This is a genomic window from Pseudoxanthomonas sp. LARHCG66, assembly GCF_052871755.1.
The window spans coordinates 337,310-393,392 of sequence record NZ_JBIXJW010000001.1 but is presented as its reverse complement, the minus strand read 5'-3'; the positions used below and the strand labels follow the sequence as shown (position 1 = coordinate 393,392).

Below are 56,083 nucleotides of genomic sequence, written 5' to 3'. Positions count from 1 at the left end.
CATGCATTGAACATTCCGGTGCGTAACCGATAGCGCCCGCTCCGTTGGCCTGTCGCCGGAACAGGCGATGGCACTGCTTTGATTGACGGCGTGCGGTCGCGACTTACGTCGCTCCTACAGAAAGCCGCGTCTACGGCGCGTAGGCCCGCTCGCGCTCTTGCTGCAACCGTTGCCGCAGGTACTGGTCGCGGGTGAGTCCGGCGGGAATCGACGTGGTGGCCATCACTTCAGACACCACCTGCGCTTCACGGGCCTTGTAGGCCTGGAATCTCGGATCGTTGCGCTGCTGTGCGGTGAAGGCGGCCATGCGCGCGTCAGCGTGGGCGCGATAGCGGTCGGCGATGGCGGCGACCTCGGCTGCCTGTTGTGCCGGGTCGTCCACGGTCGCCTTGACCAGCGCTGTGCGCAGCAGCACGGCTTCGCCCGCAGACAGGCCGCCCGCTGCTTCGTACTTGTCGATCTGCCGCGTCAACGCATCGGCGCGTTCGCTGCGTTCCACCGCGCGCAACGACGCGGAATGCGCGAAGAAGTCTTTCGCATCGGTCTCGAAGCGCTGGCGCTCGCGGTGCGCCTGCGCCTGTGGCGTGGCTTGCAGGGAAGCCAGGCGCGACGACGCGGCGTCCGCGACCTCAACCGATGACGGCGGCGCGACTGGTCTGCCCGGGTCATCGCGCTTCCACCAGACGATGGCGGCGACGAAGACCGCGCAGGGCACCAGCAGTGTCAGCAGTTTCTTCATGCAGCGTCCCTCGCACGCCGGGACCGCCGCAGCACGGCGGCCCCGGACATCGGCCTCATCCCATCAACTGGTCGACCAGCCAGTACAGCAGGTTGAACGGCTTGGCCTTGTCGGCCTTGTCGTCCTGCTCGCTGGCGTCGATCACCTTGCCCTGGCCATCGAGCACGCTGTCGATGAAGTGCTTCAGTTCCAGGTTCTGCGCCTGTACGTCGGCGTTCTTGAAGTCGACGATGGTGGTGCAGTGGCTCTCGTTGAGCGCGCGGTACTGCGGGAAGTAGCCACCGACGTTGTTCAACGTGTTCAGGCGATCACGCAGGCGTGCGGTATCGACGTCCCAGCGCGCATGGATGCGCGCCTCCTTGGTCGCCTGGTCCGGCGCGTTGGCGATGTCGAGGTAGAACCGTTCGTAGGAATAGGACGAGTAGTTGAGGTCTTTCCAGAAGTGCGTGTGGCCGAGTCGGTCGTTCGCGTACTTGCTGGAGAGGGCCGGGTACAGGGTGCCGAGTTCGTTGAGATCGAACTGCGGCAGGCCGCTGGCGAGGTAGGGCAGGGGCCCGTTGGGCTGGTCCAGGCCCCAGGCGCTGCGGATCAGCGCCATCAGCGGTTGCGAGGGATAGTCCACCGGATTGCCGTTCTTCAGCGTGGGGAAGATCGGGCCGGAGTCGTTGATCAGGAAGCTGCGCGTGGGTGCCATGTCGCGACGCAACGGATGGTAGCTGGTCAGGCTGCCCGCACCGCCTGCGCTGCAGCCGGTGGACAGCATCTGCGTGGGCCGCGGCAGGTTGTCCTTCAACCAGCCGACCACCGCGCGCACATTGCGTACCCCGTTGTGGTGCCAGACCAGCGGCGTGTTCTGGCCGCTCGGGTCGTTGTAGACCGCCACGCGGTCGCCGCTGTAGATGTCGCCGGTGCAGTAGGGCACGTAGACCATGTTCCAGCCCTGCGTCTTCACCGCATCGAACGGGCTGACGCGGGTGACGAACGGGCTGACCAGGCTGGCGCCGGGATTCAGCAGGCCCATGTAGTCGTCGGGGATGCCGTTCGGATTGCGCGCACCGCGGATGCCGCTCTGGCCGCTGCAACTGGCGTAGTCCCAGCAGGCGCCACCGCCTTCCATGTAGATGATGGTGTTGCGCGTATCGGCCACGCGGTTGACGAAGAACTTGAATGGCGAACCGTCGCCGCACACCGCGCCGGTCTGCGGCGCGAGCTGGATGGTCTGCCAGGCGTCATAGCGCCCGGGCTGGAAGCCGTCGTTGAAACCCGCCGGATTGGCCAGCAACGGGTAGGTGCCGGTGCGCTGGGCGGCGGTGACCTTGTTGTCCGCCTTGGGCGGCGAGACCAGGTTCACCAGGGTCTGCCAGAAGCTGTAATCGCCTTCCTCGGCTTTCAGTGGCGCGGCCACCAGCAGGGTGAAGCTGGCGGCCGCCAGGACGAGGGGCAGGCGTGCGGGTCGTACGGGTGCAACCATGATCGGATCCTCCGGCGAGAGTCAGGTGGACGTTCAACGGGATGGACTGCCTTGGCGTGCGGCACGCGTGGGGGCGGCGACCGTACAGCGGCGGATGGTGGGACGCCCGCCCCGTAACGGGATTAAGTCCATGTGATGGCGTCGGCTTTGGCTGCCGTGGCCCCCGACATTGGCCGCGATACCCCCCTTCGCATGCCGCGCGACCAGCCAGGTAAACGGAGCGATCCCGCGTCGCAGCACGCACGTGCGGCGTTGTACCGGCGTGCGCTATCGCGGCCGGGCAACGGATCGTTGCGGGCGGGCGCCTTGCCGCAGGCCGCCCGTGGATCGAACATGCCGACACCCGTCGCGGAACGCGGCGTGGACTCCGGGGATGGCAATGCAGGAACTGGTCGACCGATACGGCGTGCTGCTGGTGTTCGTCAACGTGCTGGCGTTGTCGCTGGGCCTGCCCGTGCCCGCGATGCCCACCCTGATCCTGGTGGGCGCCGGCGTGGCCATGCAGGCTGATCCGCTGTGGCTGCCGCTGGCCGGCGTGCTGGGCGTGTCGGTGCTGGCCAGCCTGATCGGCGACAGCGTCTGGTTCTACGCGGGCCGCCGCTACGGCAACCGCACGCTGCAGTCGCTGTGCCGGCTGTCGCTGTCGCGCGACACCTGCATGAAGCGCACCGAGCGCTTCTACGGCCGTTTCGGCATCCGCATCCTGTCGGTGGCGAAGTTCATTCCCGGACTGTCGATGGTGTCCGTGCCGCTGGCGGGCGCCATGCAGGTGCGGCTGCCGCCGTTCCTGCGCTACGACGGGCTCGGCGCGGCACTGTGGGCAACATTGGGACTGGGGCTGGGCGTGGTGTTCGCCAGGCAGGTCGAAACCGTCATCGATACGCTCTCGCAGCTGGGCACGGGTGCCGGCGTGGTCGTCGGCACGCTGCTTGCGGCATACGTGGGCTGGCGCTGGTGGCGCCGCCGATCGCTGTTGAAGTCGCTGGAGGCGGCGCGGATCGATCCGCCGGAACTGGATGCGCTGGTCCGCGCGGGCCACCCGCCGGTGGTGTTCGACATCCGCGCGCCCGGTTTCCGCGACGTGGACCCCTACGTCATCCCGGGCGCGATGTTCGCGGACGAGCGCCACCTCGACGGCATCCTGGCCTCGTATCCGCGCGAGGCGAAGATCGTCATCTATTGCGCCTGCCCCGATGAGGTGTCGGCCGCGTGGATGGCGGCGAAGCTGCGCGAGGCGGGCTTCCGCGACGTGCTGCCGCTGAAGGGCGGCATCGATGCCTGGCGCGCGGCGGGCTACGGCGTGGACCCGCTGGGCGGCTGACCTTCCCCGATCAGTGCTCGATGCAGACCCGGTTGCGGCCTTCGCTCTTGGCCCGGTACAGCGCCGCGTCGGCGGCGGCCATCATGCGGCTGACGGTATCGCGCTCGGGCGTCAGCGCGGCGATGCCGATACTCACGGTGATGCGCTGCGCTTCGCCGCCAGGACGGAACACCACCGCCTCCACCGCCTCGCGCAGACGCTCGGCGAAGCCGTAGGCGGCCTCGGGCCCGCATTCGGGCAGCAGCACGGCGAACTCCTCGCCGCCGATCCGCGCCGCGGCATCGTCGTTGCGCACATGCCGGCGCACCAGCGCCGCGATCTGCTTCAGCACGAGGTCGCCGGAGATGTGGCCGTAGCGGTCGTTGATCGGCTTGAACAGGTCCACGTCGATGATGCACATCGTCAACGCGCGCTGGTGCCGCATGGCGCGCGCGATCTCCTTCTCCACCGTTTCGATGAAGTGGCGGCGGTTGTACATCTCCGTCAGGGCGTCGTGGGTGGCGAGCTGGTAGATCTCCTCGTGGTAGCGCGCTTCCACGCTGCTGTGGCTGATGAACTTGAGGATGCTCTCGCCCAGCGTGATGTGGTCGCCGTCCACCAGCGCGGCTTCGGTCACCGGCATGTCGTTCAGCCGGGTGGTGTTGGTGGCGCCTAGATCGCGCACCCAGTAGGTATCGCCATCGCGCCAGATCTCGCAGTGCACGCGCGAGACGCTGTTGTGCGGGATATGCAGGTCGGTTTCCTGCGAACGCCCCACGCGCACCGGCTGGACATCGATGTCCGCGCGCCGGCCCAGGCCTTCGCCATGGATCACCACCACGCACGCCGAACGCGGCGCGTGCGGACGCGGACCGTCGCTCAGGATGGTCCGTTGCGTGGTGGGCGGATCGTGGAAATCCCGGGACATGCGTGTGCTGCTGGCAGGTGCGGGTCCGAGTGTAACGGATCGGTCGGTCAACTCACGCTTCCGCTACCATGGCCGGGCGCACCGGGGACAGTGGCATGACATCGCAACCTTACGACGACCTCGCACCCACCGAGAGCCTGGCCACGCGCCTGCAGGACGCACCCACCGCGCCCGACGGAACGCTTGCGCCGGGCGCACGGCTGGGGCGTTACCGCATCGAAGGCCTGCTGGGCCGGGGCGGCATGGGCGAGGTCTACCGCGCCGCGCAGCTGGAACCGGTCCGCCGCGAGGTGGCGCTGAAGCTGATGCGCGCGCAACGCCTGCAGGCGCGCCACCTGGCGTATTTCGAAGTGGAGCGGCAGGTGCTCGCGCAGATGCGCCATCCGGCGATCGCGCAGATCTACGACGCCGGTGCGACCGAAGAAGGCTTCCCGTTCTTCGCGATGGAGCTGATCGAAGGCACCCCCATCACGCGCTACTGCCGCGACCAGCGCCTGCCGCTGGATGCCCGCGTCGCGTTGCTGATCCGGGTGTGCGAGGGCGTGCAGCACGCGCACCACAAGGGTGTGGTGCATCGCGACCTCAAGCCCGGCAACCTGCTGGTGGACACGCTGGACGGCAGGCCGGTGCCGAAGATCATCGATTTCGGCATCGCGACCACCGCGTCGCTGGCCGGCGATGCCGTGCTGGAGCGGGCGGGCACCCCGGAGTACATGAGCCCCGAGCAGGCGCAGGGCGATCCACGCGAAGTGGATACCCGCAGCGATGTGTATTCGCTCGGCGTGGTGCTGTGCGAACTGGTGACCGGCGTGCGGCCGGAAGCCGTGGGCGAGACCTGGTCCGCGGAGACCCCCACGGCCGTCGCGCCGTCGTCGCGGCTGGCGGGATTGCCGACCGAACAGGCACGCGAGATGGCGCAGGAGCGCGGTCTTTCGCTCGCGCGGATGCGCGATCGGCTGCGCGGCGACCTGGACTGGATCGTGCTGAAGGCCATGCAGCACGAGCGCGACGCCCGCTACGATTCGGCTGCGGCCCTGGCCGACGATCTGCAGCGTTACCTGGATGACAGGGTGGTCTCCGCGGTGCCCGCCAGTCGTGGTTATGTGTGGCGCAAGTTCCTGCGCCGCCACCGCGCTGCGGCCGTCGCGGCCGGCGTAGCGCTGGTGGCGCTGCTGGGCGGGCTGGGGCTGTCGCTGTATGGCCTGCAGCAGGCGCAGACGCAGCGCAGCGTCGCGGAGGCCCGCAGCGCGGAACTGGAGAAGGTGGCGGCGTTCCAGCAGTCGATGCTGGAAGGGATCGATATCGAGACCATGGGCGTGGGTCTGGCGGAGGGTCTGGTCCGGCAGGTCGGCAGCCTTGACCCGTCGGCGGCCGATGCCTTCGGTGCCACGCTGGCGAAGACCAGTACCGGCGATCTGGCGCGCGACCTGGTGGACCGGCAGTTGCTGGCGAACGCCGAGGACGCGATCGCCCGTGATTTCGCCGACCAGCCCGACGTGGCGGCCAGCCTGCGCGAGTCGGTGGGGCACGTGTACGCCGCCATCGGCCGCCATGACAAGGCGGCGACGCACTTCGCGCATGTGGCGGACTACCGCAGCACGGTGCTGGGCGAAGGTGCGCAGGAAACCCTGCGTGCGCGGCGGGACCAAGTGCAGGCGTTGCTGGAAGGCGCCCACATCGACCAGGCGGAGGCCGTGCTGCAGAAGGCGCTGCCGCGCGCGTTCGCACTGCCGGTCAACGACCGCGTGCGGGTGAAGCTGGAGCTCGCGCAGGCGCAGGTGATCTCGGCGCGGGGCGACCGGCCGCGCGCGAAGGGCGTGGTGCAGGCGGTGCAGGAGCGCCTGCTGTCCAGCGTGGGCGAGGGCGACCCGGCGACCCTGGAAGCCACCAATGACCTGGCGGCCGTGCAGCGCAACCTGGGCGAACTGCCCGAGGCGCGCGCCAACATGGAGAAGGTGGTCCGGTTGCGCACGGCCACGCTGGGCGCGGACCACGAGGAAACGCTTTCGGCGATGGGCAACCTCGCAGTCCTGCGCATCATGAATCGCGAAAAGGATGCCGCCATCGCGATGCAGCGGGACCTGACCGGACGCTACACGCGCAAGCTGGGCAGCGAACACCCGGTCACCCTGCAGGCGCGCAGCACGCTGGCCACGATGATGGTCGACGCAGGCCAGGCCGATGAGGCGCTGCCCCTGCTGAAGGATGCGCTGGCCGCGCGCGAACGCGTGCTGGGCCGCGATCATCCGCAGACCGTCCGCACGCGCCTCAACCTGGCGACCGCGCATGCGCGCCTGAAGGACTACGCCGCCGCGTTGCCGCTCGAGGAGCAGGTGATCACCGTACGCAGCCGCGTGCTGGGGCCATCGCACCCGGACACGCTGTCGATCCTGGTCAACCACGCCGGCACGCTGCTCAACGCGAAACAACCCGAGGCCTCGCTGCGCCTGCTCACCGATGTCCAGCCCCTGGCGCTGAAGGTGCTGGGCGACAAGCACCCGCAGGCGCAGCTGACGATGGTCATCCGCGCCGAGGCGCTGCGAACCACCGGGCGCGCGCGGGACGCGCTGGGGGAGTACCAGAAGCTGTTCGACCTGCGCCGTGCAGTGCTGGGCGAGCGGCACGTGGAAACACGCACGGCGGCCTGGAACCTGATCGACACCTACCGCGAACTGGGGCGCGACGGCGAGGCCGACGCACTTCACCGGCAGTACATCGCGCCGTTGCTGGCGGCGGACCCGGGCACGCTGGACGACGCCGACGCCGAGTTCGTCAGCCGTTATCGCGAAGGAAAGCGGCCCGGCAAGCAGACCTGAGAACGCCCGGCCTCACTCGCCGGGCTTGGCCGCCGAGCTGGAGGCTTCCGACGCCGCGCGGCGCGACAGCACGGCTTCGCGATGGGCGATGTAGGCGTTGGCGCCGAAGATGATGCCGGCGCCGAGCAGCGTCCAGGTGTCCAGCGTCTCGTCGAACAGCAGCCAGCCGAACACCGCGACGACCGGCAGCTGCATGAAGCTGATCGGTGTCAGCGCGGAGACTTCGCCCAGCTTCAACGCGCGCGTCCACAGCATGTGGCCGCCGGTGCCGAGTACGCCCGCCGCGACCACCCATACCCAGGTGATGCCCTGCGGCCATTCCCACACCGCCAACGCAGGCAGCAACGACATCGGCACCCATAGCAGCGTGGTGTAGATGACGATGCGGTCGGCCGGTTCGGTGTGCGAGAGCTGCTTGATCTGGATCGCCACCAGCGCGCTCATCACGGCCGCCAGGACGGCGATCAGCGCATCCGCCGTGAATGCCGAGGTGCCCGGCCGCACGATCACCAGCACGCCGATGAAGCCGAGCACCACCGCCGTCCAGCGACGCGCGCGCACCTGCTCGTTGAGCATCGCGGCGGCGGCGATGGTGACGAACAGCGGGGTGGAATAGGACAGCGACACCGCCTGTGCGAGCGGCAGGTGGCCGATGGCCCAGAAGCCGGCCAGCATCGAGCAGATGCCGATCACGCAGCGGAACAGGTAGCGCGGGAACTGGGTGGTCTTCAGGAAGCCGGGGCCGTGGCGCAGGATCAGCGGCGCCGCCGCAAGCAGCCCGAAAAAGTTGCGGAAGAACGCGATCTCGAACGTGTGCAGCGTGGCCGAGGCCAGGCGGATCGCCACCACCATCAGCGCGAAGAACACCGTGCTGCCCAGCATCAGCACGGCGGCTCGGTAGTGGGCGGGCAGGGTGGGCATCAGCAGCGGGGACCGGCCCCTTCCCCCGCACGCGGGGGAAGGATGGGATGGGGGCGAACGAAGTCACGGACGTCGAAACCACCGCCGATCGTTGTCGACACGACAAGGCGCGGCGGGCGAGTCCGTCGCGCACGCTGGAGGAGACGGGCTCCGGTCGGCCCCCACCCCGGCCCTCCCGCGTGAACGGGGGAGGGGGAAGTATCCGGGCCGTTGATGCGCGTCATCCCGGGACTACCAGGTGGCCCCGATGAGCTTCGGTTCCGGCTCGATGGCCACGCCGAAGCGCGCGTCCACGGACGCGGCGATCTTCCTTGCCAGCGCCAGCAACTGCGCACCGGTCGCCGCGCCATGGTTGACCAGCACCAGTGCGTGCGCGGCGGACACGCCGGCATCGCCATCGCGGTGTCCCTTCCAGCCACAGGCTTCGATCATCCAGGCCGCCGACAGCTTGCGGTTGTGCAAGGCATCGCCACGGAACACGGGCAGGGTGGGGTAGTCGACCAGCAGCGCTTCCGCCCGTGCCTGAGACACGATGGGGTTCTTGAAGAAGCTGCCGGCATTGCCGACCACGGCCGGATCGGGCAGCTTGCGCTGGCGGATGCGGATGACGGCTTCCCCCACATCGCGTGCGCTCGGTGCGGCGATGCCCATCGCGCCGAGTTCCTCACGGATGCCGGCGTAGTCCAGGCGCAGGGACGGCGTGCGCGGCAGCAGGAATTCGACCGCCGTCACCAGGTAGCGATCCGGCGCGTGCTTGAACACGCTGTCGCGGTAGGCAAAGGCGCAGGCTTCGCGGTCGAGCCGTACGCGCACGCCATGGTGGCGATCGAACGCCTCGACGATATCGATGAACTCGCCGACTTCGGTGCCGTAGGCGCCGATGTTCTGGATGGGCGACGCGCCCGCGGTGCCCGGGATCAGCGCCAGGTTCTCCAGCCCGCACAGGCCCTGTTCCAGCGACCACATCACCAGCGGATGCCACGGCACCCCGGCGTCGGCGCGCACGCGTGCGCGCTCGCCATCGTCGGACACGATGGCGGTCGAACGGGTGGCGAGGCTGATCACCGCGCCCGGTGCATCGCCCGCGAACAACAGGTTGCTGCCGCCACCGATCACCAGCGTTTCCGCATCGGTGACCTGCGGCAGGGCAAGCACCTCCTCCAGCGCGGCGACATCGTCCACTTCGATCAGCCACGGCGCGGTGGCGGGCACGCCGAAGGTGTTGCGGTCGCGCAATGCCGCGTTCGCGGTGAGGCGATAACCGGGGGTCATTCCGGGGCTACCGGACCACGGCTGGGCGCTTCGCGGCGGCGGCGGATCGCTTCCACGCACTCATGGACCAGCTCCGGTCCGCGATAGACCAGGCCCGTATAGCACTGCACCAGCGAGGCGCCTGCCGACATCTTCGCCACCGCATCGGCGCCGGACAGGATGCCGCCCACGCCGATCAGCGGAATGCTGTGCGGCAACCGCGTGCGCAGGCGGCGCAGGACCAGCGTGGCCTGGCCCATCAGCGGTGCGCCGGACAGGCCGCCGGTTTCACGGGCATGCGGGTGGTCCTGCACGCTCAGGCGGGAGACCGTGGTGTTGGTGGCGATGACGCCGTCCACCTGCATGTCGCCTAGCACGCGCGCGACCGCGTCGATGTCGCTGTCGGAGAGGTCCGGCGCGATCTTCACCAGCATCGGCACGCGCTTGCCGTGCTGGGCGGCAAGATCTTCCTGCGCCTCGCGCAGGGTACCGATGAGCTGGCGCAGCGTCTGCTCTTCCTGCAGTTCGCGCAGGCCGGCGGTATTGGGCGAGGAGATGTTGACGGTGATGTAGTCCGCCAGCGGATAGACGCGTTCCAGGCAGTAGAGATAGTCCGATGCCGCACGCTCGTTGGACGTGTCCTTGTTCTTGCCGATGTTGATGCCCAGCAGGCCGCGGTCGCGACGCGCGGCTTCGACATTGCGCACCAGCGCATCCACGCCTTCGTTGTTGAAGCCCAGGCGGTTGATCACGGCCTGGTGCTGCGGCAGACGGAACATGCGGGGCTTCGGGTTGCCGGGTTGCGGCTTGGGGGTGACCGTGCCGATCTCGACGAAGCCGAAGCCCAGGGCGAACAGGGCATCGATGTGCGCGCCGTTCTTGTCCATGCCGGCGGCCAGGCCGACGGGGTTGGGAAAGGTCAGGCCCATCACCTTGGTGGGCATCGGCGTGATGGGGCGCGCCACCAGCGGCGTGGTGCCGGTGCGGTAGGCCAGGTCCAGTGCCTTCAGGCCCATGCCGTGGGCGGTTTCGGCATCAAGGCCGAAGAGGAAAGGTCGGGCGAGGGAATACATGGAGGCGGGCGGGCTCAGTTCAGCGTCACCAGCCAGGCCATGCCGCCCAGGAACAGGAAGATCACCGCGATGCCGACCACCCACAACAGGGCCGATACCCAGCCGAGCACCAGACCACCGATGGCCATGCCGTCGCCGTCAAGCTGGCCCTGGCTGCGGCGGATCTCCGCGCGCGCCATGTGTCCGGTGACGATGGCGACGAGCGTGCCGATGAAGGGCAACAGGGTCCAGCCGAGGATGCCGGACACGAGGCTGGCGATGGCGAGGCTGCTGGTGGTGCGGGCTTGGTTCATCAGGATCTCCGTGCAGGGGTCAGGGAGGTGCGATGGCGCAGGATCGGGCGCACAAAAAAATCGCGCCACCCGATGGAGTGGCGCGATTATCCCAGATGCTGGCCCGTTCAGGGCATGCCAGCCCGGCTCTGGCGTGGGAAAGCCCGGACAGATCCATCAAGACAGGCGCCGTGCCTTCACGGCCGTTCGAGATGGGCTTGTCGAACCATGCGTCTCACGGCGAAGCAGCACGGTCCTGATCCGTCGACCCACCGCAGAGAGTGTGGATCGACAGGTTCACCAGGAAGGGGGCCAGTTGTTCCGGCATTCCTTACAGGTCGAACTTGATGCCCTGCGCCAGCGGCAGCGAGTCGGAGTAGTTGATGGTGTTGGTCTGGCGGCGCATGTAGACCTTCCACGCATCCGAGCCGGATTCGCGACCGCCGCCGGTTTCCTTCTCGCCGCCGAACGCGCCGCCGATCTCCGCGCCGCTGGTGCCGATGTTGACGTTGGCGATGCCGCAATCGCTGCCGGCCGCCGACAGGAACTGCTCGGCCGCCTTGAGGTTCTGCGTGAAGATCGACGACGACAGGCCCTGCGGCACGGCGTTCTGCATGTCGATGGCTTCGTCCAGCGTCTTGTACTTCATCACGTACAGGATCGGCGCGAAGGTCTCGTGCTGCACGACTTCATCGGAATTCTTCAGGCCGGTGACGATGGCCGGCAACACGAAGTTGCCCGGGCGGTCGATGGCGGTGCCGCCGGTTTCGACGGTGCCGCCACTGGCCTTGGCTTTCTCGATGGAGGCCAGGAACTGCTGCACGGCGGCCTGGCTGTTCAACGGGCCCATCAGGTTGGCCGGGTCCAGCGGATCGCCGATCTTGCCTTCCACCTGCTTGTACGCCTTGATCAGCGTGGACAGCACGGTGTCGTAGATGGATTCGTGCACGATCAGGCGGCGCGTGGTGGTGCAGCGCTGGCCGGCGGTGCCGACAGCGCCGAACACGATGCCCGGCACGGCCAGCTTCAGGTCGGCGGTTTCGTCCAGGATGATCGCGTTGTTGCCGCCCAGTTCCAGCAGGCTGCGGCCCATGCGGCGCGCGACGCGCTCGCCGACGGTGCGGCCGACCTGGGTGGAGCCGGTGAAGCTGATCAGCGGAATACGCTTGTCGTCGACGAACTGCTGCGCCAGCTCGACGCCGGCGTCGTTGATCAGGAAGAAGATATCCGGGAAGCCGCCGGCCTTCAGCGCGTCGTTGCAGATCTTCATGCTGGCGATCGCGGTGAGCGGTGTCTTGTTGGACGGCTTCCAGATGCAGATGTCGCCGCAGATCGCGGCCAGGAACGAATTCCACGCCCACACCGCGACCGGGAAGTTGAACGCGCTGATGATGCCGACCAGGCCCAGCGGCTGGTACTGCTCGTACATGCGGTGGCCGGGACGCTCGGAGTGCATGGTGTAGCCGTACAGCATGCGGCTCTGGCCCACGGCGAAGTCGGCGATGTCGATCATCTCCTGCACTTCGCCATCGCCCTCGGGCTTGCTTTTGCCCATTTCCAGCGCGACCAGCGAACCCAGCGCGTCCTTGTGCCGGCGCAGCGCGTCGCCGCACAGGCGCACGGCTTCGCCGCGGCGCGGCGCGGGGGTGGTGCGCCACACCTTGAAGGCGGCCTGGGCACGTTCGACGATCTTCTCGTAATCGGCCTGGCTGCTGGCGTGGACTTCGGCGATCACTTCGTTGGTGGTCGGGTTGATCGACTGCAGCAGGCCGGCATCGGTGGTCGTGGACCATTCGCCGCTGCCGAGGTAGGTACCCGAGTTGGTGTTGGCGAGGCCAAGGGCCTTGAGAAGGTCAGCAGGCATGGAAGCTCCAGGGATCGAATGCGGAGGACGCCAGCGGAAACCGCGGCGTCGCAGGGGGCATGATTCTATCAGAGCGACGTGTGCCGGCTTCGCGTAACTCCGTGTTTTTCCAGAGGTTCTTGCGCGACAACCGCTTGCGTGCGCGGCCGTTGATCCGCTGCCGGGGTTTGTTCGGTTCGCCGACTCCGGATGATGGCATTCGGCGATTCGCCGAGGGGGCGGGAGTGGGGCTGGTGCGACGGCGTGCGATGGAAGATGGTGACCCCGGCGCGATTCGAACGCACGACCTGTCCCTTAGGAGGGGACCGCTCTATCCAGCTGAGCTACGGGGCCATCGGCGGCGATTCTCGCACGAACGGATGACGGGTTGAACGCGCTCGCCGGCCGCGCGACCGCGCTGCAAGGGCACGCAAGCCACACGCGAATCCGGCATGCAATGCGGATCGGCCGGGCCGCATGCATGTCCGTCGCGCGACATGGCGGATGCATGCGCGGATGCTCCACGCGCAGCGGAAGACATCCCGGGGCCGCATTGGTTTCAGTTGCATCCAACTGAAATCATTGGCTTTGTTGCGACGCAGCGCTTGACAGCCCCCCGGGGTGCCGTGCTTTTCTTCCGGCATGCGCTTCCATGCACTCCACACGACGAATCCGACACCGGCCACGCAGCCGGCGCCGTCGCGTGCCTGTGCCGGGCGTACCGGCATTACCACCACCATTACCACCCTGACTCGTCGGGTGCGGTTGGTTGTGTTCGCGTAATTCGCAGACCACGGCCCCGCACCCGGATCAGGATGCAGGGCAACCCCGATTCCTGATGCGTGCCGGGCCTCCTACCCGAGGTTCCTGACCCATGTCGTCCCGCACCGCCGAAGTCGAACAATCCAAACCGCGCGTCGTCGTCCACAAGTTCGGCGGCACGTCCGTTGCCGATGCCGAACGTTACCGCCACGTGGCGCAACTGCTGCTGGCGCGCGAAGAAGACCTCCAGATCACTGTGGTCTCGGCGATGAAGGGCGTGACCGACGCGTTGATCGAACTGGCCGAACTCGCGTCGCGCGGGCAGGAGGAATGGCGCGAGCGCTGGCACGAGCTGCGTGCGCGGCATCGGGGCGCGGCCGTGGCGCTGCTCGGTGAGAGCGCCGGCGGCACGCTGGACTGGGTGGAGGAACGCTTCGACCAGCTCGCGCAGATCCTGGCGGCGCTCGGGGTGATCGGCGAACTCCCGCGCGAAGTGCTGGATCGCGTGCAGGGCCTGGGCGAAGTGCTGTCCGCGCGCCTGCTGGGCGACTACCTGCGCACGCTGGGCGAGGATTGTTCGGTACTCGACGCCCGCGACGTGCTGGTGGTGGATCGCAGCGACCTGGGCGTCGACGTCGACTGGGCGATCAGCGCGCAGCGCCTGGCGGAATGGCGGAAGGTCCATCCGCAACAGCGCGTGGTCGCCACCGGCTTCGTCGCCCGCGACCGCAACGACCGCATCACCACGCTCGGCCGCAATGGCAGCGACTACTCCGGCGCGATCTTCGCCGCGCTGTACGACGCGGCCGAGCTGCACATCTGGACCGACGTGGACGGCGTGCTGTCGGCCGACCCGCGCGTGGTACCGGAAGCGGTGCAGCTGGACACGCTGAGTTACGACGAAGCCTGCGAACTGGCCTACTTCGGTGCCAAGGTCGTGCATCCGCAGACCATGTCGCCGGCGATGGAACGCGGTCTGCCCATCATCATCCGCAACACCTTCCATCCGGAGCACCCCGGCACCCGCATCACCGCCGAGCGCGATGTCAGCGGACCCGTGAAGGGACTGACGCTGAGCCCCGACCTGGCGGTACTGAATCTGGAAGGCACCGGCCTGATTGGCGTGCCCGGCACGGCGGAGCGGGTGTTCGCCGCCCTGCGCGATGCGCGCGTGTCGGTGGTGATGATCTCGCAGGGATCGTCGGAACATTCGATCTGCTGCGTGGTGCGCCGCGCCGAGGCGGCGCGTGCGCAGTCCGCGCTGCTCACCGCCTTCGCACACGAGCTCACGGTGGGCCAGGTACAGCGCGTGCAATTGACGGAAGGCGTCAGCGTGCTGGCCGCCGTCGGCGACGGCATGGCCGGGCAGCCGGGCGTGGCCGCGCGCCTGTTCGAATCGCTGGGCCGCGCACGCGTCAACATCCTGGCGATCGCGCAGGGCTCGTCCGAACGCAACATCTCGGTCGCCATCGACAGTGCGGACGCCACCAAGGCGCTGCGTGCCGCGCACGCGGGTTTCTGGCTGTCGCCGCAGACGTTCGCCGTGGGCGTGATCGGGCCGGGCAACGTGGGCGCCACGCTGATCGAGCAACTGCGCGCCGCACAGCCGCAACTGCTGGGCAAGGCCAACCTCGACCTGCGCCTGCGCGCCATCGCCTCCAGCAAGCGCATGCTGCTGGGCGAGCGCAGCATCGGCGCCGACTGGCGCGCACGCTTCGAAGCAAGCCCGCAACCGGCCGACCTGGATCGCTTCACCCAGCACCTGCTGTCGGCGCACATGCCGCATGCGGTGATCGTGGATTGCAGTGCCAGCCCGTTGGTCGCGGACCGGTATGCCGAGTGGTTGGCGGCCGGCATCCACGTGGTCACGCCGAACAAGCAGGCTGGCGCCGGCCCGCTGCCGCGCTACCACGCGATCCGCGAAGCGGCGTCCGCCAGCGGCGCACGTTTCCGCTACGAGGCCACGGTGGGCGCCGGCCTGCCGGTGATCTCCACCCTGCGTGACCTGCTGGACACCGGCGACGCGGTGGTGTCGGTGGAGGGCATCTTCTCCGGCACCCTGGCCTGGCTGTTCAACAAGTACGACGGCAGCGTGCCGTTCTCGCAACTGGTCACGGAAGCGCGTGGCCTGGGCTATACCGAACCCGATCCGCGCGATGACCTGTCCGGCACCGACGTGGCGCGCAAGCTGGTGATCCTGGCGCGTGAAGCGGGGCGCGAGCTGGCGCTGGAAGACGTGCAGGTGGAAAGCCTGGTGCCGGCATCGCTGCGGCAGGCCAGCGTCGATGACTTCATGGCACGGCTGGGCGAAGTGGATGCCGGTTTCGACGCGCAGCTCGCGAAGGCGAGGGCTGCGGGCAACGTGCTGCGCTACGTGGCCAAACTGGATGCGGAAGGCCGTGCCAGCGTGGGCCTGGTGGAACTGCCTGCTGCGCATGCGTTCGGCAATCTGCGCCTGACCGACAATATCGTGCAGTTCACCACGCGCCGTTACTGCGACAATCCGCTGATCGTGCAGGGCCCGGGTGCAGGTCCGGAAGTGACGGCGGCCGGCGTGTTCGCCGACGTGTTGCGGGTGGCGGCCGGGCAGGGGGCGAAGCTGTGATGCCGGATTCGAGGATGCAAGCAGGAGAGCCGTGGGCATGAGGGAGCAGGCAAGTGCGTTTTCGCCGGCGTCGGTGGGCAACGTGGGCGTCGGGTTCGACATCCTCGGTCACGTGATCGAAGGGGTCGGCGATACGGTGGGCGTGCGCCGCATCGATGCGCCGGAGGTGCGTATCGCCGCCATCCGTGGCGCGACCGTGGACCTGCCGCTGGATGCGCCGGGGAATACCGCGGGCGCGGCGCTCATCTCGCTGCGCGAGGCGCTGGCGCTGCCGTTCGGCTTCGAGGTGGAGATCGAGAAGGGCATTCCGCTCGGCTCGGGCATGGGCGGCTCTGCAGCCTCCTGCGTCGCGGCACTGGTGGCAGCCAATGCCCTGCTGGAAACGCCGCTGAGCCGGGAGCAGCTGTATCCGCATGCGCTGGTAGGCGAGGCGGTGGCCAGCGGCGGCAGGCACGGCGACAACCTCGGTCCGATGCTGCTGGGCGGCCTGGTGCTGTCGACATCCGAACACCTGGTACGCGTTCCCGTGCCGGAGCATTGGCACAGCGTGCTGGTGCATCCGGACGCCATCCTGGAAACCCGGCGCGCGCGCGCTGCCCTGCAGGGAAGCTACGAGCTGAAGGACTTCGTGGCGCAGAGCGCGAACCTGGCGCTGGTGCTCGCGGGTTGCCATGCAGGCGATGCAGCGCTCGTGCGTGCAGGGTTGCGCGACGTGCTGGTCGAACCCCGCCGTGCACCGCTGATCGTCGGCTTCGACGCGGCGAAAAGCGCCGCGCTGGAAGCCGGTGCGATGGGCGCCAGCATTTCAGGCGCCGGTCCCAGCGTGTTCGCGTGGTTCGAGTCGCGTGGCGAGGCGGAAGCGGCAGTGTCTCTCGTGCAGGCGGCGTTCGCAGCGGCCGGCTTCGACAGCCAGGCCTGGGTGTCGCCGATCAACGCGACCGGTGCCGAACTGCTGTCCGCGCACTGAGCCTTCTCCATTTCCGGTCGAGCCGCCTGGCAGGGCGGCTCCCCTACAGGTCACCTTCCAGATGAACTTCATTTCCACTCGACACGCCGCGCCCGTTGCCACGCTCAGCCAGGCCATCGCCGCCGGGTTGGCGCCCGATGGCGGGCTGTACGTGCCAGAAGCGCTGCCGCCACCTCGCGACCTGTCGCCGGGAAGCGATGTCGCGGATACGGCCGCCGCCCTGCTCGCGCCCTTCTTCCAAGGCGATGCGCTGGCGGCTGAATTGCCGGCGATCTGCCGGGAGGCATTCGATTTCCCCGCGCCACTGGTCTCGCTCGGAACGCCGGACGATTACGTGCTGGAGCTGTTCCACGGGCCCACGGCGGCGTTCAAGGATTTCGGTGCACGCTTCCTAGCCGCCGCGATGGCACGCCTGCGCCGGCATGAAGCCAAGCCGCTGACCATCCTGGTGGCCACCTCGGGCGATACCGGCGCGGCGGTGGCCGCTGCCTTCCATCGCCAGCCCGGGTTGCGCGTGGTGGTGCTGTATCCCGATGGTCGGGTGTCGCCACGGCAGGCGCACCAGTTGGGATGCTTCGGCGACAACATCACGGCGCTGCGGGTGGCCGGTTCGTTCGACGACTGCCAGGCCCTGGTGAAGCGCGCCCTCAACGATGCCGAGCTGCAGGCGCAAGCGCCGCTCAGTTCCGCCAACAGCATCAGCCTGGGGCGCCTGCTGCCGCAGATGAGCTACTACGCGCATGCGGCGTTGACGCATCGTGCGGCGACCGGGCGGGTACTGAACTTCGTGATTCCCACCGGCAACCTGGGCAATGCCCTGGCCGCGATCCTGGCGCGTGCGCTGGGCGTGCCGCTGGGGCGCATTGCATTGGCGACCAACGCCAATCGCGTGCTGCCGGATTTCTTCGGCGGCGGCGACTACGCGCCGGCCTCAAGCATTGCGACCCTGGCCAACGCGATGGACGTGGGCGCGCCCAGCAACTTCGAGCGGTTGCGCTGGCTGTTCGGCGACGACGATGCTGCATTGCGCGCCGCCTTCACGGCGGCCCATGTCGACGACGCCACCATCCGCGAAGTGATCGCGCGGCGCTACCGCGACCACGGTGAGGTGCATTGCCCGCACACCGCCACGGCGATCAAGGTGCTGGAGGATCTGCGCGCGCAGGGCGAGGCCGGCGACTGGGCGGTAGCGGCCACGGCGCATCCGGCCAAGTTCGAGAGCGTGGTGGAGCCGCTGATCGGGCGGACCGTCGACGTGCCACCGGCGCTGGCCGAGCTGCTGGCGCGCCCGGCGCATGCCGATCCGATCTCCGCTGACTACGGCGCCTTGCGCAAGCGCCTGCTGCAGTAGTCCAGATCGCCGTTGTGGGAGCGATGTGATTCGCGACGTATCGCCGCCTGGTCGTTCGCGAATTGCGTCGTCCCTACAACCCGAGGTCGCGTCGCTCAGGTCACCTGCCCGCCGAAGGGCGTCGCGAACATCGCACGAGGGTGCACCGTCCTGCGCTAAGCTCATCCGATGACACGATACTTCCTGCCCGCTTTCCTGTGGGTCGCGCTGCTCGTTGGTGCCGTTCTCCCCACGGCGCGCGCGCAATCCGCCGTCTCGCCGCCCGATGTCCGCGCGCTGAAGCCGGGCGAGTTCCTCTGGTATCCGCAGATCGCGCCCGAGGGCCCCGTGGTGCTGGTCGTCAGCCTGGACGAACAGCGTGCCTACGTGTATCGCAACGGCATCGCCATCGGGGTGTCGACGATCAGTTCGGGCAAGGCGGGCAAGGACACGCCGACCGGCGTGTTCACCATCCTGCAGAAGAACAAGGACCACCGTTCCAACCTCTACAACAACGCACCGATGCCTTACATGCAGCGGCTGACGTGGGACGGCATCGCGCTGCACGGAGGCCATCTGCCCGGCTATCCCGCTTCGCATGGGTGCGTGCGCTTGCCGCAGGCCTTCGCCGAGAAGCTGTTCGGCATCACGCACTTCGGCGACTCGGTGGTGGTGGCGAACGCGAAGGCATCGCCGGCCAGCGTGGTGCACCCGGCGGTGCTTGCACCGGTCACCTCGGGTGGCGAGGCGGCGCATCCGGAACTGTCGGCCTACGAGGTCTACTGGAACGAAGCGGCATCGCCGGAAGGCCCTGTCAGCATCCTGGTCAGCCTGCACGATCAGCGCGTGTCCGTGCTGCGCAACGGCGTGCTGATCGGTGCGGCGCCGTTGCAGAAGGTGGCCGATTTCGCCCTCAACGGCACGGTCCTGCTGGTGATGACCACGGAGAAGGAAGACATTCCCAGCCTGCTGGATCCCGAGCAGAAGGAGTACCGCTGGGTCGCCCATCGCGTGCTCGGCGAAGAAGGTGCGCCGATGCCGCCGCTGCGCTCGTTGGGCGATGCGTTCTGGATTCCCCAGGCTTTCGCACGCCGGCTGTACGGCATCCTGACGCCGGGCACGACGGTGTTGCTGTCGGACCTGCCGGGCGTGCGCGCAACGCCAGCCGAACAGGGGACGGTGCCGGTCTTGGAATCCGATGAAGCCGGCCCCACACCGGTCGTACGCTGAGCCTTGCGGACGGAATCGGGATGCCGGCGTTTTCTTCCCCCGCCGGATGTCCGTCATGACCCCGTTCCGTCGCCTTCTGTCCTGCTGCATTGTCGTGCCGGGTCTCTCGCTGGCGGGCACGGCCACCGCCGGGCCACCGTCGCCGGGGTCTGCCGAACACCTGGTCGACGCGCTGCACCGCGCCGCGCCGGCGCTCGACCGGAAGGTGCTCTCGATGGCAGCCCGGGCGATGACGTGTTCGATCCGGCGCGGTGAACCTGTCCCCGCGCACCGGCTCAGCGTGATCGACTATTCGCGTCCCTCCACCCAGCCGCGCATGTGGGTGTTCGATCTCGAGCGCCAGCGCCTGCTGTTCGAGGAGTGGGTGGCGCATGGGCGCAATACCGGCGAGAACCTGGCCACCCGGTTCTCCAACGCCAACGGCAGCTACATGTCGAGCCTCGGCTCGTTCGTCACCCAGGAGTCCTACAGCGGTGCCAACGGCTACTCGCTGCGGCTGCAGGGGCTGGAGCCCGGCTTCAACGACAACGCGCGCGAACGCGCCATCGTCATCCATGGCGCACCCTATGTCAGCGATGCCCTGATCCGCGCGCAGGGGCGCCTGGGACGCAGCCTCGGCTGTCCGGCCGTGCGTGCGGCAGTGGCGCGGCCGTTGATCGACAGCATCCGCGGCGGCTCGTTCGTGTTCGCGTACTACCCGGATCCCGCCTGGCTGAAGCAGTCGCGCCTGCTGGGCGCGGACTGCGGCCAGGGCGTGGCCGCGCATCCCGCCCCGGCGGGCGCGGGCGGCTGACGCGCCTCAGATATCCAGCGGGATCTTCAGGTAACGCCGCCCGCTCGCTTCGGGCTCGGGCAATTGTCCGGCCCGGATGTTGACCTGCAGCGATGGCAGCAGCAACACAGGTGCCGCCAGCGTTGCGTCGCGCGCTTCGCGCATCTTCACGTAATCCTCTTCGGTCACGCCGCCGCCGATGTGCACGTTGCGTGCCTTCTCGTCGGCGACGGTGGTTTCCCACGCGTAGTGGTCGCGACCCGGTGCCTTGTAGTCGTGGCAGAGGAACAGGCGCGTGTCGTCCGGCAGCGACAGCAGTGCGTGGATGGAACGGTACAGGGTGCGGGCATCGCCGCCGGGAAAGTCGGCGCGCGCGGTCCCGTAGTCGGGCATGAACAGCGTGTCACCGACAAACACCGCGTCGCCGATCCGATAGGACACGCAGGCCGGCGTATGGCCGGGGGTATGCATGACGCGGACCTCCAGCCCGCCGAGCGCGAACGTCTCGCCATCGCGGAACAACCGGTCGAACTCCCGCCCGTCGCCGCTGACATCGTCCAGCCCGAACACGGGCGCGAACGTGCGCTGCACATCGCGGATGTGTTCGCCGATGCCGATCGGTGCCCCGGTCTTCTCTTTCAGCCAGGGCGCCGCACTGAGGTGGTCGGCATGCGCATGCGTCTCCAGGATCCACGCAACCGTCAATCCCTGTTCCGCAACAAAGGCGAGCAGGGCGTCGGCGGAACGGTGCGAGGCGTGGCCCGAACGGTGGTCGTAGTCCAGCACCGGGTCGATGATGGCCGCCTGCCGGGTGGCGGGGTCCCACACCACGTAGCTGACGGTGTTGGTGGCTTCATCGAACTGGGCGTGCGTGACGGGAATCTGCATGTGTCCTCCCGGGAGGGGTTGTTTTTTTAATTTAGACTAGACTAAATTAAGAGAACACTAAAGTAAAGCGTGCCCGATGCCTTTCAGACAACGTGAACTGGACCAGATGCGTGCCAGCGCCGCAGAAGCCGCCGCGCTGATGCGTGCGCTGGGCCACGACGGCCGCTTGCTGGTCCTGTGCACGCTGGTCGCGCGGGGCGAGTGCAGTGCGGGCGCGCTGGCGCAGGAGGTCGGGCTCAGCCCGTCGGCGCTTTCGCAACACCTGGCGCGGCTGCGCGACGACGGGCTGGTGGAGAGCCGGCGCGAAGCGCAGACGGTGTACTACCGCATCGCCGATCCGCGCCTGGTGCGCCTGATCACGGTGCTGAAAGATCTCTACTGTCCCTGAGGGCAACACGATGACGATTCCTTCGATTTCCCCGCAGCAAGCGCACGAGATGCGTGCCATGGGTGCCGTGCTGGTGGATATCCGCAATCCCGACGAACACGCGCGCGAACATATTCCCGGCGCCATCCTCTGGCCGGTCTCGCGCACGGGCATACCCTTGCAGAAGGGCACGGCCGCAGCGGTCGTGTTCCACTGCCGCTCCGGTGCGCGCACACAGGCCAATGCGGTACGACTCGCAGCGGCCGCCGGAGGCGATGCCTTCCTGCTGGAGGGCGGGCTGGAAGCGTGGAAGCAGGCAGGCCTGCCCGTGCGCGCGGATCGCACCCAGCCGATCGAACTGATGCGCCAGGTGCAGATCGCGGCCGGGGCGCTGGTGCTGGCGGGCGTTCTGCTTTCTGTGTTGGCATCGCCGTACTGGCTGCTGCTGTCCGGATTCGTGGGGGCAGGGCTGGTGTTCGCGGGTGTCAGCGGATTCTGCGGCATGGCACGCGTGCTGGCATGGATGCCCTGGAATCGCCGCGCGACTGCATGATCCGGGCCATCGACCATTCCCCTTTCCAACGGAGTCTCCCATGAGCGAATCCCAGACGGTCAGCATCACCCTCGAGCAGGAAGACGACTACGCCTTCCGCATCCGCTTCGACGACACCACCATCGCCGAGCTGATGACCGATGAACCCGAGCCGCTGGGCAAGGGAGAGGGTCCGAACCCGACACGGCTACTGGTGTCGGCCGTGGCCAACTGCCTGTCGGCCAGCCTGCTGTTCGCGCTGCGCAAGTTCAAGAATTCACCAGGCAAGCTGGTGACGCATGCGACGGCCGAACTGGTTCGCAACGAACAGGGGCGGCTGCGCGTGGGACACATCCATGCCGACATCCGGCTTGCGGAAGCCGGCACGGCGCATGCGTCGCTCGAACGCATCCTGGCCCAGTTCGAGAACTTCTGCGTGGTGACCGAAAGCGTGCGTCACGGCATCGATGTCTCCGTCAGCGTCACCGACGCCGACGGCGTCCAGCTGCATGGCACCGCGCGGGCGGACCACGGCGAGTCCTGAGTTGCGGGTGGGGCGGGCTGCCCTTGTGGGAGCGACGCAAGTCGCGATGAAGCGTTACCGCTGCCCGTTCGCGACTTGCGTCGCTCCCGCAAGGGAGGGGAACGGCCGCGCACGCCTCGCGCTCCCGGATCGCCCCCGGCCGTCGGGCGTGGCATGATCCGGTCCTCCGCAGTCCGTATCCGAAGCCGTCCGTGATCGCGCCCATCAAGGGGAAAGCCACATCGCTGGACATCGCCCACCTGGCCGGCGTGTCCCAGCCCACCGTGTCGCGCGCGCTGCGCGGCAGCCCGATGGTCAACGAGGAGACACGCAAGCGCATCCTGGCCATCGCCGAGCAACTGAACTACAAGGTCGACAAGAACGCCTCCAACCTGCGTCGCCAGCATTCCGGCACCCTGGCGCTGCTGTTCTTCGAAGACCCCACCCCGGATGAGTCGTCCATCAACCCGTTCTTCCTGTCCATGCTGGGCAGCATCACCCGTGCCTGCGCGCTGCGCGGTTACGACCTGCTGATCTCGTTCCAGCAGCTGTCCAACGACTGGCAGGCCGATTACGAAGACAGCAAGAAGGCCGACGGCATCATCCTGCTCGGTTACGGAGACTACCTGGAGTCACGCGGCCGGCTGGAGCGGCTGGTGGAGCAGGGCACCCATTTCGTGCGCTGGGGCGCCGTGCAGCCGGATACGCCGGGTGTGTCGATCGGCTGCGACAACACCCAGGGCGGGCACGACATCACCGCCCACCTGATTGCGCAGGGGCGGCAGCGCATCGCGTTCCTCGGACATGCATCGAACCACTATCCGGAGTTCTTCGAGCGCTACCTCGGGCACCGGCAGGCCCTGGAATCCGCAGGCGTGGAAGCGGACACCGCCCTGCAGGTGGATGCCATCACCACCGAGCAGTCCGGCCATGAAGCCGCCTGCGAACTGCTCGCGCGTGGCGTGCCTTTCGATGCGATCTTCGCAGCCAGCGACCTGATCGCGGCGGGCGCGATGAAGGCCTTGCTCGAACGCGGCCTGCGCGTGCCGGAGGACGTCGCCGTGGCGGGTTTCGATGACATTCCGCTGGCCAGCTTCGTCAACCCCGGCCTGTCCACGGTGCAGCAGGACACCAAACGCGCCGGCGCCCTGCTGGTGGAAACCCTGCTGGCCCTGATCAACGGAGAACCGGCGGAGAGCCAGACCATCCCGGTCAGGCTGGCGCTGCGCGGGTCGACGGCGGCAAAGTGAGGGCACCGTTGTAGGAGCGACGTAAGTCGCGACCGGATGCCATCAGCCCGCTTTGGCGCTCGATGTCCTGGACGGAATTCCGTTGCGAATACGCCAACACGCGTTCATGGCATGCGTGGTCTGCGGTCGCGACTTACGTCGCTCCTACAGTACAGAAGGCGCCGCCTTCAATCCGCCTTGGGCGCTTTGCGTGCCATCAGCTCGGCCAGGCGTGCGCGCGTATCGGCGCGCGTGATCGGCGCGTCCAGCAGGAACACGCGCACGCCGTGCGCAGGCACCTCCGCTTGCAGGCGGTTGCGCACGCGTTGGGTCTTGCCGGTGAACGCATCGCGCCAGGTGCCGGCCTGCAGGTGGTCGGATACCGACAGCTTCGCCGGTGCATCCGCCTTGTTCAGCAGCACCAGCGCAGTCTGATTGATGCCTTCGTGCTGCAGCACGCGGTAGAAGATCGCCTGGTCTCCCTTCATGCGCACGTTGAGCTGGAGGCCACGTTGCAGTGCGGGTGTGTCGCGGCGCAGTTGGGCGATGCGCTTCAAGGGGGCGAAGATCGGGCTCTGCGGCGCAGCGTCGATGCGGTCCTGGCCGAAGTAGTTGCGATTGCCGGCATGTTCCGCGCGCCCACGTTCGAAGCCGGTTTCCGACCCGTAGTAGATCACCGGGATGCCGCGCGCGGTGAACAACCAGTTGTGGGCATCGATGAACCCCGCGTCCGTGGCGTTCATGCGCGCCATGTCGTGGTTGTCGTAGAAGGTCATCAGGTCGTACGGGTTCGCGTACGGGCCGTCTTCCAGGTACAGCGCCTTGCCGATCTCCTCGTAGCTGGTGCCCGGCTTCTCGAAGGTTTCGGCCAGTTTTCCCTTCAGCGGGAAATCCAGCACGCTGTAGCTGCCATTGCGGGCCCAGGTGTGGCCGGCGATGCTGGCGGCGTCGTAGTTGAAGTTCTCGCCGAACATGAAGAAGCCCGGCTTCTTCGCACGCATGCGGTCGGCGAATTCCTTCCAGAACGCGTGCGGCATCCAGGCGATGGTGTCCACGCGGAACGCGGCCGCGCCCTGGTCGATCCACTGCTCGTAGGCGCCGACCAGGTACTCCATCACCGCCGGATTGTTCTCGTTGAAGTCCGAGAGCTGCGCCAGTCCGCCGCCGGTGTTGTAGAACGCGTGCATCGGTTTGCGGCGCGGGTCCAGTCTGTCCGGGTCGAGGTTCTGGTGGTCGGCGATCAGCTTGCCGTCCTTGTCCCAGATCTTGCCGTACTGCGGCTGCATCTTCGGCATCGAATACGCGGGCGAGCCGTGATTGCCGACGATGTCGAGTACCACGTCGAGCTTCTGCTCCTTCATCGCCTTCGTGAAGCCGGCGAAATCCAGTCCTTCGCTGGGCAGGTGCTCGTCCAGCCTGTAGAAGTTGATGCCCCAGTAGCCGTGGTAGCCGGTCTTGCCGCGGTCGGTGAACATGCCGGCCCATTTCACCTCCTCGCCACCGGTGAAGGCTTCGTCCGGGTTGTCGATGATCGGCGTGATCCACACCGAGGTGAAGCCGAGATCGCGGATGTAGCCGGCGTTGTCGAGTACGCCCTTGAAGTCGCCGCCCAGGTAACCGACGTTGTCGGTCTGGCCTTCGGGCGCACCGGGGGTGGCGCGATCGAAGGTCGGGTTCTTGCCGCCCTGGTCGCGATGGTCGTTCGACGGATCACCGTTGACGAAGCGGTCGGTCAGCACGAAGTACACGGCTTCCTTCGCGAAGGGCTCGGTGGTGCCGTAGAACTCGTCGGCGGCCAGCACGGTGCATGGCGCGTACAGCAGGACCGCCAGTGCGGCAGCGAGCGAACGGTGGGTGTACTTCATCAGTGGGCCTGCGAGGAAATGGGGGCGGCGGCGTCCGGCGTTTCGTGCACGCGGGCCAGGGCCAGGGCGGCCAGCAGCAGGCTGACGCCGCTGATGACCAGCGCGAAGATCGCTTCATTGGCGAAGAATGCGCGCAGCGCCGGGCCCAGCAGCGTGGCCGCGACGATCTGCGGGACCACGATGAACATGTTGAAGATGCCCATGCAGATGCCCATCTTCTCCGCCGGTACATGGCTGGACAGCAGCGCGTACGGCATCGACAGGATACTGGCCCACGCCACGCCCACCAGCGCGAACGAGGCGATCAGCCAGGCCGGGTGCGGCACCCACCACATCGACAGGAAGCCTACGCCGCCGAGGACCAGCGAGCCCGCATGCACGGCCTTGCGATTGAGCGGGAAGCGGGCGGCATAGAAGCTGAGCAGCAGCGCCACCAGCATCGACGACAGGCCGTAGTAGCCCATGTACGAGCCCACGAGGTCGGCAGCATCCTGGAACGCCGCATTGGCCGACTGGAAGGCCGCTGCCTGTGCAGGCACCGCCATGTCGAATGCCGCCGGATCCGGTGCCGGCGCGTTGAAGATATGTTCCGTCAGGCCCGGCGTGGCCATGCTCCACATCGCGAAGAACGCCAGCCAACTGAAGAACTGCACCATGCCCAGGCGCCGCATCTGCGCCGGCATGTGCGCGACATGCCGGGCGATCTCGCTGGCCACGTTGCCCTGCGCACGTTTGTCGGCGTGGAAGCGCTCCAGATCGTCCGGCGGATACTCGCGCGTGGTCAGGATGGTGACCAGGATGCTGGCCATGAAGACGAAGGCGCCGATCGCGAAGGCGATCTTCACCGACGGGGGCACCACGCCCGGGCCCGCTTCGTTGGACACCCCGAGTTGCGTGATGAACCACGGCAGGTTGCTGGCGACCCACGTGCCGATGCCGATGATCAGGGTCTGCAGCACGAAACCGTAGGAGCGCTGGCTCTCCGGCAGCTTGTCGGCCACGAGCGCACGGAAGGGTTCCATGCTGATGTTGATGCTCGCATCCAAGACCCACAACAGCCCGGCCGCGATCCACAACGTGGGCGAGTGCGGCATGAAGACCAGCGCGATCGAACTGAGGATCGCGCCCGCGAGGAAGTAGGGGCGCCGCCGTCCCAGTCGGGGATGCCAGGTGCGGTCGCTGAAATAGCCGATGACCGGCTGCACCAGCAGGCCCGTGAGCGGCGCGGCGATCCACAGCAGCGGCAACGCGTCCTTCTCCGCGCCCAGGGTCTGGAAGATCCGCGACATGAAGCCGCCTTGCAGCGCGAAACCGAACTGGATGCCCAGGAAGCCGAACGACATGTTCCATATCTGCCAGAAGGACAGGCGGGGCTTGGCGGTCATCGGGGTCCCTGGCAGTGCGATGCGGTCGGAAGTGGGCACGCGTGGTGGCGGGCGTGGCGGCATCTTGCAGGCAAGCGCGGACGATTCCATGCTGCACCGCAAACAATGCGCGCATGCGCGACACCGAACGTCTGCTCCGCTCTTTCGCGCGTGCCCAACGCAAAAGTCCTTGTGCCACATGGCTTTCAGGGCAGCATGCGACCTTCGCCGGTGATCGGACGCGCGCACTGCATGGCGCACGCGTCATGTCATCTGCATACGTATTCATGCACACCCATGACGACCTCCGCTCACACATGCCGGTGGCTCGTGGAATAGTGGCGCCCGCCGAGCGCACCGGAGGGGTGTGCCGCGCATTGCGGACGGGTGCATCGATGACGAAGAACAACTGGTGGCGTGGCGCGGTGATCTACCAGATCTACCCCCGCAGCTTCCTGGACACCAACGGGGATGGCGTGGGCGACCTGCCGGGCATCGTCGAGAAGCTCGACTACATCGCCGGCCTGGGCGTGGACGCGATCTGGATCTCGCCGTTCTTCAAGTCGCCGATGGCGGACTTCGGCTACGACATTGCCGATTACCGCGACGTGGATCCGCTGTTCGGCACGCTGGCCGATTTCGACCGCCTGCTCGCCAAGGCGCACTCACTGGGCGTCAAGGTGATGATCGACCAGGTGCTGAGCCACTGTTCGGTGGACCATGCGTGGTTCAAGGAGAGCCGCGAGAACCGCACCAACCCCAAGGCCGACTGGTACGTGTGGGCCGATCCGAAGGAAGACGGCACACCGCCCAACAACTGGATGTCGCTGTTCGGTGGCGTGGCCTGGCGCTGGGAGCCGCGCCGCGAGCAGTACTACCTGCACAACTTCCTCGCCAGCCAGCCCGACCTGAACTTCCACAACCCGGCGGTGCAGCAGGCCACGCTGGACAATGTGCAGTTCTGGCTCGACAAGGGCGTGGACGGCCTGCGGCTGGACGCGATCAACTTCTGCTTCCACGATGCGCAACTGCGCGACAACCCACCCAAGCCGAAGGAAAAGCGGGTGGGGCGCGGCTTCAGCCCCGACAATCCGTACGCGTACCAGTACCACTATTTCAACAACACGCAGCCGGAGAACATCCCGTTCCTGGAGCGTTTGCGCGGTCTGCTGGACCGCTATCCGGACGCGGCCGCGCTGGGTGAAATCTCGTCGGAGGACTCGCTGGCCACCACCGCCGAGTACGTCAGCGACCAGCGCCTGCACATGGGCTACAGCTTCGAACTGCTGACCGATGACGGCAGCGCCGCCTACATCCGCGACACGGTCGAGCGGCTGGAAGCCGCGATGGTGGAAGGCTGGCCCTGCTGGGCGGTCTCCAACCACGACGTCCAGCGTGCGGTCACGCGCTGGGGCAACGGCGATGCGTCGCCGGCCCTGGCGGCGCAGCTGGTCGCCCTGGTGTGTTCGTTGCGCGGCTCGGTCTGCCTGTACCAGGGCGAAGAACTCGGGCTCCCCGAAGCTGATGTGCCCTACGAAGCATTGCAGGATCCCTACGGCAAGACGTTCTGGCCGAACTTCAAGGGCCGCGATGGCTGCCGTACGCCCATGCCGTGGAACGGTGGCGAGCAGGCCGGCTTCAGCCACGGCAATCCGTGGTTGCCGATCCCGGCGGAACACCGTGCGATCAATGTCGCCGCGCAGGAAGCCGATGCCGGCTCCATCCTCAACCAGGTGCGGCGCTTCCTCGCGTGGCGACGCAGCCAGCCTGCATTGCGGGTGGGCAGCATCCGCTTCCTGGATGCCCCCGAGCCGGTGCTTGCCTTCGTGCGCGAGACCGGGGGCGCGGCGATGCTGGTGGTGTTCAACCTGTCGTCGCAGGAGGCCTCGTGGGCATTGCCGGGGGGCATCGTGCCGCGTGCGGTGGACAGCCACGGCCTGCCGTCCGGCACCCTGCAGGATGGCGGGCTCATGCTCCCTCCCCGCGGCGTGTACTACGCCCTCATCGACTGAATCAACGGGACGCGACGATGGGCATATGCCTGGGCAGGATCGGGATTGCGCTGTTGCTGCTGGCCGCGTCGTTCATCGCGCAGGCGCAGGAGCGCGCAGCCTCCATCGCCGCCGCGCAGGCGGTGACGGGCGAGGGTGTCACCGGCACGCTGCTGCGTCACGCGCAGTTCCCTTCCCGCCATGTCGCGGCGAGGAACGTGGACGTCTGGTTGCCACCGGGCTACACGGAAGCGGACGGCGCACGCTATCCCGTGCTCTACATGCACGATGGCCAGAACGTATTCGACCCGTCGACGTCCTACACCCGCGTGGACTGGGGCGTGGACGAGGCGATGACGCGCCTGATCGCCAACGGACATGCGCGCGCGGCCATCGTTGTCGCCGTGTGGAACACGCCCAAGCGCCTGCAGGAATACATGCCGCGCAAGGCCATCCACGGCGAGACGTTCATTCCCACGCCAGGCGATCCGCCGTTTCCGACGGCCGAGATCATCGCCGACGACTATCTCGCCTTCCTCGTCACCGAGCTGAAGCCGTTCATCGATGCGCAGTACCGCACGCTCACCGGCCCGGCGGACACGTTCGTGATGGGGTCCAGCATGGGCGGTCTGATTTCCGCGTATGCGGTGCTGGAGTACCCGCGGGTGTTCGGCGGGGCAGGGTGCGTATCCACGCACTGGCCGATCGCCGGTGGCATCGTCGAAGGCTATCTGGCGCAGCACCTGCCTGCGCCCGGCGGCAACCGCTTCTACTTCGACTATGGCACCGAAGCCATCGACGCGATGTACGAGCCCTACCAGCAGCGTGTCGACAGTGTGATGCGGGCGCGTGGGTATCGTCCCGGCACGGATCTGCTGAGCCACCGTTACCTGGGCGCCACCCACAACGAGGCCGCCTGGCGCGACCGCATCGAAGTGCCGCTGGGTTTCCTGCTGCGGCCCTGACAGCAGCGGACATCCACGTCCCTCGCGCCTTTCACGCGCACCCCCATGACCGCGTTGCGCATGCGGAGACCTGTTGCCTGAACGACTGCGGCGATGCCTTGCATCGTGCATGTGCGCGGTCGACCGTGCGCGCGGAACGCGTGTTACATCACGGCGTGGAATATGCATGAATACGTATGCAGCGCGGATTGTGCAGCTGCGTGCGCCACTACCATTGCCGCACGTTTCGGGGCACCTGCCCCTGGCGTGGCAGACCCGGGCGATCGCATCGTGCGACGCACCCGGTTCATCGCATACAACGTCCTTGGAGAGGGGAACATGCAACTCAAGCGCAACCTGCTGAGCGCGGCGTTGGCGTCCGCCATCGCGCTCACCGCGACGGGCGTACAGGCCCAGACCGCCGAAACCGCCGCAGAACAGAACCAGCAAGCCGAGGCCACCGAACTGGACACCGTGGTGGTGACGGGCATCCGCCGCGGCATCGAGAGCGCCATTTCGGTCAAGCGCGATTCCACCTCCATCGTCGAGGCGGTATCCGCCGAAGACATCGGCAAGCTGCCGGATGTCAGCATCGGCGAATCCATCGGCCGTCTGCCCGGCTTGGCCGCGCAACGCGTCGCGGGTCGCGCGCAGGTGATCAGCGTGCGCGGCCTGTCGCCCGACTTCTCCACCACGCTGCTCAACGGCCGCGAGATGGTCAGCACCGGTGACAACCGCAGCGTCGAGTTCGACCAGTATCCGTCCGAGCTGGTCGGTGGCGTGACGGTGTACAAGACGCCCGATGCCGGCCTCATCGGCCAGGGCCTGTCGGGCACCATCGACATGCAGACCGTGCGCCCGTTGAGCTTCGATGCGCCGGTAGGCACCGTCGGCGTGCGCGGCCAGCGCAATTCGCTCGGCGCGGCGGCCGATGCGTCCGCCTACGGCGAGCGCATCAATGCCAGCTACATCACCCAGAATGAAGCGCGCACGTTCGGCTTCTCGATCGGGTATTCGCACACCACCACGCCGATCCAGGAAAACCAGGTGGGCCTGTATGAGCCGTGGCAGGCCATCGGCGACAACTGGCGCCCGGGCGTGCCGGCCGGCACGTTCTATTCCGACGGCATCAAGGCGCTGCGCCGTACCGGCGAAACCAAACGTGATGGCGTGATGGCCACGGTGCAGTTCCGTCCGTCGAATGCGTGGACGAGCACGCTGGACCTGTTCCATTCGGAAGCCGAGCAGGTCGATACAGCCAATCAGTTCGAAGTCCATATCGGCGACTACAACGGCACGAATGATCCGAACAAGATCCGACTGATCGTCACCAATCCGAGCATCAACGGCAATAACACCTTTACCGGGGGCACGGTCGGCAACGTGTATCCGCTGGTGCGCGGCATGTACAACCGTCGCGAAGACGAGATCAATGCCTTTGGATGGAACAACGAGTTCACGACGGGCCAGGTGCGCATCATCGCCGACGTAGGCTGGTCGCGTGCCAAGCGCGACGAACTCAATCTCGAGAACAATACGCAGATGCTGCCGTTCCCGCAGTTCGACACCCTGCAGCTGCAGATCCGCAACAACGGCTTCTCGCAGATCAATCCGGGCCGCGACTACTCCGATCCGAATTCGCTTTACCTGACCAACACGATTTACGGATCTGGTTACGGCAAGGCTCCCAAGGTGGTCGACGAGCTTCGGACGGCGAAGCTGGCGGCCTCATTTCCCGCGCCAGCCTTCTTCACGGACATCGATGTCGGTCTGAACTATGCCGACCGCGAGAAGAACAAGCGTCAGCCCGAAGGCAACATCGACCGCGGCCCGCAGGGCGACACGACCATTGCGTCGGACCTGCAGTACCGTCCGGTCGACCTCGGCTTCGCCGGTATCGGCTATATCCCCTCCTGGAACGTTCCGGAAGCAGTTGCCCGCTACATGATCTTCAGCCCGAACGCGATCGCTCCGTATCTCGTCGCGAAGTCGTGGGATGTCAGGGAGAAGACCAGCTCCGCTTACATCCGCGGCAACATCGACACCGAGTGGGGCGGCGTCAGCGTGCGCGGCAATGCCGGCGTGCAGGTCCAGCACGTCGATCAGGCTTCCGACGCGATCAGGCTCAGTGGCGGCAGCAATCCGCAGCCCATCCACATGGGCAAGACCTTCACCGACGTGCTGCCGAGCATGAACCTGGCGTTCGGTTTCGATAACGACCAGACCCTGCGTGTCGCGCTGGCCAAGCAGGTGGCGCGCCCGCGCGTGGACCAGCTGCGCGCCTCGCTGGAAGTGACGGCGTCCGACGGTCCGGACCAGAACAACGGCACCGGCCTGCGCAACAGCTTCGCCAGCGGCGGCAATCCGATGCTGGATCCGTGGCGGGCGTATGCGTTCGACGTGTCGTACGAGAAGTACTTCGGCACCAAGGCGTACGTGGCCGCGGCGTATTTCTACAAGGATCTGCAGACCTACATCTACACGCAGACCGATCCGTTCTACGACCTGTCCGCTTACACGTCCGACATCCCGCCGCACCCGAACTTCCCGGGCGTCGGTGTCAACCCGACGGGCAGTTACTCGCGGCCGGTGAACGGCGAGGGTGGCACGCTGCAGGGCCTGGAGCTGTCGGCGTCGCTGCCGTTCGACATGTTCAGCGATGCGCTGGAGGGCTTCGGTGCGGTGGCCAGTGCCACGTTCAACGACAGCAACATCCAGATCCGCGATCCGGAGAGTGCGTCCAGCGTGGGTGCAGGCGATATCGATCTGCCGGGCCTGTCCAAGCGGGTCTACAACCTGACGGTGTACTTCGAGAAGAACGGCTTCGAGGCGCGCATCAACCAGCGTCGGCGTTCGGACTTCATCGGTGAGATCGGCAACTTCAACGGCAACCGCACGCTGCGCTACGTGGTCGGCGAGAACATCACCGACGCGCAGGTCAGCTACTCGTTCCCGGACGGGCATGCGCTCAGCGGCCTGAGCGTGCTGTTCCAGGCCAGCAACCTGACCGACGAGGCCTACCAGACCTACGCCGGCACCAAGGACCGTCCGCTGGAATACGTCGAGTGGGGCCGCAGCTACCTGCTGGGCGTCAGCTACAAGTTCTGATCCACGCGATACTTTGCTCTCCCAGCCCGTCGGCCCCGTGCCGGCGGGCTTTTTCTTTGAGAGGGTCCGAGACGGACTATGTTCCTGATTTAGAGGGCTACTAGGATTTCTATTTTTCCAGCGGTACGACGATTGGCTGGCTAGCTGATTCTGGGCTGGGTAACGGCTTCACTGTGTCTTGGCTGACCGGAGAGGAACGCGGCGGAAAGAATGAAATGACCCAATACCCAGCGAGGAGGCGTTGCGTGCCGGTCTAGATGGCGAGCTAACGGTGAGCTCTCAAATGGAAAAAAACGAGGTGAGCTACTAGAAATTGCTCCGCGCTCGCTATCACAGTCGCTTCTTGAAGATTTCCTTCAGCGAGTCTCTCAGTCGCTTTTCGCTGTTGAAAGTTAGGAAAGACGCTTCGACGAACTGCCTATCAAGGTCGTTGCATACCGCTTCAATCGTCTGTACTAGCGAGGAGTCACTGGCTTGGATGCGATGAGTGCCGCGATCAAAGTTCTTCAGGGTGATCGCGCTTCGCACCGACCGGACATCCTCAGAAGTTCCGAGCCCAATCAGGCCCTGCTTTCGCAGGTAGCTTGCCTCTCGGGAGAGTCGCCCCAACTTGCGTAGCAGGGTGTTTGCGTCACCTACCTTGTACGTGTGGGTATGAAAGCTGATCGCGAGATGCTCAATCTCCGCTAGTTGCTTACGGAATGCGTCAAGCCTCTCTGTGCTGTTCTTAGAACGCTCCCTCGTGGCCTGTTGGTCACTAACCACCATCCATCCCACGATAACCAATACCCAGGTAACGAGTTCGGTACCGATTGAGGCTAGATCCTTCATCTCGATATCCATGACTTCACTTCATCTCTTTGGCTGCATCGCTTATGTAGCCTCGGACTTCGGCAATCAAAGAGTCGTCCTCACTGACAATCTCGAGAAGCTCTTCTAGCTTCTTCGCTGTGTAGTTCATGCGGACTAAGCCTCCAAAAACTTCTTCCAAAAAGGAAGACCCGTAGCCTAGGACGTCATCAAGTTCAATGCGGACGCGGGTGCCCACGGCGAGTTTGGGCGCGAGAATGTCGTCTCGAAATGCCTCACCGTTGGCGTCGCCATCCGTTCGGTATCTGCCGACTGGATATCGACTAAAGTCTCTTCCGATGTTGATAACTGTTATGTCAGTCATTTGGTTCGTCTTTCAAAGGGACGACCCAGAGCACTACGGTGCCCTTGATCGAGGTTGCGTAGTTTCGTCGTTGATAGGCCCCGCCAATGTACTTGACGAGGCCGCGATTGCTGAACAAATAGAGCTGACTGCCGTGTACTTCGTCCACTAGTCGCCGAATGTCACTCAGTCCCTTTCCTCTGCCTTTGCGCTTCGTGCGCGTCCTCTGAATCTCCATCGCCGCTTCGATCATCCGTGCGTCAGATCGGACTTTGCCTCGGCTGATGCTGGAGACCGCTTTCGCAATCAATTCTTCGGTGTAGAGAATGGGGAGCGAGCGCGGAATTCCAATTCCCAAGTCGCAGACCGCGATTACTAGCTTGTCCTCATCTTGGCGGCAGAACATCCACCATTTGCCGGATGGCGGGCGGGGAAGTCCATCTTGCCGTTCATCAATGTACGCATGGTTCATTGAATTCATCATTGCTTCCGTGGCGCCACGGAAGACATGCTTAGCTCTGATGCCGTCAATCGATTTGTACGTTTCGATGATGGTTCCAACCTTTCCGCCATCCACAACAGCAGAGGATGCAGTCCTCCAGCTGATGACATCTGCACTAGTTGGGACCACCGAGCTCGAGTAGCCGAGCAGCTCGAACAGTTTCAGGTGCTGCAATACCTCGTTAACCTTTTTATCTTTCGGCGCAATGCAGCGCAGTGGCCTTGCAGGAAACATCTCCTTCAAACGGTGCAGTTCTGAGAACAGCAGCAGGGTCGCTCCAGCTACCATTCTCTCTGTTGGTCGAAAATCGATGCAGACCGGGTGGCCCTCCTTGAAAGCCTTCCGGATTGATCTCAAGAGCTTGACCACCTCATCGTGATACACGCCCTCAAGTGAAAATTCCCCAGGCGCCTGAACGACAACTTCGTCCGTGTACCTAGGAGCAGACGGACCAGCGGACGACCTTCTGTTCCGCAGCTTCCGGGTACGGGCAAGTTGGCGGCGCTCCACCGCTCTTAGGTGCCGTCGCCTCTGTTCCGCGTCCTTGATCAACTCCATCCGTCGGAAGCTCGAATACTGAACGGCCAATCGTAACAATAACGGTCTCCCGATAGTCGTACCGCCAGCGCTTCGCATGCTGCGGTGGAACTTCGAGGTAAAGGTCGTTGCCCTCGCGCAGATCTAGCGGCTTCTCGCCGGGGCGCGGGACGTTTGACCTTGCGGATAGAGGTATCAATGAGTGGCATTGGACGGCTCCCTGGCGGTAACAGGTTTTGGGGCGCCCCGATTACCGCCAAACTTACTGCCAGTTGCCGCCGGATTCGGACGGTGTAGGCTGGACTACCTCGGATACAAGAAAGGCCGGAAACCCGTATGCTTCTAGGGGTTTCCGGCCTTGGTTGCACCGTCTAGGACGGTAAGATGGTGGAGCCAGGGAGGATCGAACTCCCGACCTCGTCATTGCGAACGACGCGCTCTCCCAGCTGAGCTATGGCCCCACAAGAGCGGCGCCATTCTAGCCCGTGGCCGCTTCCTGTGCCAAGCCCGCGCGGGCCAGGATGGGCGCCAGGGCGGGCTCCAGTTCGCCGCGCCGCCAGCCCGACAGCGCGGCGGGCCACTGGCCCGATTCCTGCAGCGCCTCCAGATACCGGCGCGAGGCCAGCACGCCGTCCGGCAGGCCGAGTTCGGCGCTGCGGGCGGACACCGCATCCTGCAGGCGCTTGACCTGCGCCTTGTCGCCATCGGTGGCGTTGCGCGCCAGCGGCATGCCGGCTTCGTCGTCCAGCGGCGTGGACAGCGTCTGCCAGATGGCGTCGGCCAGTTTGCGGGGCGCCTTGGGCTGGGTGTCGAACAGGCGCAGCAGCGCCGCCTTGTCCACCGGCGGCGTGCGGGCGAGGCCCACCGCGAGCTCGTTGTCCAGGATCCAGCTGCGCGGCTTGTCGCTGGCGCGGGCCTGCGTCTCGCGCCAGCGCAGCAGGCGCACCAGCCGCTGCTGCGCGTCGGCATCGAGGAACTGCGCGCTGCGCATGGACAGGTGCGGCCAGCGTTCGCCCTCGTCGTGCGCCGCGTTCTCCACGAAGCGGGCACAGTCTTCTTCCAGCCACGCAAGGCGGCCACTGGATGCCAGTCCGGTCCGGAGCGCGTCGTGCACCGCGAACAGATAGCGCACATCGTCGGCGGCGTAGTGGAGTTGCGACTCGCTCAACGGGCGGCGCAGCCAGTCCGAACGGGTCTCGCCCTTGGGCAGCACGACGCCGGTGATGCGTTCCACCAGCTTCTGGTAGCCCAGACCGGCGGCCACCCCGCCGATGGCAGCGGCGATCTGCGTATCGAACAACGGCGTGGGCAACGCATTGCAGGCGAACTTGAACGCGACCAGGTCTTCGCTGGCGCTGTGCATGACCTTGGTGATCGTGGTGTCCAGCAGCCACGGCCTCAGCGCATCGGTCATGCCCGGCACCAGGGGGTCGACGAGCAGCACGTCGTCGTCGATGGCGATCTGCACCAGCGCCAGCTGCGGCCAATAGGTGCGTTCACGCACGAACTCGGTATCCAGGCCGATCCGCGTGGGCCGGCGTTGCAGCTGCGCGTCCAGCGCGGTGGGGGTGTCGATCCAGTGGGGCACGAAATCTCCGCGTGATGCGTGGTTTGCTCAGTCAGGGGACAATAACCTAAGGTCCGGGCTCAGCCCGTATCGTCTGCCGGTAGTGTCTGCCGGCATTCTCTCACGGGGGCTGCTGGCTCCCATCACGGAGGGTGTTTGCGCGCGATTCTTGCCGCCTTGTTGATCTCGCTGCCGTGGCTCGCCGCGTGTTCGCGCGATGCGGCGACGCCGGACGAAGCGGCTAACGCCGCCGATGCCGTACGCATGCCCAGCGTGACGGTGACGGGCGATGACAGCGGCGTGGACGAACTGAACTGGCGCCCGCCCGCCGTGGCCCTGGTGCCCGGCGATGCCGCTGACGCACACCGGCGTGCGGCGCGGGCGTTGTCCGAAGGCCGCCTGTTCGATGGGCCGGACGACGCGATCCCGCTTTACCTCGCACTGCAACGGCTCGATGCCGGCGATGCGCGCGCGAAGACCGGCCTCGGCCGCAGCCTGGATCGCCTGCTGGACCAGGGCGCGCAGGTGATGCGCCATGCCGAGGACCGCACCGAGGCCCTCCGTCGCGCACGGCAGATCGCCGCCGTGGCGCGTACCGTGGCCCCGGCCGATCCGGCGGTCGTCGCCTATCTCGCGCGGGTGGACGAGGCCGATCAGCTCACCCGCCTGAACGTGGCCAGCGAACGCGCCCTGCGCGAAGGCACGCTGGGCGAGAACGGCGGCGGCGCATTGGCGGGTTTCCGCGAAGTGCTGAAGTGGAAGCCGGGCCAGCCGCGCGCCATGCAGGGGCTGGCCGCCGTGGAGAGCGCCATGATCCGCCGCGCGGAAGAAGCCGCGCTGGCCAGCGACTTCGACACCACGCGCCTCTGGCTGGACCATGCCGCCAAGATCCGCGAGGACGCCCAGACCGTGGCCGATGCGCGCGTGCGCGTGGAAGCCATCCGCATGGCGCGCATCGCCGAACTGCGCGATGCCGGCGTGCGCGACATGGCGACGCCGCTCGGGCTGAAGGAGGCACGCGTGAAGCTGGCCGAGGTGTTGCGCATCGCCGAGCCCGGCAACCGCGTGGCGGCCGATTTCCGCCAGCGCATCGACCTGGCCACGCACTACGGCCTGTTCCGTCCGGGCCAGGCGTTCACCGACGCGCTGCACCATGGTGGCCGCGGGCCGGCGATGGTGGTGGTGCCGCACGGTGGCTTCAGCATGGGCGCGGGCGAGGACGAAAAAGATGCCACCGATGCCGAGAAGCCCGCCCACTACGTGCGTTTCGATCGCGGGTTCGCGATGGCGCGGCACCCGGTGACGGTGGGCGAATTCCGCCGCTTCGTGGAAGCCACCCAGTACCGTCCACGTGCCACGCGCCGTGGCCACTCCATCGTCTACGACGAACGCAGCGGCAATTTCGTGCGCCGCAGCGGCGTGGACTGGCGCTCGGACTACACCGGGCAGCCCGCCAGCGACGACATGCCGGTGCTGCACGTCAGCGTGTACGACGCCGAAGCCTACGCCGAATGGCTGACCGGGCAGACCGGGCACGGCTACCGGCTGCCCAGCGAGGCCGAGTACGAATACGCCCTGCGTGCCGGCCTGCAGGGCCGCTATCCCTGGGGCAACGGACAGCCCCCGCGCGGCGTGGCCAACCTGACCGGGGGCAACGACCGCTCGCCCAGCGGGCGCACCTGGAACAACGCCTTCGTCGGTTACGGCGACGGTTACTGGGGCCCGGCGCCGGTCGGGCGCTTCCGTACCAACGCCTTCGGCCTGAAGGACCTGGATGGCAACACCAGCGAATGGGTCGCGGACTGCTGGCATGCCAGCTACCGGCGCGCCCCGGCGGATGGGGCGGCGTGGTTCAATCCCGGCTGCCGGTCACGGGTGGTGCGCGGCGGGTCCTGGGCCAGTTCGCCGGCGCAGGCACGTGCCGCGTGGCGCTCGTCGTCGGATTCGGATATGACTAATGCGCGGGTGGGCTTCCGCGTCGTTCGCGGCATCTAGCCGCCAGGGAGAGGGTGATGAGGCAAGATCCAAACGGACGCTCGCAGTACGGGCAGGGCGGCGGGCGGCGCGGCGGCGGACTGGGCAACATCCGCTGGCTGATCCTGCTGGGCTTCCTGGTCTATGGCGGGTGCTACTACCTCAACAATCGCGTGGTCGATCCCTACACCGGCGAGAAGGTGCTGATCGACGGTTCCATCGGCGTGGAAGAAGAGAAGGCGCTCGGCCTGCAGGCCTACCAGGAGATCCTGTCGCAGGAGCAGCCGGTCGATCCGAATTCGCAGATCGCGCAGCAGGTGCGCACCATCGCGCAACGCCTGATCGCGAAGATCCCGGAAGTCGAAGCCGCCATCGCGCAGGAGAAGGGCACCCAGGCCAGCGGCAACTGGAAGACCTTCGAGTGGGACGTCAACGTCATCCAGTCCGACCAGGCGAATGCCTTCTGCCTGCCGGGCGGCAAGATGGCCGTCTACACGGGCCTGATCCCGGTGGCGAAGAACGCCGATGCGGTAGCGGTGGTGATGGGCCACGAGATCGCCCACGCGCTGCTGCGCCACGGCGCACAGCGCATGTCGCAGCAGAAGCTCACCCAGATTGGCCAGATGGCCGGCGCGATGAGTGGCATGGACCCGCAACAGCAGCAGATGGTGATGGCCGCGATGGGGTACGGCTACCTGCTGCCGTATGCACGCGAGCACGAGACGCAGGCCGACGAAGTAGGCCTGATGCTGGCTGCCGCTGCCTGCTTCAATCCGCAGGAAGCCGTGCCGCTGTGGCAGCGCATGAGCGAGGCCAGCGGCGGGCAGGCACCGCCGGAGTTTTCCTCCACCCACCCCAATCCCGGCACGCGCATCCAGAACCTGACCGCGCTGATGCCGAAGGCGATGGAGTACCGCCAGCGCTTCTGCAAGGAAGGCGCCGCGCCATGACGTCGCTCCCGGCAGCGCTGTCGCTGGCGGTGCTGTGCGTTGCCGCGCCCGCGCAGGCCGCGATCAAGGACGCGCAGCCGGACGGTTTCACCCTCGAAAACTCGGAGTGGGTGCCTGTCGCCCCGCAGGCGGCCTACACCGCGCTGGTGAATGAGGTGGGCCGCTGGTGGCCGGCCGACCATACGTGGTGGGGCGATGCCTCGAAGCTCGTCATCACCGACAAGGCCGGCGGCTGCTTCTGCGAGATCAACGGCGCGCAGCAGGCGTGGCACATGACGGTCACCTTCACCGATCCCGGCAAGCTGCTGCGCATGACCGGCGGCCTCGGCCCTTTGCAGGGCATGGGCCTGCACGGCGCGCTGGAATGGCGCTTCGTCGCGGAGAACGACGGCACCCGCATCACCCTGTGGTACCGCGTCGGCGGTTACACGCCGGACGACATCGGCAAGTTCGCGCCCGTCGTGGACAAGGTGCAGGGCCTGCAACTGGGTGGCCTGGCCACCTTCCTGCGCAAGGGCACCGACGGCGCCCCACGCTGACATTCACTCCAACGTTCGAGGAAGGGAAGACCGCATGAGCATTCGTTTGTCGGAAAAGGACAGTGGCCGCACGCTGGGCAGCATCTCGCAGGAAGATTTCCAGCTGCTGGTCGACCACATGGAAGAGGAGTCGTCCAAGGACCAGGACTACTACGTGGAACACACCGCCATCGATGCACTGGAAAGCCTCGGTGCCAGCGCTGGTTTCGTCGCGCTGCTGCGCACGGCGGTGGGTGAATCCGATGGCGTCGACGTGGTGTGGGCAGCGGAGCAAGGCGAGTAGTGCATTCCGTAGGATGGGTTGAGCCGAAGGCGATACCCATCTCTGGTCTTCGTTGACGGGCATGCGCGGCGGGTATCGCCTTCGGCTCAACCCATCCTGCGGGGGGTGAGCGTTGTCCGATCGCCACCTCCTTCTCGGAAGGGACTCCCCATGTCGCCCCGCATCATCCCCATGCAACCCGTCCGCCATCTGCGCAGGCGATCGCGTTCTACGAGAAGTTGGGCTTCACGGTCGAGGACCGACGCGACGATTGGGGCTGGGCGAAGCTGCGTTGGGGCGAGTGCCGGGTGATGCTGGATCAGTCGATCAACGTGAGCCAGGACGCGCCGCGCGGGGCCGTGCTGTACCTGTATCCCGACGATCTGGATGCCTTCCATGCGCAGGCGCGTGCGAACGGTCTGGAGGTGCCCGCGCTGGATACCACGTTCTACGGCATGCGCGAGTTCCGGATAGACGATCCGGACGGCAATCGGTTGTGGATCGGGCAGGCGAAGGCGACCTGACCTCTGCGGGCGAAGGATCGCGTTGGAAGAGAGTGTTCCCCACGCGGGTACATCTCCCTTCCCACATGGAACCCCTGCCATGCCCGTCCAGCGTGATCGCCCGTATGCCGGCATGAACTTCCTCGTCGACCTCGGCCTGGGCGACGGGCCTGACGGGGGCGTGGCCGAGGTGTTGTTTCCCGAAGCGCGGCTGCAGGTCAACGAATACCGCAATGGCAACGACAAGACGCCTGAAGCCGTCAAGCTGTCCACGCTGACCCACTACGACAACCTGGTGCTGCGCCGGGGCGTGATCGGTTCGCTCGCGTGGTACCAGTGGTGGGACGAGGCCCGCAACGGCGGCGACGCGCGACGCACCGTCGCCATCACGCTGCTGGACGAGCAGGGCAACCCCGTGATGCGCTGGCGCTTCCTGCGCGCGCGACCGGCGGCGTACACGCCTTCGCCCATGGACGCGGCGCTGGGCGACACGCTGTTCGAAACGCTGGAGATCGCGTTCGAGCGTTTCGAGATGGAGTAGGGGTCAGTCCAGCGGATCGCGCGGCGTGTCGCGCAGGTATTCCAGGACGAATCCGGCAACCAGGCCGAGCGCCGCGCAACCGAGCGCCATAGCGGCAGAGGAAGGTTCCTTGCCCGTCAGGTGGAACAGGGCCACGCCTGCCGCGATTCCCAGCAAGATCGGGACGACGAGGCGCGGCCTGGTCAGCACATCGCCCAGAAACCACGCGAACGGATTCATGGTGCGCTCCCGACGATCGACGCCGGAAGCATATCCGGTGTGTTCAGAGCTTGCTGAAGACCGTCGCGGCGACCAGCAGGCCGAAGCCGGCGACCACCAGCCAGAACGCGTGCGGCGCCAGTACCGGGACGTAGCCGAACTTGGCGGCGATGCCGCCGCCGCCGAGCAGCAGCGCGATCAGCCAGACGCCGAAGGTGGGAGGGGTGAGTTTCATGCGGGAGCCTCGTGTGGATTCGGTGAGTGTGTCGGCGTGGGACCGGGATTCCGGTCAGAAGCTCATGAACAGGCCGCCGTTGACAGGCAGGTTGGCGCCGGTGATATAGCCGGCATCGTCGGCGGTGAGGAAGGCGACCGCGCGCGCGATGTCGTCCGGCTGGCCGATGCGGCCCACCGGCACCGCGGCGACGGTGCGGTCGCGGACGTCTTCGGGCATCGCCCTGGTCATCGGCGTTTCCACGTAGCCGGGCGAGACGCTGTTGACGGTGACGCCCTTGCGCGCCACTTCGCGCGCCAGCGACATCGAGAAGCCGTGCAGGCCGGCCTTCGCCGCCGCGTAGTTCACTTGGCCGAAGTTGCCGGTCTGGCCGCTGACCGAACTGATGTTGACGATGCGTCCGAACCCGCGCGCCTGCATGCCGTCCACGGCATGGCGGCAGAGGTTGAACACGCTGTCCAGGTTCACCCCGATCACGGCATCCCACTGCGCCTTGTCCATCTTGCGCAGGGTGGCGTCGCGGGTGATGCCGGCGTTGTTGACCAGGATGTCGAGCGCGCCGTGGCGGGCTTCGACATCGCGCACGAGTGCGGCGCAGGCATCGAAGTCGGCCACGTCGACGGTGGCGGTTTCGACATCGAGCCCGGCGGTCTGCGCGTGGAAACGGTCGAGCTGTTCGCCGGAGGCGGGCAGGTCGGCGGCGACCACTCTGCGGCCGGTGCGCGCCAGTGCCTGGCAGATCGCCAGGCCCAAGCCCCCCAGGCCGCCGGTTACCACGGCGATGCGTTGCGTCATGCGGAATCCCTGTGTCGCGAGGTCAAAAAAAGGCCCGCGCAACGGGGCGCGGGCCGGGTTTCACTACGGAGTGGTTCAGCGCGCGCGCGTCTTCGGCGTTTCGCGCGGCGGATCCTTCGGCTTGACCGTCGTCGGGCGGCCCATGCCGCCGCTGAGGTTGCGCTGGAACTCCTGCCACAACTCCATGTTGCGCTCGGTCAGCTGGTTCATCATGGTCCACGGCGTCTGGCCCAGCATGCTGCCCATCTGGCTGCGGAACTGCTGCTGCTGTTCCATGAACAACTGCATGCTGCGCTCCAGGTAGTTGCCCATGAAGCCCTGCAGCGAATCGCCGTAGAACCGGATGATCTGGCTGAGCAGCTGGGTGGACAGTACCGGTTCGCCGTCCTGTTCCTGCTCGCTGATGATCTGCAGCAGCACGGTGCGGGTCAGGTCGTCGCCGCTCTTGGCGTCGCGGACTTCGAAATCCTCGCCATCGACGATCAGCTGGCGCACGTCCTCGATGGTGATGTAGCTGGAAATCTCGGTGTCGTACAGACGGCGGTTGGGGTACTTCTTGATGATGCGGATCGCAGCCATTGAGCATTCACTCTAAACGCGTATGAGTCAGCATGACGCAGCGCAGCAGCCCTTGCAACAGGCCACAAGGCAGGGAGCCCCTGTTCAGCCAAGGAAAAAATGCTGCGCAGCATGCGGCGGGTGGGACGCGCGGCGCGAGCCGCGTGGAGCGGGCAGGGCGGCGCCGATGGCACCGCCCCGGTCTCACCAGCCCATGTGGTGGCCGCCGTTGATGTCCAGGTTGGAGCCGGTGATCCAGCTCGCCTGTTCGTCCACCAGGAAGGCTACCGCGTAGGCGATTTCCTCGGGCTTGCCGAGGCGGCCGGTGGGAATGTCGGCGGCGATCTTCGCGCGGACTTCCTCCGGCACGGCCATCACCATGTCGGTGGCCACGTAGCCGGGCGATACCGTATTGACGGTGATGCCGAGCTTGGCGTTCTCGCGCGCCAGCGAAATGGTGAAGCCGTGCATGCCGGCCTTGGCGGCGGCGTAGTTGGCCTGGCCGTACTGGCCCTTCAGGCCGTTGATCGAACTGATCTGGATGATGCGGCCCCACTTGCGGTCGCGCATGCCCTCGATCACCGGGCGGGTGACGTTGAACACCGAGTTGAGGTTGGTGTTGATGACATCGCCCCACTGCGACGAGGACATCTTGTGGAAGGTGCCGTCGCGGGTGATGCCGGCGTTGTTGATCAGCACTTCGACCGGGCCGAGCGTCTGTTCGAGCTCCTTCACCATCGCCTGTGCTTCGTCGGGCGAGGTCACGTCACCCTTGACCAGCGTCATCTCGTAGCCATCGGCCTTCATCTGCGCCTGCCAGGCGAGGGCCTTTTCTTCATTGCGGTAATTGGTGGCGACCTTGTGGCCCATGTCCGCCAGCTTCTTGCAGATGGCGGTACCGATACCTCCGGTGCCGCCGGTGACCAGGACGACGCGCGATGTCATGTGGGGAATCTCCTTGTACCGCCGCAAGCCGACGGCCACCCGATTCTAGACAGCGCCCGCGACAGGCTTGTTGTGCGATGCAGCGAAGGTCATGCATGTCACTTTCGGCAGGCGTTCGGGGCGGAATCCGCGGCTGGCGGCGTGCATCGCGCCGGTGATGTTGCCGATGCCCGCCAGCGTCTCCACCGGCTGGCCCAGCGCTTGCCAGGCGGCCAGCAACGCGGGCAGCGGGTCGTCATCGTCGATGGGCAACGACGCCATCGACTTGGACAGCTTCTGTCCCTGCGCATCGACGATCAGCGGCAGGTGCAGGTAGCGCGGCGTGGGCAGACCCAGCGCGCGCTGCAACAGGATCTGGCGCGGGGTGGAGTCCAGCAGGTCCGCCCCGCGCACGATGTCGGTGATGCCCTGGTCGGCGTCGTCCACGACCACGGCCAACTGGTAGGCCCAGAAGCCATCGGCGCGGCGCAGGACGACATCGCCGACCTCGCGATCGACCGCCTGCTGTACCGTGCCCTGCAAGCCGTCTTCGAACGCGACATGGGCGCCATCGGGCACCCGCAACCTCACGGCCGGCATGCGATGGGCGTCGTTCGCCACGCAGGCGCGATGGATGCCACCCGCGTCGGCCAGCGCGCTCCGGCTGCAGCGGCATTCGAAGGCCAGGCCCTCTGCGACCAGGCGCGACAGGGCCTGGGCATACAGGTCGTGACGCGTGCTTTGCCAGACCACGGGCGCATCGGATGCCATGCCGAACGCGGCCAGCGTGTCCAGTTGCGCCTGCGCGGCACCGGCCACTTCACGCGGCGGATCGAGGTCTTCCACGCGTACCAGCCACTCGCCGCCATGGTGGCGGGCCAGTAGCCAGCTGCCCAGCGCAGCCACCAGCGAACCGAAGTGGAGGCGGCCGGTGGGCGAAGGCGCGAAGCGCCCGCGGTACACGGGGGAGGGATCGGTCGTGGTCATTCGTCGGAAGAGGGAGGAAAACTGAACCGCACAGTCAGCCAGCCGCTTGAATTCGCGGGGCGGCAGCCACAATTCTGCGACGTTAGCGTCTGTCTGTGCACGTCCCCCGGAGATACAAACCTTGTTCACGCGTGTTGCATTGTTCCTGGCCACCAACCTGGCCGTGCTGGTGCTGGCGGGCTTCGTGATGTCCCTGCTGGGCGTCAATCCCAACCAGATGGGCGGCCTGCTGGTGATGGCGGCCGTGTTCGGCTTCGGTGGTTCGCTGATCTCGCTGCTCACCTCGAAGTGGATGGCCAAGCGCGCGACCGGCGCGCAGGTGATCGAACAGCCGCGCAACGACCTGGAGCGCTGGCTGGTGGCCACCGTGAAGCGCCAGGCGCAGGCCGCCGGCATCGGGATGCCGGAAGTCGCGGTCTATGACGCACCGGAAATCAACGCCTTCGCCACCGGTGCCAACCGCAACAATGCGCTGGTGGCGGTGTCCACGGGTCTGCTGCGTTCGATGAACCAGGACGAAGCCGAAGCGGTGCTGGGCCACGAGATCTCCCACGTCGCCAACGGCGACATGGTGACCATGGCGTTGCTGCAGGGCGTGTTGAACACCTTCGTCATCGTGCTGGCCCGCGTGGTGGGCGGCATCGTCGATGGCTTCCTGTCGGGCAACCGCGAGGGCGGTGGACGCGGCTTCGGCTACTACATCATCGTGATGGTGCTGGAAGTGGTGTTCGGCCTGTTCGCGACGATGATCGCGATGTGGTTCTCGCGCCGCCGCGAATTCCGTGCGGACCATGGTGGCGCCACGCTGGCCGGCCGCCAGAAGATGATCGCCGCGCTGGAGCGACTGGGCCGGCAGCACAGTCCCAGCACGCTGCCGGCGCAAGTGGAGGCTTTCGGCATCGCCGGCGGCATCGGCCAGGGCATGAAGAAGCTGTTCCTCAGCCACCCTCCGCTGGAGCAGCGCATCGCCGCCCTGCGCGCGCAGCAGGGCACGATGGCCTGAGCGACCAGGCAGTGAACCTTGAACAAAAAAACCCGCCTTCTGGCGGGTTTTTTGTTTGCTTCTTCCTGCACGGTAGGGGAGCAACTGACTTGATTCAGGCGCAGCAGGAGGAGGAAGTTGTCCGTGGACATCCAGTATTCGATCACCCTGCGGTCGCTGCGCTTCGGAAGGATCGGCGCCAAGAGCGCCCCTCATCCGCCCTTCGGGCACCTTCTCCCCGCAGGCGGGGAGAAGGATACAAGCGCGTCGTTTTCTTCAAGGCACGAGCACGGCGAGGCAGTCCCCCTCTCCCCACTTGCGGGGAGAGGGATGAGCCATGTCAGCTGAAGTCGTAATTCATCGCCGGACCGGGAGCTGCGAGGAAGTTGCCTTCCACGTAGTCCAGGCTGGCGGTGAACAGGAAGGCCATGGTGGCGGCGTCCTGCACGTGTTCCGCCACCGTCAGGATGCCCAGCGCCTGTGCGCGCTCGGCGATCTCGCGGATCTTCTGCTGGTGCTCGGTGTTCTTGCCCAGGTCTTCGCTGAAGACGCGGTCGATCTTGAGGAAGGTCGGCTGGAAGTGCGACAGCAACTGGAACGAATCCAGGCCCGCGCCGAAATGTTCCAGGCCCACCTGGCAGCCCAGCTTGGCCGCCGCCGACTGGAACGCCTGCGCCTGGCGGAGGTGGGTGAAGACCTTGGCCTCGGGCGTCTGCAGCCACAGCCGGCTGCCGGGCACGTCATGTGCGGCCAGCTCCCGGGCGATGAGGTCGAGCAGGCGGTTGTCGGCGAAGGAAGCCGGGCTGACCTTCACCACCAGGCGGGTGTCGTGGCCCGCACGCTTGCGCTCGGCCAGCACCTCGATGGCACGGTTCACCACCCAGCGGTCGATGGCATCGAGCAGGCCGTTGTCCTCGGCGATCCCGATGAAGGATTGCGGGAGCACCGTTTCGCCATTGGACTCCAGACGCAGCAGCGCCTCGTAGACTTCGCCGGGCTCGCCCTGCAGGCTCACCACCGGTTGGAAGTGCAGGCGGAAACTGCCGTCCTGCAGGGCTTCCTGCAGACGCTTGATCCAGTTCTGCACGCGCTCTTCCTCGGCACGGTCCACGGCACCGGGGTCGAAGATCTCGAAACGGTTGCCGCCCAGGTTGGTGGCGGTCTGCAGGCAGTCGGTGGCGCGCGTGAGCACCTGGCCGATGCTGGCGATCTTCTCGCCGATCTGCACGCCGCCGATGCTGGCGGTGACCGAGGCAGAACGCTCGCCCACGTTGAACACGTGCGAGGCGTACGAAGCACGCAGCTTGTCGGCCAGCGCGGCGGAGTGGGCGTGGTTGCCCCGCAGCAGCACGGCGAAGGTGCGCTCGCCGAAGCGTGCGGCGGTGCACTGGTCGTCGAGCTTTTCCGCCAGGCGCGCCGCGAGCGCGGCTGCGAGGTCGTCGGCCGAATCGATGCCGATGTCCTGCAGCAGGCGCTGGTAATGGTCCGGTTCGATCAGCAGCAGCGCGTACTGGTCTTCGCCGCGGGCCACCTGGGCCACGGCATTCTCCAGCTCGCGCAGGAAGGTGGGGCGGTTCATCAGTCCGGTGACCATGTCGCGCTGGCGCAGGTCTTCGACTTCACGCGCCAGTTCCGGGTCGAACTCCTCGCGACGGCGGAACACCACTTGCACGCAGGGCTCGCTCTCGTAGGTGGCGGTGGCGAACTCCAGCGTGGCCGGGAAACTGTCGCCATCGATGCTGCGCGCCTCCAGTTCGAAGCGGGCCGGCGGCGGTTCGCCCTTGCTGAGTTTCTTCAGCAGGGCCTTGAAGTCGTTGACGTACTGCGGGGCCACCAGGTCCAGCAGCGACAGGCCTTCGACATCCTCGAAGGACTCGAAGCCGAACATTTCAAGGTAGGCGTCGTTGGCCCGGATGTGCATCCCTTCGTGGATGTAGGCGATCGGGTCGCGCGAGGACGAGATCAGGGCGTCGCAGCGGCGCTCGGTCTCGCGCATCTGGCCTTCGAGCCGGCGCTGCGAACGGCGTGCGTCCAGGTCGGCCCATTCGCGGCGCAGCACCGTCAGCACGTGTTCCGGGCGCCCGCGCAGCGCGATCGCGCGTGCGCCGGCGGCCTGGTCGGCCAGCAACTCGGCTTCGCTGATCGTGTCGGCCAGCACGATGACCGGGATGTCCTTGCCGCTGGCATCCACCTGGCCCAGCACGGTGGCCAGCGGGATGCCCTTGGCCGTGCGCGAGGCCAGCAGCAGGTCCATGGGTTGTGCCGTCACCATCTGGCCCAGTTCCGCTGCGTCGAGCGGTCGCAGGGGGCGCACGGCGATGCCGCCGTTGCGCAGCGTGGAGACGATGGCTTCCGCGTCCTCCGCGCTGTCGTCCACCAGGGTCAGTCGTAGCGTGGTGTCTTTGCCGATCTGCATGCAGCGTGTCCGCGAGGGGTGCGCGTTTAATACCTGAACGCGGCAGGTGAGTCCAATGCAGGCGTCGCAGATGCGGACATGGCCTGCCGTCGGTGGGTCACAGCGGGCGCTTGCCGGTATCGCCAGCGACTTCCCGTACCAGCCTCGGCACCAGGTACCCGGACAGCCGGGCGGCCAGTGCCGCATGCAGCGTCTTTGCCCGCGCGTCGTCGACCTCGAAATGCGCCGCGCCGGCCACCCGGTCCAGCTGGTGCAGGTAGTAGGGCAGCACGCCCGCCGCGAAGCCGCGCTCGCTGAGGTCCGCCAACGCCTCGACATCGTCATTCACGCCACGCAGCAGAACCGCCTGGTTCAGCAAGTGCACACCGGCGCCGCGCAGGCGCCCGAGCGCCGCGTCGACGCTGTCGTCGAACTCGTTGGCATGGTTGGCATGGATGACCAGGGTCACTGGCCACGGCAGGCCGGCCAGCCAGGCCAGCAGGCCATCGTCGATGCGTTCGGGCAGCACCACCGGCAGGCGGCTGTGGATGCGCAGGCGGCGCAGGTGGGGAATCTCCGCCAGCGCGTCGGTGAGCTCGGCCAGCTTGGCGTTCGACAGCGACAACGGGTCGCCGCCGGACAGCAGTACTTCTTCCACGCCCGTGTCGGCGCGGATCAGCGCCACGGCTTCCCGCCATCCTTCGCGTGCCGCGGTCTCGTCCGAATAGGGAAAGTGGCGGCGGAAGCAGTACCGGCAATTGATCGCACAACTGCCGGTCGCCACGAGCAGCGCCCTGCCGCGGTACTTCTGGATCACGCCGGTTCCCGTCCTGGCCGCGCCATCGCCCACGGCATCCAGGCCATAGCCGGTGGCCGGACGCATTTCGTCGTCCAGCGGCAGCACCTGGCGCAGCAGCGGGTCGTGCGGATCGCCATGGCGCATGCGGGCCACGAAACCGCGCGGCACGCGCAGCGGGAACTGCGCGGCCGCCTCGTCCGAGACGCGGCCGGCCAGCGCGTCCAACCCCAGCGACGACAGCAGCTCGCGCGGGTCGCGCACGGCATCGCGCCAGGCCCGTTGCCAGCGGGGTGCGGGCCTCGGGACGGGCTGTCGGGGTTCGGGGGCTGCGGTTATCATGTCGGGCCAGAAAACAAGCACCCGCCGGGTCCGGCGGGTCTCCCATTCTATCCGGCCGGCCGCCCTGCGCGGCGGGTACGCCTTACCCCAGGAGCACATGCATGGCCAGTTATGGCATGAACGACGTCAAGAACGGGATGAAGATCCTGATCAACAACGAACCGGCGATCATCAACGACACGGAATACGTCAAGCCGGGCAAGGGCCAGGCGTTCACCCGCGTGAAGTACCGCCTGATCAAGAGCGGCCGCGTGCAGGAAATCACCATGAAGAGCACCGACTCGGTGGAAGCGGCCGACGTGGTGGATACCGACATGCAGTACCTGTACTCCGACGGCGAGTACTGGCACTTCATGCAGCAGGAAACCTTCGAGCAGGTGCAGGCCGACAAGGCCGGCATGGGCGGCGCCGAAAAGTGGCTGAAGGGTGAGGAAGACTGCGTGGTGACCCTGTGGAACGGCAACCCGATCCAGGTGACCCCGCCGAATTTCGTCGAACTGCAGATCACCGAGACCGACCCGGGCGTGAAGGGTGATACCGCCGGTACGGGCGGCAAGCCGGCCACGCTGGAAACCGGTGCCGTCGTGCGCGTGCCGCTGTTCGTCGGACAGGAAGAGATCATCAAGGTCGATACCCGTACCGGTGAATACGTCAGCCGCGTGAAGTGATGGAACAGCTGGCGCTTTACCTGGGTGTCTGGGCCGTCGGCGTGCTGATCGCCGCGCTGGGCGTGATGCTCTGCTGGAATGTGACCCTGCCGCGGCTGTTCCCCAGCGTGCCGCGGCTGAACTACGGGCGCGCGTTGGCGTTGATGCTGCTGTGCTGGCTGCTGTTCGGCGCCGGCGCCATCGGCTTGACCTACACGCTGGGATTCTGAGCCGAGGCCCCATGAGCGACCGCACCCCCGAAGCCTGCGACCTGTTGATCGAAGCCGGCTTCGTGGTGCCGGTCGTCCCGCACGGGGTCGTGCTGGAAGACCACGCGGTCGCCGTCACCGCCGGCCGCATCGTCGCGATCCTCCCGCTCGCCGAAGCGCGCACCCGCTTCGCGCCGCGCGAGACGGTAGCGCGACCTGATGCCGCGTTGATCCCGGGCATGGTCAATGCGCACACCCACAACCCGATGACGCTGTTGCGCGGCGTCGCCGACGACCTGCCGCTGAAGGTCTGGCTGCAGCAGCACATCTGGCCCATCGAGGGTGCAGTGATCGGCCCGGATTTCGTTGCCGACGGCATCACCCTGGCGATCGCCGAGATGCTCCGCGGCGGCACGACCTGCGTCAACGAGAACTACTTCTTCCCCGATGTCCAGGCCGCGACGTACAAGCGCCATGGCTTCCGTGCCCGCGTCGGCTTGCCGGTGATCGATTTCCCCACGGCATGGGCGGCATCCGACGACGAGTACTTCGAGAAGGCCGGCGAAGTGCACGACCAGTGGCGGGACGATGCGCTGATCGCGACCGCGTTCGCCCCGCATGCGCCGTACACCGTGAACGACGCCAACTTCGAGCGCGTGCGGATGCTGTCCGACCAGCTCGACGTGCCCGTGCACCTGCACCTGCACGAGACCGCACAAGAAGTGGAGCAGTCGCTGGAGAAGCACGGACAGCGCCCGATCGCGCGGCTGGACCGGCTGGGGCTGGTCAACGATCGTCTGATCGCCATCCACATGACCCAGCTCACCGAGGCGGAGATCCACCTCTGTGCCGAGCGTGGCGTCAGTGTCGTGCACTGCCCGGAATCCAATCTCAAGCTCGCCTCCGGTTTCTGTCCGGCCTGCGCCCTGGAGCGTGCAGGTGTGACCTTGGCGGTCGGCACCGACGGCTGTGCGAGCAACAACGATCTGGACATGTTCAGTGAGACCCGCACGGCAGCGCTGCTGGCCAAGGCGGTGGCGCAGGATGCCGCGGCACTGGACGCGTTCAGTGCATTGCGCGCGGCCACGCTGGGCGGCGCGAAGGCGATCGGCTTCGACGACCGCATCGGCTCGATCGAACCGGGCAAGGAGGCCGACCTGGTCTGCGTGGATCTGTCCGCGCTGGAGACGCAGCCGCTGCACCACGTGGTGTCGCAGCTGATCTATGCCACCGGCCGCCAGCAGGTCAGCGATGTGTGGATCGCCGGCAAGGCGAAGCTGCGGCAGCGCGTGCTGGTCGAGATGGACATCGACGGCGTCATCGCCAATGCGCGCCAGTGGCGCGAACGGATTGCGGGTATCCGGCTGTCTTGACAGCGTCATCCCAGCGAACGCTGAGATCCATGTGGACGTTGTGTTTGCTGTTCCCGATGCTGCTCCAAGCAAGAGCGAGCTGGGTCCCGGCGTTCGCTCTGACGACGGAATTGGCGCCTCGCGGGGTCAGCCCGCTCTACAATGGCGGCATGACAACCACGACTTCGCCCCTCGACGACAATTTCAGCCAGGCCGAACTCGACAAGTTCGGCGCGCTGGCCAACCGCTGGTGGGACCCCGATGGTCCGCAGAAGGCGCTGCACGCGCTGAACCCGGTCCGCCTGCAGTACGTGCGTGACCGTGCGCGCCTGCCGGGCGCCACCGCACTGGATGTCGGCTGTGGCGGGGGATTGCTGAGCGAAGCGCTGGCGCGCGAGGGCGCGCATGTCACCGCGATCGACCTGGCACCCGAGCTGGTGAAGGTGGGGCGCCTGCACAAGCTGGAATCGGGCGTGCAGGTGGACTATCAGCTGCGTTCCGTCGAATCGCTGGCCGAAGAGCGTCCCGGCAGTTTCGACGTGATCACCTGCATGGAAATGCTGGAGCACGTGCCGGATCCGGCTTCCATCATCCGCGCCTGCCACACGCTGCTGAAGCCCGGCGGACACCTGTTCCTGTCCACGCTGAACCGCACGCCGGCCGCCTTCGCACTGGCGATCGTCGGCGCCGAGTACATCGCACGGCTGCTGCCGAAGGGCACGCATCACTACAAGGAATTCATCCGCCCGGCAGAATTGGCACGCTGGTTGCGCGATGCGGGCTTCCAGCTGCTGGACGTCACCGGCCTGGCCTATGAACCATGGCGGCAGCGTGCACGGCTGACCTCGCGCACCGACGTGAACTACCTCGCCAGTGCGGTGAAGCCGTGACGGCGCGGGGATTCCCGCGCGCCGCGCTGTTCGACCTGGACGGCACGCTGCTGGACAGCGCGCCGGACATGCTGGCCACCGCGAACCGGATGCGCGCATCGCGCGGTGTCGATGCGATGACACTGGATACCCTGCGGCCGCACGTATCCAAGGGTGCGCGCGCGATGTTGGCCGCTGCCTTCCCCGCCATGGAGGAGGGTCCGCGCGAGGCGCTGGTGCCTGAATTCCTGGCGATCTACCAGGAAGAGCTCGGTCGCCACAGTCTCCTCTTCGATGGTGTCGCCGACATGCTTGGAGCGCTGGAGCAGGCCGGCAGCGTGTGGGGCATCGTGACCAACAAACCCGAATACCTGGCCCGCGACATCCTGCCGCAACTGGGCTGGGAGACGCGGTGTGCCGTGCTGATCGGAGGCGACACGCTGGCGGAAAAGAAGCCGCATCCCCTGCCTTTGCAGGTAGCCGCCGAGCGCATCGGCATCGCGATCGCCGACTGCGTTTACGTGGGCGACGACGAGCGCGACATCCAGGCCTCGCGCGCGGCGGGCATGCCGTCGATTGCGGCGCTGTGGGGCTATCGCCAGGCGCACGAGGTGCCGGCGGCGTGGGGGGCGGATGTGATGCTGGAACAGCCGGCGGACCTCCTCAAGCCGGCCGCATGGCCCTTCTTCCATCGCCTGGTGGGAGCGACGTAAGTCGCGAGCGGCCGATGATGGCGTTCATCCGGGCGCGGTTGCCTGGCCTTTCCCTGCAACTTCATCGCGACTGACGTCGCTCCCACACCGTATCCGCGATGTCCGACTCCGCCGCCCTCGACAGCTTTCTTGAAAAATGGCGCACGCGTTGGCCCGAGTGGTCGGTGGGCGAGATCTTCGTGGCGCCCGCCCGCCGCGAGACGGCGGTGGCGTGGTTCGCGCTGCTGCAGGAATTCGACGATGCACTCAATGTCAGCGGCGATCCGCTGCCAGCAGACGCGAAGCTCGCATGGTGGGGCGAAGAACTGCGCGGCTGGAGCGGACAACGTTCGCGCCATCCGCTGGGGCGCAGGCTGGAGCCTGTGCGGACCGCATGGTCTTCATTGGCCGATGCCTTGCCCGCGCTGGCGGCGGCACGTGGAGCGCAGGCTGGGAGCGAAGAGGCATTCGCGGCGCTGGCAGGCTACGGCGCAGCCGTGGCGGCGGTGGAAGCCGACGTGCTGGGGCGTGCGCCGGACGTGCAAGCGGTCGTTGCGCAGGTGCTGGCTATGAGCCTGGCCGATGGCGGCGTCGCGGCCGTGCCGATGGCGTTCCGGCGGGAAGAAGACACCGCTGCCGTGCGAGGGTGGGCCGCGGACGTCCTGCGACGTTGGCAGGGCGGGCGGGCGGGTGCCCGCGAGCGCCGCGTTTTCGCTGCGTATGCGCGGGGCAGGTTGGAACGTCTGTCCCGACTGGGCGCGCCCGCCCCGTTGCCTTCGCGCCCCGTGCTCCTGCTCACCGGCTGGCGTGCGGCACGCGGCGATTGAAGGCATCGCATATCGTGGCGATAGACGCAGGAAACGGTCGTAACGGACTGTTTCATCTGGGGATTCAGGGCAGGGGGTACAATGCGCGGCATCCAGTCCCCCCCGTGCATGACGATGTCTTCCTCGCTTCCCCAGGCGCCCCGCGCCGACCTTCCCGATGTCGCTCACCAGCGCGTGCCCCTGGCCCGCCCGTTGGACTGGGTGGGCATGGAGAACATCGCATTGCCGGTCCGCATCGCGGACGGTCAGGGTGGACAGCTGCAGGTGGCCGCCAGCATCGACCTGTCGGTGAACCTGGCCAACGCGGATGCGCGCGGTATCCACATGTCGCGCCTCTACCTGCAACTGCAGGATGGACTGGCGCGTGAAGCGATCACGCCTGCGGGCCTGCGCCATCTGCTGCAGGACAGCGTGGCGTCGCAGGCCGGCCTGGCAACCAGCGCCCGCCTGAAGATCCGTTACGAAGCACTGCTGCAGCGGAAGGCGCTGGAAAGCGACTATGCCGGCTGGAAGCGCTATCCGGTCGAAATCGAAGCCACGCTGGCCGACGGCCATCTGGTGCTGGCGTTGTCGTTTGCCGTCGAGTATTCCAGCACCTGCCCGGCTTCGGCGGCGCTGTCGCGGCAGGCCAACGCGGAGCGTTTTGCGGGAGATTTCGCCGCTGCGCATCCGTTGTCGGTCAATGTGGTGCACGACTGGCTGGCCTCCGAGCGCGGCCTGGCCGCCACGCCGCACGCGCAGCGCAGCCGGGCCAGCATGCGGGTGGAATTGCGCCCGCAGTTCGACGAGCTGCCCCTTGTCGCCCTGATCGACGCCATCGAAGCCGCGCTCGGCACCCCGGTGCAGACCGCAGTCAAGCGCGTGGATGAGCAGGCCTTTGCACGCCTCAATGCCGAGAACCTCATGTTCTGCGAAGACGCCGCGCGTCGCGTGGCGTCGGTGCTGTCAGGTGACGCCCGCATTGCCCGTTACGATGCCACCGTTGCGCACTACGAGAGTCTGCACCCGCACGACGCGGTGGCCCGCGTGAGCGGCAGCAACGACTGAGGCCGCCAGTCGGCAAGGCCGGCGCCACTTCACATTTATGGCCTGATCCGCGCTAAGCTCGGTCGCTGACCGCTCGGCGGAATGGATATGGGGAATCCACGGCGCCTGGCCAGAGACTGGTTGCTCTGGTTCTGCCTGATCGGGTGGGCGATGCCCGCCACCGCGCAAACGCTTTCGCTGGCCCGGCTCGACGCCGATCCGCCGGCGCGCGATGTCGTGTCCGGCAAAGTGGATGCGCAGTTTGCCGCCGCCGCCCGCGATGGCGTGATCTTCGAATCCCAGACGTCGCCCCGTTGGTGGCGCGTCGTCAGCCCCGTGGACGTGGATGCAGGCCTGCAACCGCACCTGGTGGTGCGCGCGCCGTACCAGAATCGGATGGAACTCTGGACCAGTGAAGGCCCGCCGGTCGTGCGCGCTTTGTTCGGCGCAGACGCCGACCTCGCGTTCTCGGCGCGTGCGCTGGCGTTCCCGTTGCCGGAAGGTGTCCGGGCCGGCCAGCCCCTCTACCTGCGGGTGATCTCGGTGGGGGGCACGCCGATGCCGCTGTCGATCCAGCCCTTGCGTGATGTCCATCGACAGGACCTGGAACACGTGGCATGGCGGGCGATG

General features: G+C 66.9%; 52 protein-coding genes and 2 tRNA genes (1 of these 54 only partly in view). 29 read left to right on the top strand and 25 right to left on the bottom strand.

The window, feature by feature from the left end:
* Positions 1–130: 130 nt before the first annotated feature.
* Entirely contained in the window at positions 131–739 is a 609-nt protein-coding gene (locus tag ACIPRS_RS01830; protein WP_446537320.1) for a hypothetical protein, read from the bottom strand.
* Between the two features lie 55 nt (positions 740–794).
* Positions 795–2,210, bottom strand: a complete 1,416-nt coding sequence (locus tag ACIPRS_RS01825) for a pectin acetylesterase-family hydrolase (RefSeq protein WP_446537319.1) — start codon at positions 2,208–2,210, stop codon at positions 795–797.
* A 379-nt stretch (positions 2,211–2,589) separates the two neighbouring features.
* Here ACIPRS_RS01825 and ACIPRS_RS01820 point away from each other — a divergent pair, with 379 nt between their 5' ends.
* Complete coding sequence (locus ACIPRS_RS01820; protein WP_446537988.1) at positions 2,590–3,531, top strand: DedA family protein/thiosulfate sulfurtransferase GlpE; 942 nt, start codon at positions 2,590–2,592, stop codon at positions 3,529–3,531.
* A gap of 10 nt (positions 3,532–3,541) precedes the next feature.
* On the opposite strand, the gene ACIPRS_RS01815 is transcribed toward ACIPRS_RS01820, so the two are convergent.
* Positions 3,542–4,438, bottom strand: a complete 897-nt coding sequence (locus ACIPRS_RS01815; protein ID WP_192200862.1) for a GGDEF domain-containing protein — start codon at positions 4,436–4,438, stop codon at positions 3,542–3,544.
* A gap of 95 nt (positions 4,439–4,533) precedes the next feature.
* Between ACIPRS_RS01815 and ACIPRS_RS01810 the strand changes: the two genes are divergently transcribed.
* The gene (locus tag ACIPRS_RS01810) at positions 4,534–7,254 is read left to right on the top strand and encodes a tetratricopeptide repeat protein (RefSeq protein ID WP_446537318.1); all 2,721 of its coding nucleotides are present in this window, start codon (positions 4,534–4,536) and stop codon (positions 7,252–7,254) included.
* Between the two features lie 12 nt (positions 7,255–7,266).
* Here ACIPRS_RS01810 and ACIPRS_RS01805 read toward each other — a convergent pair whose 3' ends face one another.
* From ACIPRS_RS01805 to ACIPRS_RS01780, 6 genes are all read right to left on the bottom strand, one after another.
* Positions 7,267–8,175: a DMT family transporter gene (locus tag ACIPRS_RS01805; protein ID WP_192200864.1), complete on the bottom strand. Its 909-nt coding sequence runs from the start codon at positions 8,173–8,175 to the stop codon at positions 7,267–7,269.
* Between the two features lie 231 nt (positions 8,176–8,406).
* Complete coding sequence (gene murB, locus ACIPRS_RS01800; protein WP_446537317.1) at positions 8,407–9,447, bottom strand: UDP-N-acetylmuramate dehydrogenase; 1,041 nt, start codon at positions 9,445–9,447, stop codon at positions 8,407–8,409.
* Positions 9,444–10,499 carry a quinone-dependent dihydroorotate dehydrogenase gene (locus ACIPRS_RS01795; RefSeq protein WP_337730071.1) on the bottom strand — a complete coding sequence of 352 codons (1,056 nt, stop codon included), beginning with the start codon at positions 10,497–10,499 and terminating at the stop codon, positions 9,444–9,446. Before ACIPRS_RS01795 ends, murB begins: the two co-directional genes overlap by 4 nt.
* A 14-nt stretch (positions 10,500–10,513) precedes the next feature.
* On the bottom strand, positions 10,514–10,792 hold the full coding sequence (locus ACIPRS_RS01790) for a DUF4190 domain-containing protein (protein WP_337730070.1): 279 nt from the start codon (positions 10,790–10,792) through the stop codon (positions 10,514–10,516).
* 310 nt (positions 10,793–11,102) lie between these two features.
* Complete coding sequence (gene amaB / locus ACIPRS_RS01785; protein WP_337730069.1) at positions 11,103–12,635, bottom strand: L-piperidine-6-carboxylate dehydrogenase; 1,533 nt, start codon at positions 12,633–12,635, stop codon at positions 11,103–11,105.
* Positions 12,636–12,891: 256 nt separating this feature from the next.
* Positions 12,892–12,968, bottom strand: a tRNA-Arg gene (locus ACIPRS_RS01780).
* A gap of 520 nt (positions 12,969–13,488) precedes the next feature.
* Between ACIPRS_RS01780 and thrA the strand changes: the two genes are divergently transcribed.
* From thrA to ACIPRS_RS01755, 5 genes are all read left to right on the top strand, one after another.
* Entirely contained in the window at positions 13,489–15,981 is a 2,493-nt protein-coding gene (thrA, locus tag ACIPRS_RS01775) for a bifunctional aspartate kinase/homoserine dehydrogenase I (protein WP_446537316.1), read from the top strand.
* A 37-nt stretch (positions 15,982–16,018) separates the two neighbouring features.
* On the top strand, positions 16,019–16,948 hold the full coding sequence (locus tag ACIPRS_RS01770) for a homoserine kinase (protein WP_446537315.1): 930 nt from the start codon (positions 16,019–16,021) through the stop codon (positions 16,946–16,948).
* A gap of 61 nt (positions 16,949–17,009) precedes the next feature.
* The gene (gene thrC, locus ACIPRS_RS01765; RefSeq protein WP_446537314.1) at positions 17,010–18,299 is read left to right on the top strand and encodes a threonine synthase; all 1,290 of its coding nucleotides are present in this window, start codon (positions 17,010–17,012) and stop codon (positions 18,297–18,299) included.
* A gap of 168 nt (positions 18,300–18,467) precedes the next feature.
* Positions 18,468–19,508 carry a L,D-transpeptidase gene (locus tag ACIPRS_RS01760; RefSeq protein ID WP_446537313.1) on the top strand — a complete coding sequence of 347 codons (1,041 nt, stop codon included), beginning with the start codon at positions 18,468–18,470 and terminating at the stop codon, positions 19,506–19,508.
* Positions 19,509–19,563: 55 nt separating this feature from the next.
* Positions 19,564–20,301: a murein L,D-transpeptidase catalytic domain family protein gene (locus ACIPRS_RS01755; protein ID WP_446537312.1), complete on the top strand. Its 738-nt coding sequence runs from the start codon at positions 19,564–19,566 to the stop codon at positions 20,299–20,301.
* A gap of 6 nt (positions 20,302–20,307) precedes the next feature.
* On the opposite strand, the gene ACIPRS_RS01750 is transcribed toward ACIPRS_RS01755, so the two are convergent.
* The gene (locus ACIPRS_RS01750) at positions 20,308–21,168 is read right to left on the bottom strand and encodes an MBL fold metallo-hydrolase (protein WP_446537311.1); all 861 of its coding nucleotides are present in this window, start codon (positions 21,166–21,168) and stop codon (positions 20,308–20,310) included.
* 76 nt (positions 21,169–21,244) lie between these two features.
* Here ACIPRS_RS01750 and ACIPRS_RS01745 point away from each other — a divergent pair, with 76 nt between their 5' ends.
* From ACIPRS_RS01745 to ACIPRS_RS01730, 4 genes are all read left to right on the top strand, one after another.
* Positions 21,245–21,556 carry an ArsR/SmtB family transcription factor gene (locus ACIPRS_RS01745; RefSeq protein ID WP_446537310.1) on the top strand — a complete coding sequence of 104 codons (312 nt, stop codon included), beginning with the start codon at positions 21,245–21,247 and terminating at the stop codon, positions 21,554–21,556.
* 10 nt (positions 21,557–21,566) lie between these two features.
* A complete protein-coding gene (locus ACIPRS_RS01740; protein ID WP_337730061.1) occupies positions 21,567–22,088 on the top strand; it encodes a rhodanese family protein in 522 nt (173 codons plus the stop codon).
* A 40-nt stretch (positions 22,089–22,128) separates the two neighbouring features.
* The gene (locus ACIPRS_RS01735) at positions 22,129–22,611 is read left to right on the top strand and encodes an OsmC family protein (protein ID WP_446537309.1); all 483 of its coding nucleotides are present in this window, start codon (positions 22,129–22,131) and stop codon (positions 22,609–22,611) included.
* A gap of 194 nt (positions 22,612–22,805) precedes the next feature.
* A complete protein-coding gene (locus ACIPRS_RS01730) occupies positions 22,806–23,840 on the top strand; it encodes a LacI family DNA-binding transcriptional regulator (protein ID WP_337730858.1) in 1,035 nt (344 codons plus the stop codon).
* A 167-nt stretch (positions 23,841–24,007) separates the two neighbouring features.
* Here the strand turns inward: ACIPRS_RS01730 and ACIPRS_RS01725 are convergent, their stop codons facing one another.
* Positions 24,008–25,684: an alpha-amylase family glycosyl hydrolase gene (locus tag ACIPRS_RS01725; protein WP_446537308.1), complete on the bottom strand. Its 1,677-nt coding sequence runs from the start codon at positions 25,682–25,684 to the stop codon at positions 24,008–24,010.
* A complete protein-coding gene (locus ACIPRS_RS01720; protein ID WP_446537307.1) occupies positions 25,684–27,069 on the bottom strand; it encodes an MFS transporter in 1,386 nt (461 codons plus the stop codon). Before ACIPRS_RS01720 ends, ACIPRS_RS01725 begins: the two co-directional genes overlap by 1 nt.
* A gap of 374 nt (positions 27,070–27,443) precedes the next feature.
* Here ACIPRS_RS01720 and ACIPRS_RS01715 point away from each other — a divergent pair, with 374 nt between their 5' ends.
* The 3 genes from ACIPRS_RS01715 to ACIPRS_RS01705 all read left to right on the top strand — a co-directional run bounded on the left by ACIPRS_RS01715 (position 27,444) and on the right by ACIPRS_RS01705 (position 33,091).
* The gene (locus ACIPRS_RS01715; protein WP_337730057.1) at positions 27,444–29,060 is read left to right on the top strand and encodes an alpha-glucosidase family protein; all 1,617 of its coding nucleotides are present in this window, start codon (positions 27,444–27,446) and stop codon (positions 29,058–29,060) included.
* Positions 29,061–29,077: 17 nt separating this feature from the next.
* Entirely contained in the window at positions 29,078–30,004 is a 927-nt protein-coding gene (locus ACIPRS_RS01710; protein WP_446537306.1) for an alpha/beta hydrolase, read from the top strand.
* Positions 30,005–30,322: 318 nt separating this feature from the next.
* Entirely contained in the window at positions 30,323–33,091 is a 2,769-nt protein-coding gene (locus ACIPRS_RS01705; RefSeq protein ID WP_446537305.1) for a TonB-dependent receptor, read from the top strand.
* Positions 33,092–33,421: 330 nt separating this feature from the next.
* Here ACIPRS_RS01705 and ACIPRS_RS01700 read toward each other — a convergent pair whose 3' ends face one another.
* The 5 genes from ACIPRS_RS01700 to rnd form a co-directional block, all read right to left on the bottom strand.
* A complete protein-coding gene (locus tag ACIPRS_RS01700) occupies positions 33,422–33,934 on the bottom strand; it encodes a hypothetical protein (RefSeq protein ID WP_446537304.1) in 513 nt (170 codons plus the stop codon).
* A 4-nt stretch (positions 33,935–33,938) separates the two neighbouring features.
* Positions 33,939–34,265: an STAS-like domain-containing protein gene (locus ACIPRS_RS01695; protein ID WP_446537303.1), complete on the bottom strand. Its 327-nt coding sequence runs from the start codon at positions 34,263–34,265 to the stop codon at positions 33,939–33,941.
* Positions 34,258–35,130: a hypothetical protein gene (locus ACIPRS_RS01690; protein ID WP_446537302.1), complete on the bottom strand. Its 873-nt coding sequence runs from the start codon at positions 35,128–35,130 to the stop codon at positions 34,258–34,260. Before ACIPRS_RS01690 ends, ACIPRS_RS01695 begins: the two co-directional genes overlap by 8 nt.
* 538 nt (positions 35,131–35,668) lie before the next feature.
* Positions 35,669–35,744, bottom strand: a tRNA-Ala gene (locus tag ACIPRS_RS01685).
* A gap of 17 nt (positions 35,745–35,761) precedes the next feature.
* Entirely contained in the window at positions 35,762–36,871 is a 1,110-nt protein-coding gene (gene rnd / locus ACIPRS_RS01680; RefSeq protein WP_446537301.1) for a ribonuclease D, read from the bottom strand.
* 135 nt (positions 36,872–37,006) lie between these two features.
* Between rnd and ACIPRS_RS01675 the strand changes: the two genes are divergently transcribed.
* From ACIPRS_RS01675 to ACIPRS_RS01650, 6 genes are all read left to right on the top strand, one after another.
* Positions 37,007–38,845, top strand: a complete 1,839-nt coding sequence (locus tag ACIPRS_RS01675; RefSeq protein ID WP_446537300.1) for a formylglycine-generating enzyme family protein — start codon at positions 37,007–37,009, stop codon at positions 38,843–38,845.
* Positions 38,846–38,862: 17 nt separating this feature from the next.
* Complete coding sequence (locus ACIPRS_RS01670) at positions 38,863–39,774, top strand: M48 family metallopeptidase (protein WP_192200883.1); 912 nt, start codon at positions 38,863–38,865, stop codon at positions 39,772–39,774.
* Positions 39,771–40,313: an SRPBCC domain-containing protein gene (locus ACIPRS_RS01665; RefSeq protein WP_446537299.1), complete on the top strand. Its 543-nt coding sequence runs from the start codon at positions 39,771–39,773 to the stop codon at positions 40,311–40,313. The genes ACIPRS_RS01670 and ACIPRS_RS01665 overlap by 4 nt, the downstream gene beginning before the upstream one ends.
* Positions 40,314–40,347: 34 nt before the next feature.
* Positions 40,348–40,596 (top strand): hypothetical protein, encoded by a 249-nt coding sequence (locus ACIPRS_RS01660; RefSeq protein WP_446537298.1) that lies wholly within the window; start codon positions 40,348–40,350, stop codon positions 40,594–40,596.
* A 74-nt stretch (positions 40,597–40,670) separates the two neighbouring features.
* Entirely contained in the window at positions 40,671–41,099 is a 429-nt protein-coding gene (locus ACIPRS_RS01655) for a VOC family protein (protein WP_446537987.1), read from the top strand.
* A gap of 79 nt (positions 41,100–41,178) precedes the next feature.
* Complete coding sequence (locus ACIPRS_RS01650; protein WP_446537297.1) at positions 41,179–41,619, top strand: phage tail protein; 441 nt, start codon at positions 41,179–41,181, stop codon at positions 41,617–41,619.
* Between the two features lie 3 nt (positions 41,620–41,622).
* Here the strand turns inward: ACIPRS_RS01650 and ACIPRS_RS01645 are convergent, their stop codons facing one another.
* The 6 genes from ACIPRS_RS01645 to gluQRS all read right to left on the bottom strand — a co-directional run bounded on the left by ACIPRS_RS01645 (position 41,623) and on the right by gluQRS (position 45,316).
* On the bottom strand, positions 41,623–41,838 hold the full coding sequence (locus tag ACIPRS_RS01645; RefSeq protein ID WP_446537296.1) for a hypothetical protein: 216 nt from the start codon (positions 41,836–41,838) through the stop codon (positions 41,623–41,625).
* A 43-nt stretch (positions 41,839–41,881) separates the two neighbouring features.
* The gene (locus ACIPRS_RS01640) at positions 41,882–42,052 is read right to left on the bottom strand and encodes a hypothetical protein (protein WP_155944648.1); all 171 of its coding nucleotides are present in this window, start codon (positions 42,050–42,052) and stop codon (positions 41,882–41,884) included.
* A gap of 54 nt (positions 42,053–42,106) precedes the next feature.
* Positions 42,107–42,847, bottom strand: coding sequence for an acetoacetyl-CoA reductase (gene phbB / locus ACIPRS_RS01635; RefSeq protein ID WP_446537295.1), 741 nt, complete (start codon positions 42,845–42,847; stop codon positions 42,107–42,109).
* Positions 42,848–42,922: 75 nt separating this feature from the next.
* Positions 42,923–43,426 (bottom strand): polyhydroxyalkanoate synthesis repressor PhaR, encoded by a 504-nt coding sequence (gene phaR, locus ACIPRS_RS01630; RefSeq protein WP_142125167.1) that lies wholly within the window; start codon positions 43,424–43,426, stop codon positions 42,923–42,925.
* Between the two features lie 183 nt (positions 43,427–43,609).
* Positions 43,610–44,350, bottom strand: a complete 741-nt coding sequence (gene phbB, locus ACIPRS_RS01625) for an acetoacetyl-CoA reductase (RefSeq protein ID WP_192200893.1) — start codon at positions 44,348–44,350, stop codon at positions 43,610–43,612.
* Positions 44,351–44,395: 45 nt separating this feature from the next.
* Positions 44,396–45,316, bottom strand: a complete 921-nt coding sequence (gene gluQRS / locus ACIPRS_RS01620) for a tRNA glutamyl-Q(34) synthetase GluQRS (RefSeq protein WP_446537294.1) — start codon at positions 45,314–45,316, stop codon at positions 44,396–44,398.
* A gap of 121 nt (positions 45,317–45,437) precedes the next feature.
* Between gluQRS and htpX the strand changes: the two genes are divergently transcribed.
* Positions 45,438–46,319, top strand: coding sequence for a protease HtpX (gene htpX, locus ACIPRS_RS01615; RefSeq protein WP_192200895.1), 882 nt, complete (start codon positions 45,438–45,440; stop codon positions 46,317–46,319).
* A 319-nt stretch (positions 46,320–46,638) separates the two neighbouring features.
* On the opposite strand, the gene ACIPRS_RS01610 is transcribed toward htpX, so the two are convergent.
* Both ACIPRS_RS01610 and epmB read right to left on the bottom strand, forming a co-directional pair.
* Positions 46,639–48,714, bottom strand: a complete 2,076-nt coding sequence (locus ACIPRS_RS01610) for an EAL domain-containing protein (protein WP_446537293.1) — start codon at positions 48,712–48,714, stop codon at positions 46,639–46,641.
* Between the two features lie 97 nt (positions 48,715–48,811).
* A complete protein-coding gene (gene epmB, locus ACIPRS_RS01605; protein WP_446537292.1) occupies positions 48,812–49,831 on the bottom strand; it encodes an EF-P beta-lysylation protein EpmB in 1,020 nt (339 codons plus the stop codon).
* A gap of 101 nt (positions 49,832–49,932) precedes the next feature.
* On the opposite strand from epmB, the gene efp reads away from it, so the two are divergent.
* The 8 genes from efp to ACIPRS_RS01565 form a co-directional block, all read left to right on the top strand.
* The gene (gene efp, locus ACIPRS_RS01600) at positions 49,933–50,499 is read left to right on the top strand and encodes an elongation factor P (RefSeq protein WP_192200898.1); all 567 of its coding nucleotides are present in this window, start codon (positions 49,933–49,935) and stop codon (positions 50,497–50,499) included.
* Positions 50,499–50,708 (top strand): hypothetical protein, encoded by a 210-nt coding sequence (locus tag ACIPRS_RS01595; protein ID WP_142125174.1) that lies wholly within the window; start codon positions 50,499–50,501, stop codon positions 50,706–50,708. The genes efp and ACIPRS_RS01595 overlap by 1 nt, the downstream gene beginning before the upstream one ends.
* An 11-nt stretch (positions 50,709–50,719) precedes the next feature.
* Complete coding sequence (locus tag ACIPRS_RS01590; RefSeq protein ID WP_446537291.1) at positions 50,720–52,060, top strand: TRZ/ATZ family hydrolase; 1,341 nt, start codon at positions 50,720–50,722, stop codon at positions 52,058–52,060.
* A 149-nt stretch (positions 52,061–52,209) separates the two neighbouring features.
* The gene (gene ubiG, locus ACIPRS_RS01585) at positions 52,210–52,929 is read left to right on the top strand and encodes a bifunctional 2-polyprenyl-6-hydroxyphenol methylase/3-demethylubiquinol 3-O-methyltransferase UbiG (protein WP_446537290.1); all 720 of its coding nucleotides are present in this window, start codon (positions 52,210–52,212) and stop codon (positions 52,927–52,929) included.
* Positions 52,860–53,621: a phosphoglycolate phosphatase gene (locus tag ACIPRS_RS01580; protein ID WP_446537289.1), complete on the top strand. Its 762-nt coding sequence runs from the start codon at positions 52,860–52,862 to the stop codon at positions 53,619–53,621. The genes ubiG and ACIPRS_RS01580 overlap by 70 nt, the downstream gene beginning before the upstream one ends.
* Positions 53,622–53,719: 98 nt before the next feature.
* The gene (locus ACIPRS_RS01575; RefSeq protein ID WP_446537288.1) at positions 53,720–54,427 is read left to right on the top strand and encodes a phytoene/squalene synthase family protein; all 708 of its coding nucleotides are present in this window, start codon (positions 53,720–53,722) and stop codon (positions 54,425–54,427) included.
* A gap of 114 nt (positions 54,428–54,541) precedes the next feature.
* Positions 54,542–55,474 carry a GTP cyclohydrolase FolE2 gene (folE2, locus tag ACIPRS_RS01570; protein WP_446537986.1) on the top strand — a complete coding sequence of 311 codons (933 nt, stop codon included), beginning with the start codon at positions 54,542–54,544 and terminating at the stop codon, positions 55,472–55,474.
* Between the two features lie 87 nt (positions 55,475–55,561).
* Positions 55,562–56,083, top strand: partial view of a sensor domain-containing diguanylate cyclase gene (locus ACIPRS_RS01565; RefSeq protein WP_446537287.1) — the beginning only. The gene runs 1,149 nt beyond the window's last position; only the first 522 of its 1,671 coding nucleotides appear in the window; it begins with the start codon at positions 55,562–55,564; its stop codon lies beyond the right edge, outside the window.

Bases quoted from the DNA above. Each gene is read 5' to 3' on its own strand.
- epmB (WP_446537292.1), bottom strand. From the start codon at position 49,831: ATGATAACCGCAGCCCCCGAACCCCGACAGCCCGTCCCGAGGCCCGCA.
- ACIPRS_RS01750 (WP_446537311.1), bottom strand. From the start codon at position 21,168: ATGCAGATTCCCGTCACGCACGCCCAGTTCGATGAAGCCACCAACACC.
- ACIPRS_RS01825 (WP_446537319.1), bottom strand. From the start codon at position 2,210: ATGGTTGCACCCGTACGACCCGCACGCCTGCCCCTCGTCCTGGCGGCC.
- ACIPRS_RS01660 (WP_446537298.1), top strand. From the start codon at position 40,348: ATGAGCATTCGTTTGTCGGAAAAGGACAGTGGCCGCACGCTGGGCAGC.
- ACIPRS_RS01575 (WP_446537288.1), top strand. From the start codon at position 53,720: ATGTCCGACTCCGCCGCCCTCGACAGCTTTCTTGAAAAATGGCGCACG.
- ACIPRS_RS01705 (WP_446537305.1), top strand. From the start codon at position 30,323: ATGCAACTCAAGCGCAACCTGCTGAGCGCGGCGTTGGCGTCCGCCATC.
- ACIPRS_RS01815 (WP_192200862.1), bottom strand. From the start codon at position 4,438: ATGTCCCGGGATTTCCACGATCCGCCCACCACGCAACGGACCATCCTG.
- ACIPRS_RS01670 (WP_192200883.1), top strand. From the start codon at position 38,863: ATGAGGCAAGATCCAAACGGACGCTCGCAGTACGGGCAGGGCGGCGGG.
- ACIPRS_RS01755 (WP_446537312.1), top strand. From the start codon at position 19,564: ATGACCCCGTTCCGTCGCCTTCTGTCCTGCTGCATTGTCGTGCCGGGT.
- efp (WP_192200898.1), top strand. From the start codon at position 49,933: ATGGCCAGTTATGGCATGAACGACGTCAAGAACGGGATGAAGATCCTG.
- ACIPRS_RS01830 (WP_446537320.1), bottom strand. From the start codon at position 739: ATGAAGAAACTGCTGACACTGCTGGTGCCCTGCGCGGTCTTCGTCGCC.
- ACIPRS_RS01645 (WP_446537296.1), bottom strand. From the start codon at position 41,838: ATGAATCCGTTCGCGTGGTTTCTGGGCGATGTGCTGACCAGGCCGCGC.
- ACIPRS_RS01810 (WP_446537318.1), top strand. From the start codon at position 4,534: ATGACATCGCAACCTTACGACGACCTCGCACCCACCGAGAGCCTGGCC.
- ACIPRS_RS01725 (WP_446537308.1), bottom strand. From the start codon at position 25,684: ATGAAGTACACCCACCGTTCGCTCGCTGCCGCACTGGCGGTCCTGCTG.
- gluQRS (WP_446537294.1), bottom strand. From the start codon at position 45,316: ATGACCACGACCGATCCCTCCCCCGTGTACCGCGGGCGCTTCGCGCCT.
- murB (WP_446537317.1), bottom strand. From the start codon at position 9,447: ATGACCCCCGGTTATCGCCTCACCGCGAACGCGGCATTGCGCGACCGC.
- ACIPRS_RS01695 (WP_446537303.1), bottom strand. From the start codon at position 34,265: ATGACTGACATAACAGTTATCAACATCGGAAGAGACTTTAGTCGATAT.
- ACIPRS_RS01740 (WP_337730061.1), top strand. From the start codon at position 21,567: ATGACGATTCCTTCGATTTCCCCGCAGCAAGCGCACGAGATGCGTGCC.
- ACIPRS_RS01610 (WP_446537293.1), bottom strand. From the start codon at position 48,714: ATGCAGATCGGCAAAGACACCACGCTACGACTGACCCTGGTGGACGAC.
- ACIPRS_RS01735 (WP_446537309.1), top strand. From the start codon at position 22,129: ATGAGCGAATCCCAGACGGTCAGCATCACCCTCGAGCAGGAAGACGAC.
- amaB (WP_337730069.1), bottom strand. From the start codon at position 12,635: ATGCCTGCTGACCTTCTCAAGGCCCTTGGCCTCGCCAACACCAACTCG.
- ACIPRS_RS01650 (WP_446537297.1), top strand. From the start codon at position 41,179: ATGCCCGTCCAGCGTGATCGCCCGTATGCCGGCATGAACTTCCTCGTC.
- ACIPRS_RS01805 (WP_192200864.1), bottom strand. From the start codon at position 8,175: ATGCCCACCCTGCCCGCCCACTACCGAGCCGCCGTGCTGATGCTGGGC.
- ACIPRS_RS01665 (WP_446537299.1), top strand. From the start codon at position 39,771: ATGACGTCGCTCCCGGCAGCGCTGTCGCTGGCGGTGCTGTGCGTTGCC.
- ACIPRS_RS01720 (WP_446537307.1), bottom strand. From the start codon at position 27,069: ATGACCGCCAAGCCCCGCCTGTCCTTCTGGCAGATATGGAACATGTCG.
- ACIPRS_RS01715 (WP_337730057.1), top strand. From the start codon at position 27,444: ATGACGAAGAACAACTGGTGGCGTGGCGCGGTGATCTACCAGATCTAC.
- ACIPRS_RS01700 (WP_446537304.1), bottom strand. From the start codon at position 33,934: ATGGATATCGAGATGAAGGATCTAGCCTCAATCGGTACCGAACTCGTT.
- ACIPRS_RS01745 (WP_446537310.1), top strand. From the start codon at position 21,245: ATGCCTTTCAGACAACGTGAACTGGACCAGATGCGTGCCAGCGCCGCA.
- ACIPRS_RS01595 (WP_142125174.1), top strand. From the start codon at position 50,499: ATGGAACAGCTGGCGCTTTACCTGGGTGTCTGGGCCGTCGGCGTGCTG.
- ACIPRS_RS01590 (WP_446537291.1), top strand. From the start codon at position 50,720: ATGAGCGACCGCACCCCCGAAGCCTGCGACCTGTTGATCGAAGCCGGC.
- phaR (WP_142125167.1), bottom strand. From the start codon at position 43,426: ATGGCTGCGATCCGCATCATCAAGAAGTACCCCAACCGCCGTCTGTAC.
- ACIPRS_RS01640 (WP_155944648.1), bottom strand. From the start codon at position 42,052: ATGAAACTCACCCCTCCCACCTTCGGCGTCTGGCTGATCGCGCTGCTG.
- ubiG (WP_446537290.1), top strand. From the start codon at position 52,210: ATGACAACCACGACTTCGCCCCTCGACGACAATTTCAGCCAGGCCGAA.
- ACIPRS_RS01790 (WP_337730070.1), bottom strand. From the start codon at position 10,792: ATGAACCAAGCCCGCACCACCAGCAGCCTCGCCATCGCCAGCCTCGTG.
- ACIPRS_RS01770 (WP_446537315.1), top strand. From the start codon at position 16,019: ATGAGGGAGCAGGCAAGTGCGTTTTCGCCGGCGTCGGTGGGCAACGTG.
- phbB (WP_192200893.1), bottom strand. From the start codon at position 44,350: ATGACATCGCGCGTCGTCCTGGTCACCGGCGGCACCGGAGGTATCGGT.
- ACIPRS_RS01580 (WP_446537289.1), top strand. From the start codon at position 52,860: ATGGCGGCAGCGTGCACGGCTGACCTCGCGCACCGACGTGAACTACCT.
- thrC (WP_446537314.1), top strand. From the start codon at position 17,010: ATGAACTTCATTTCCACTCGACACGCCGCGCCCGTTGCCACGCTCAGC.
- ACIPRS_RS01710 (WP_446537306.1), top strand. From the start codon at position 29,078: ATGGGCATATGCCTGGGCAGGATCGGGATTGCGCTGTTGCTGCTGGCC.
- ACIPRS_RS01795 (WP_337730071.1), bottom strand. From the start codon at position 10,499: ATGTATTCCCTCGCCCGACCTTTCCTCTTCGGCCTTGATGCCGAAACC.
- thrA (WP_446537316.1), top strand. From the start codon at position 13,489: ATGTCGTCCCGCACCGCCGAAGTCGAACAATCCAAACCGCGCGTCGTC.
- phbB (WP_446537295.1), bottom strand. From the start codon at position 42,847: ATGACGCAACGCATCGCCGTGGTAACCGGCGGCCTGGGGGGCTTGGGC.
- ACIPRS_RS01760 (WP_446537313.1), top strand. From the start codon at position 18,468: ATGACACGATACTTCCTGCCCGCTTTCCTGTGGGTCGCGCTGCTCGTT.
- folE2 (WP_446537986.1), top strand. From the start codon at position 54,542: ATGTCTTCCTCGCTTCCCCAGGCGCCCCGCGCCGACCTTCCCGATGTC.
- ACIPRS_RS01820 (WP_446537988.1), top strand. From the start codon at position 2,590: ATGCAGGAACTGGTCGACCGATACGGCGTGCTGCTGGTGTTCGTCAAC.